This window comes from Pantoea sp. X-Soil-OKNW-556, assembly GCF_059730695.1.
Window position 1 is genome coordinate 517,308 of sequence record NZ_AP035990.1, and the last position, 57,671, is coordinate 574,978.

The 57,671-nt window shown below is 53.7% G+C and carries 53 protein-coding genes and 1 tRNA gene (2 of these 54 cut by a window edge); 29 read left to right on the top strand and 25 right to left on the bottom strand.

Going from position 1 to position 57,671, the window contains the following annotated elements; genetic code table 11:
• Both AC6I8T_RS02275 and AC6I8T_RS02280 read left to right on the top strand, forming a co-directional pair.
• Positions 1-860: the 3' portion of an FAD-binding oxidoreductase gene (locus AC6I8T_RS02275; RefSeq protein ID WP_497833471.1), read on the top strand. The gene continues 532 nt to the left of window position 1, outside the view; the window shows 860 of its 1,392 coding nt (coding positions 533-1,392); its start codon lies beyond the left edge, outside the window; it ends in the stop codon at positions 858-860.
• A gap of 101 nt (positions 861-961) precedes the next feature.
• Positions 962-2,239 (top strand): TonB-dependent receptor, encoded by a 1,278-nt coding sequence (locus AC6I8T_RS02280; protein WP_021184204.1) that lies wholly within the window; start codon positions 962-964, stop codon positions 2,237-2,239.
• 85 nt (positions 2,240-2,324) lie between these two features.
• Here the strand turns inward: AC6I8T_RS02280 and AC6I8T_RS02285 are convergent, their stop codons facing one another.
• Positions 2,325-3,752 (bottom strand): alpha,alpha-trehalose-phosphate synthase (UDP-forming), encoded by a 1,428-nt coding sequence (locus AC6I8T_RS02285; protein ID WP_208724678.1) that lies wholly within the window; start codon positions 3,750-3,752, stop codon positions 2,325-2,327.
• 212 nt (positions 3,753-3,964) lie between these two features.
• On the opposite strand from AC6I8T_RS02285, the gene kup reads away from it, so the two are divergent.
• The 6 genes from kup (at position 3,965) to cydC (ending at position 13,938) form a co-directional block, all read left to right on the top strand.
• Positions 3,965-5,830, top strand: a complete 1,866-nt coding sequence (gene kup / locus AC6I8T_RS02290) for a low affinity potassium transporter Kup (protein ID WP_497833472.1) — start codon at positions 3,965-3,967, stop codon at positions 5,828-5,830.
• 184 nt (positions 5,831-6,014) lie between these two features.
• Positions 6,015-6,626 carry a DUF2913 family protein gene (locus tag AC6I8T_RS02295; RefSeq protein ID WP_208724679.1) on the top strand — a complete coding sequence of 204 codons (612 nt, stop codon included), beginning with the start codon at positions 6,015-6,017 and terminating at the stop codon, positions 6,624-6,626.
• Positions 6,627-8,024: 1,398 nt separating this feature from the next.
• Positions 8,025-9,467, top strand: a complete 1,443-nt coding sequence (locus AC6I8T_RS02300) for a cytochrome ubiquinol oxidase subunit I (protein ID WP_021184208.1) — start codon at positions 8,025-8,027, stop codon at positions 9,465-9,467.
• A gap of 16 nt (positions 9,468-9,483) precedes the next feature.
• Complete coding sequence (locus tag AC6I8T_RS02305; RefSeq protein WP_021184209.1) at positions 9,484-10,530, top strand: cytochrome d ubiquinol oxidase subunit II; 1,047 nt, start codon at positions 9,484-9,486, stop codon at positions 10,528-10,530.
• A gap of 7 nt (positions 10,531-10,537) precedes the next feature.
• Positions 10,538-12,298, top strand: coding sequence for a thiol reductant ABC exporter subunit CydD (cydD, locus tag AC6I8T_RS02310; protein ID WP_497833473.1), 1,761 nt, complete (start codon positions 10,538-10,540; stop codon positions 12,296-12,298).
• Positions 12,295-13,938, top strand: coding sequence for a thiol reductant ABC exporter subunit CydC (cydC, locus tag AC6I8T_RS02315; protein ID WP_208724681.1), 1,644 nt, complete (start codon positions 12,295-12,297; stop codon positions 13,936-13,938). The genes cydD and cydC overlap by 4 nt, the downstream gene beginning before the upstream one ends.
• A 168-nt stretch (positions 13,939-14,106) precedes the next feature.
• On the opposite strand, the gene AC6I8T_RS02320 is transcribed toward cydC, so the two are convergent.
• From AC6I8T_RS02320 to aspA, 7 genes are all read right to left on the bottom strand, one after another.
• On the bottom strand, positions 14,107-14,280 hold the full coding sequence (locus AC6I8T_RS02320; protein WP_021184212.1) for a YlcI/YnfO family protein: 174 nt from the start codon (positions 14,278-14,280) through the stop codon (positions 14,107-14,109).
• 377 nt (positions 14,281-14,657) lie between these two features.
• Positions 14,658-14,733, bottom strand: a tRNA-Phe gene (locus AC6I8T_RS02325).
• A 108-nt stretch (positions 14,734-14,841) separates the two neighbouring features.
• The gene (dicD, locus tag AC6I8T_RS02330; RefSeq protein WP_021184213.1) at positions 14,842-15,420 is read right to left on the bottom strand and encodes a division control transcriptional repressor DicD; all 579 of its coding nucleotides are present in this window, start codon (positions 15,418-15,420) and stop codon (positions 14,842-14,844) included.
• A gap of 65 nt (positions 15,421-15,485) precedes the next feature.
• The gene (locus AC6I8T_RS02335; RefSeq protein ID WP_208724682.1) at positions 15,486-17,186 is read right to left on the bottom strand and encodes a protein-disulfide reductase DsbD; all 1,701 of its coding nucleotides are present in this window, start codon (positions 17,184-17,186) and stop codon (positions 15,486-15,488) included.
• Positions 17,162-17,485: a divalent cation tolerance protein CutA gene (gene cutA / locus AC6I8T_RS02340; RefSeq protein WP_021184215.1), complete on the bottom strand. Its 324-nt coding sequence runs from the start codon at positions 17,483-17,485 to the stop codon at positions 17,162-17,164. Before cutA ends, AC6I8T_RS02335 begins: the two co-directional genes overlap by 25 nt.
• Positions 17,486-17,559: 74 nt before the next feature.
• Positions 17,560-18,861, bottom strand: coding sequence for an anaerobic C4-dicarboxylate transporter (locus AC6I8T_RS02345; RefSeq protein WP_497833474.1), 1,302 nt, complete (start codon positions 18,859-18,861; stop codon positions 17,560-17,562).
• A 103-nt stretch (positions 18,862-18,964) separates the two neighbouring features.
• On the bottom strand, positions 18,965-20,401 hold the full coding sequence (gene aspA, locus AC6I8T_RS02350; protein ID WP_021184217.1) for an aspartate ammonia-lyase: 1,437 nt from the start codon (positions 20,399-20,401) through the stop codon (positions 18,965-18,967).
• 385 nt (positions 20,402-20,786) lie between these two features.
• Between aspA and AC6I8T_RS02355 the strand changes: the two genes are divergently transcribed.
• The 4 genes from AC6I8T_RS02355 to AC6I8T_RS02370 all read left to right on the top strand — a co-directional run bounded on the left by AC6I8T_RS02355 (position 20,787) and on the right by AC6I8T_RS02370 (position 23,969).
• Positions 20,787-21,239, top strand: coding sequence for an FxsA family protein (locus tag AC6I8T_RS02355; protein ID WP_021184219.1), 453 nt, complete (start codon positions 20,787-20,789; stop codon positions 21,237-21,239).
• Positions 21,240-21,435: 196 nt separating this feature from the next.
• A complete protein-coding gene (locus tag AC6I8T_RS02360) occupies positions 21,436-21,729 on the top strand; it encodes a co-chaperone GroES (protein ID WP_021184220.1) in 294 nt (97 codons plus the stop codon).
• A gap of 48 nt (positions 21,730-21,777) precedes the next feature.
• On the top strand, positions 21,778-23,427 hold the full coding sequence (gene groL / locus AC6I8T_RS02365; protein ID WP_021184221.1) for a chaperonin GroEL: 1,650 nt from the start codon (positions 21,778-21,780) through the stop codon (positions 23,425-23,427).
• A gap of 194 nt (positions 23,428-23,621) precedes the next feature.
• Positions 23,622-23,969, top strand: a complete 348-nt coding sequence (locus tag AC6I8T_RS02370) for a DUF4156 domain-containing protein (RefSeq protein ID WP_021184222.1) — start codon at positions 23,622-23,624, stop codon at positions 23,967-23,969.
• 100 nt (positions 23,970-24,069) lie between these two features.
• Here AC6I8T_RS02370 and epmB read toward each other — a convergent pair whose 3' ends face one another.
• Positions 24,070-25,098 carry an EF-P beta-lysylation protein EpmB gene (gene epmB, locus AC6I8T_RS02375; protein WP_021184223.1) on the bottom strand — a complete coding sequence of 343 codons (1,029 nt, stop codon included), beginning with the start codon at positions 25,096-25,098 and terminating at the stop codon, positions 24,070-24,072.
• A 41-nt stretch (positions 25,099-25,139) separates the two neighbouring features.
• Here epmB and efp point away from each other — a divergent pair, with 41 nt between their 5' ends.
• The 4 genes from efp (at position 25,140) to epmA (ending at position 27,307) form a co-directional block, all read left to right on the top strand.
• Entirely contained in the window at positions 25,140-25,706 is a 567-nt protein-coding gene (gene efp, locus AC6I8T_RS02380) for an elongation factor P (RefSeq protein ID WP_021184224.1), read from the top strand.
• A gap of 55 nt (positions 25,707-25,761) precedes the next feature.
• Complete coding sequence (locus AC6I8T_RS02385) at positions 25,762-25,893, top strand: entericidin A/B family lipoprotein (protein WP_013507637.1); 132 nt, start codon at positions 25,762-25,764, stop codon at positions 25,891-25,893.
• 102 nt (positions 25,894-25,995) lie between these two features.
• The gene (locus AC6I8T_RS02390) at positions 25,996-26,130 is read left to right on the top strand and encodes an entericidin A/B family lipoprotein (protein WP_208724684.1); all 135 of its coding nucleotides are present in this window, start codon (positions 25,996-25,998) and stop codon (positions 26,128-26,130) included.
• Between the two features lie 199 nt (positions 26,131-26,329).
• Positions 26,330-27,307 carry an elongation factor P--(R)-beta-lysine ligase gene (epmA, locus tag AC6I8T_RS02395; RefSeq protein ID WP_021184226.1) on the top strand — a complete coding sequence of 326 codons (978 nt, stop codon included), beginning with the start codon at positions 26,330-26,332 and terminating at the stop codon, positions 27,305-27,307.
• An 86-nt stretch (positions 27,308-27,393) separates the two neighbouring features.
• On the opposite strand, the gene degS is transcribed toward epmA, so the two are convergent.
• From degS to zapG, 3 genes are all read right to left on the bottom strand, one after another.
• Positions 27,394-28,455, bottom strand: coding sequence for an outer membrane-stress sensor serine endopeptidase DegS (gene degS / locus AC6I8T_RS02400; RefSeq protein ID WP_021184227.1), 1,062 nt, complete (start codon positions 28,453-28,455; stop codon positions 27,394-27,396).
• An 86-nt stretch (positions 28,456-28,541) separates the two neighbouring features.
• Positions 28,542-29,912 (bottom strand): serine endoprotease DegQ, encoded by a 1,371-nt coding sequence (gene degQ / locus AC6I8T_RS02405; RefSeq protein ID WP_036626367.1) that lies wholly within the window; start codon positions 29,910-29,912, stop codon positions 28,542-28,544.
• Between the two features lie 106 nt (positions 29,913-30,018).
• On the bottom strand, positions 30,019-30,423 hold the full coding sequence (gene zapG, locus AC6I8T_RS02410) for a Z-ring associated protein ZapG (protein ID WP_021184229.1): 405 nt from the start codon (positions 30,421-30,423) through the stop codon (positions 30,019-30,021).
• Between the two features lie 184 nt (positions 30,424-30,607).
• Here zapG and zapE point away from each other — a divergent pair, with 184 nt between their 5' ends.
• From zapE to sspB, 6 genes are all read left to right on the top strand, one after another.
• Positions 30,608-31,735: a cell division protein ZapE gene (gene zapE, locus AC6I8T_RS02415; protein ID WP_021184230.1), complete on the top strand. Its 1,128-nt coding sequence runs from the start codon at positions 30,608-30,610 to the stop codon at positions 31,733-31,735.
• A 235-nt stretch (positions 31,736-31,970) separates the two neighbouring features.
• A complete protein-coding gene (gene rplM, locus AC6I8T_RS02420; protein ID WP_013507644.1) occupies positions 31,971-32,399 on the top strand; it encodes a 50S ribosomal protein L13 in 429 nt (142 codons plus the stop codon).
• Positions 32,400-32,414: 15 nt separating this feature from the next.
• Positions 32,415-32,807, top strand: a complete 393-nt coding sequence (gene rpsI, locus AC6I8T_RS02425; protein WP_013507645.1) for a 30S ribosomal protein S9 — start codon at positions 32,415-32,417, stop codon at positions 32,805-32,807.
• 24 nt (positions 32,808-32,831) lie between these two features.
• Positions 32,832-32,966, top strand: coding sequence for a hypothetical protein (locus tag AC6I8T_RS02430; RefSeq protein WP_021184231.1), 135 nt, complete (start codon positions 32,832-32,834; stop codon positions 32,964-32,966).
• 168 nt (positions 32,967-33,134) lie between these two features.
• A complete protein-coding gene (gene sspA / locus AC6I8T_RS02435) occupies positions 33,135-33,776 on the top strand; it encodes a stringent starvation protein SspA (RefSeq protein ID WP_021184232.1) in 642 nt (213 codons plus the stop codon).
• A 3-nt stretch (positions 33,777-33,779) separates the two neighbouring features.
• On the top strand, positions 33,780-34,265 hold the full coding sequence (gene sspB, locus AC6I8T_RS02440; protein ID WP_013507647.1) for a ClpXP protease specificity-enhancing factor: 486 nt from the start codon (positions 33,780-33,782) through the stop codon (positions 34,263-34,265).
• Between the two features lie 38 nt (positions 34,266-34,303).
• Here sspB and AC6I8T_RS02445 read toward each other — a convergent pair whose 3' ends face one another.
• Entirely contained in the window at positions 34,304-36,061 is a 1,758-nt protein-coding gene (locus AC6I8T_RS02445; RefSeq protein ID WP_208724687.1) for a sulfite reductase subunit alpha, read from the bottom strand.
• A 63-nt stretch (positions 36,062-36,124) separates the two neighbouring features.
• On the bottom strand, positions 36,125-41,656 hold the full coding sequence (locus AC6I8T_RS02450; RefSeq protein WP_497833475.1) for a glutamate synthase-related protein: 5,532 nt from the start codon (positions 41,654-41,656) through the stop codon (positions 36,125-36,127).
• Positions 41,657-42,558: 902 nt separating this feature from the next.
• Here AC6I8T_RS02450 and arcB point away from each other — a divergent pair.
• Both arcB and mtgA read left to right on the top strand, forming a co-directional pair.
• Positions 42,559-44,892, top strand: a complete 2,334-nt coding sequence (gene arcB / locus AC6I8T_RS02455; protein ID WP_208724689.1) for an aerobic respiration two-component sensor histidine kinase ArcB — start codon at positions 42,559-42,561, stop codon at positions 44,890-44,892.
• Positions 44,893-45,788: 896 nt separating this feature from the next.
• The gene (gene mtgA / locus AC6I8T_RS02460; RefSeq protein ID WP_208724690.1) at positions 45,789-46,511 is read left to right on the top strand and encodes a monofunctional biosynthetic peptidoglycan transglycosylase; all 723 of its coding nucleotides are present in this window, start codon (positions 45,789-45,791) and stop codon (positions 46,509-46,511) included.
• A 5-nt stretch (positions 46,512-46,516) separates the two neighbouring features.
• On the opposite strand, the gene npr is transcribed toward mtgA, so the two are convergent.
• From npr to AC6I8T_RS02515, 11 genes are all read right to left on the bottom strand, one after another.
• Complete coding sequence (gene npr, locus AC6I8T_RS02465) at positions 46,517-46,789, bottom strand: PTS phosphocarrier protein NPr (protein ID WP_013507653.1); 273 nt, start codon at positions 46,787-46,789, stop codon at positions 46,517-46,519.
• Positions 46,786-47,640 carry an RNase adapter RapZ gene (rapZ, locus tag AC6I8T_RS02470; RefSeq protein ID WP_013507654.1) on the bottom strand — a complete coding sequence of 285 codons (855 nt, stop codon included), beginning with the start codon at positions 47,638-47,640 and terminating at the stop codon, positions 46,786-46,788. The genes npr and rapZ overlap by 4 nt, the downstream gene beginning before the upstream one ends.
• Before the next feature lie 52 nt (positions 47,641-47,692).
• Positions 47,693-48,175, bottom strand: a complete 483-nt coding sequence (gene ptsN, locus AC6I8T_RS02475) for a PTS IIA-like nitrogen regulatory protein PtsN (protein WP_200864665.1) — start codon at positions 48,173-48,175, stop codon at positions 47,693-47,695.
• Positions 48,176-48,349: 174 nt separating this feature from the next.
• Positions 48,350-48,637 (bottom strand): ribosome hibernation promoting factor, encoded by a 288-nt coding sequence (hpf, locus tag AC6I8T_RS02480; protein ID WP_013507656.1) that lies wholly within the window; start codon positions 48,635-48,637, stop codon positions 48,350-48,352.
• Positions 48,638-48,658: 21 nt separating this feature from the next.
• Positions 48,659-50,092: an RNA polymerase factor sigma-54 gene (gene rpoN, locus AC6I8T_RS02485; protein WP_021184239.1), complete on the bottom strand. Its 1,434-nt coding sequence runs from the start codon at positions 50,090-50,092 to the stop codon at positions 48,659-48,661.
• A 48-nt stretch (positions 50,093-50,140) separates the two neighbouring features.
• Positions 50,141-50,866, bottom strand: a complete 726-nt coding sequence (gene lptB / locus AC6I8T_RS02490; protein ID WP_021184240.1) for an LPS export ABC transporter ATP-binding protein — start codon at positions 50,864-50,866, stop codon at positions 50,141-50,143.
• 5 nt (positions 50,867-50,871) lie between these two features.
• Positions 50,872-51,426, bottom strand: coding sequence for a lipopolysaccharide ABC transporter substrate-binding protein LptA (gene lptA / locus AC6I8T_RS02495; RefSeq protein WP_036626375.1), 555 nt, complete (start codon positions 51,424-51,426; stop codon positions 50,872-50,874).
• The gene (lptC, locus tag AC6I8T_RS02500; RefSeq protein WP_021184242.1) at positions 51,395-51,973 is read right to left on the bottom strand and encodes an LPS export ABC transporter periplasmic protein LptC; all 579 of its coding nucleotides are present in this window, start codon (positions 51,971-51,973) and stop codon (positions 51,395-51,397) included. Before lptC ends, lptA begins: the two co-directional genes overlap by 32 nt.
• Positions 51,970-52,536 carry a 3-deoxy-manno-octulosonate-8-phosphatase KdsC gene (gene kdsC / locus AC6I8T_RS02505; RefSeq protein ID WP_021184243.1) on the bottom strand — a complete coding sequence of 189 codons (567 nt, stop codon included), beginning with the start codon at positions 52,534-52,536 and terminating at the stop codon, positions 51,970-51,972. The genes lptC and kdsC overlap by 4 nt, the downstream gene beginning before the upstream one ends.
• 13 nt (positions 52,537-52,549) lie before the next feature.
• Positions 52,550-53,530 carry an arabinose-5-phosphate isomerase KdsD gene (gene kdsD / locus AC6I8T_RS02510; protein ID WP_021184244.1) on the bottom strand — a complete coding sequence of 327 codons (981 nt, stop codon included), beginning with the start codon at positions 53,528-53,530 and terminating at the stop codon, positions 52,550-52,552.
• Between the two features lie 16 nt (positions 53,531-53,546).
• Positions 53,547-54,527: a calcium/sodium antiporter gene (locus AC6I8T_RS02515; protein WP_021184245.1), complete on the bottom strand. Its 981-nt coding sequence runs from the start codon at positions 54,525-54,527 to the stop codon at positions 53,547-53,549.
• A gap of 226 nt (positions 54,528-54,753) precedes the next feature.
• On the opposite strand from AC6I8T_RS02515, the gene mlaF reads away from it, so the two are divergent.
• The 5 genes in view from mlaF to mlaB are tightly spaced (at most 19 nt apart) and all read left to right on the top strand, a layout consistent with a single transcriptional unit that may run on beyond the window.
• Complete coding sequence (gene mlaF / locus AC6I8T_RS02520) at positions 54,754-55,569, top strand: phospholipid ABC transporter ATP-binding protein MlaF (protein ID WP_021184246.1); 816 nt, start codon at positions 54,754-54,756, stop codon at positions 55,567-55,569.
• Positions 55,570-55,573: 4 nt separating this feature from the next.
• Positions 55,574-56,356 carry a lipid asymmetry maintenance ABC transporter permease subunit MlaE gene (gene mlaE / locus AC6I8T_RS02525; protein ID WP_021184247.1) on the top strand — a complete coding sequence of 261 codons (783 nt, stop codon included), beginning with the start codon at positions 55,574-55,576 and terminating at the stop codon, positions 56,354-56,356.
• 4 nt (positions 56,357-56,360) lie between these two features.
• Positions 56,361-56,888, top strand: coding sequence for an outer membrane lipid asymmetry maintenance protein MlaD (gene mlaD / locus AC6I8T_RS02530; RefSeq protein ID WP_208724691.1), 528 nt, complete (start codon positions 56,361-56,363; stop codon positions 56,886-56,888).
• A gap of 19 nt (positions 56,889-56,907) precedes the next feature.
• The gene (gene mlaC, locus AC6I8T_RS02535) at positions 56,908-57,540 is read left to right on the top strand and encodes a phospholipid-binding protein MlaC (RefSeq protein ID WP_208724692.1); all 633 of its coding nucleotides are present in this window, start codon (positions 56,908-56,910) and stop codon (positions 57,538-57,540) included.
• Positions 57,540-57,671: the 5' portion of a lipid asymmetry maintenance protein MlaB gene (gene mlaB, locus AC6I8T_RS02540; RefSeq protein WP_021184250.1), read on the top strand. It continues 174 nt past the right edge of the window; 132 of the gene's 306 nt are visible here — the first part of the coding sequence; it begins with the start codon at positions 57,540-57,542; its stop codon lies off the right edge, out of view. The genes mlaC and mlaB overlap by 1 nt, the downstream gene beginning before the upstream one ends.

Sequence of the window (57,671 nt, forward strand, 5' to 3'; positions counted from 1 at the left end):
TGAAGCTGATGACCATGGAAGAGACGCCGCGCATCCTGACGCTTCAGGCACCGGACGCCTTGCTGCTGCACCACGCTTACGGCAGTAACGGCATCGTGCTGGAAATCGAGCTGGCGCTGGCTCCGCGTCATGACTGGATCGAACGTCTCGACACCTTTACCAGTTTTCCGGCGGCGATGGCCTTTGCTGATGCCCTGGCAAAATCGCCGGGGCTGGTGAAGCGTCAGGTGGCGGTGATGGCTGCGCCGGTACTGGATTACTTCACCGATCTCGCTGACGCGGAGGTGGCGGGACAACACGGCGTGATTTCGGTGGTCGGTGTGGAGAGCGACCGTCTGCTGCCATCATTGCTGACGCAGCATGGTGGCCGCAGCGCGTTGCATTTTGCCGAGGGTGAGAACCACGGCCATTCGCTGATTGAATATTGCTGGAACCACACCACGCTTCAGGCGCTGAAAGTGGATAAAACCCTGACCTATCTGCAAACCGCCTATGCAGCGGAAAATTACCATCAGCAGGCGTTGGCGATGGAAGCGCAATTATCAGATGAAGTGATGTCGCATATTGAATTTCTGCGCGATATGAACGGCACCTTAACCTGTAGCGGCTTGCCGCTGGTGCGTTTTAGCGATGAAGATCGCCTGAATGATATTATGCAAATTTACCGTGATAACGGTGTGAAAATAAATAACCCGCACGTTATTCATATTGAAGATGGTAAACAGGGCATGGTGCGGGCGGATGTTGTTGCTATGAAACGCGCCTGCGATCCGTATAATTTACTTAATCCCGGCAAATTACGTGGCTGGGAAGTGCGCGATACATTGCCGGATGTGAAAATAACCGGTGTAAATAATTAATCAATAATAAAACTTTTTTACAGCAAAGCGAGCCACCACCGCACATTTATTGTGCGGGTGGCCATGCTTTGCTCTTTTAAAAAGTGACGAGGCTTGGGACTATGCAATTAAAAACACTGAGTGGTGCGTGTCTTGCTGCGCTGTTTTTCCCGCTTGCTCCGGCTGCACTGGCGGCAACACAGAGCAATATCAGCGATTGTCAGTACGGTGCGAGTGGCGTAAATAGTTTTACCGATATCTTCACCTGCGGCACCGTGAGCGGTAGTTTGCGTACGCTGTATTATTCGACGCATAACGCCTATTTCTCCAAAGGGTTTAATCAGGATACCGTGAGCTACGGTGGCAGCATCAAGTATGAAACCGCGCCGTTTTATGGTTTTCGTGCTGGCGTCAGCGGTATTTTCCTGCGTGGTATCGATCATCCGGATGAAGCAAATACCATCAGCGATATTGGCGATAATCAAACCAACGTCGGTGAAGCTTATTTAAGCTGGCAGCAGGATGATTTTAAAATAACGGCCGGTGATCAACGAATCAATATTCCTTTTGTCGGTGATTACGACTGGCGTATTACGCCAATTCTGTTCCGTGGCGTTGATGCGAATTACGGCGACAGCACCAATTATCTGCATGCCACTAAAGTCTGGCGTTATAAACCGTGGGGTGACGATCAGTTCCTTAATACCACGGCGTATACCGATGTTGATGAACGCACCAACGGCATGTGGGCGTTGGGCGGTGGTCGCGGCACGCAGTGGGACGGTAAAAAACTCACCGGCCAGTTGTGGTATCAGGAGTACGCCGATTACACCCGTCTGGTGTATGGCGAGAGTCATTTGCAATGGCAGGATACGCTGTTCCAGCCGGACCTGGGCGTGCAGTTTATTCGTGGCACCAGCCTTGGCAAAGCGCTCGCCGGTGAAGTCAACAGTACCTCTTACGGTGCTCAACTGGCGCTGACCTTTACCCCAGCCCTGAGCTGGAAACTGGGTTATGACCACATTGCCGCCAGCGGCAATAGCTGGAACAACGGCTCGCTGGTTACCCCATACGCGCACAACACCTCGTCCGGTCCTTACTTTGCGCAGCCGTTCTTTACCAGTACCCAGGATCTCGGCAGCGGCAACGCCTATATGACCAACCTGAACTATGTAATGAATGAAAACTTGTCGCTCGGGACGCAGTATTCATTTATGGATCTGAAACCGTCACCGGCGTCGGCCAGCATCAACCAGTCAGAATATCTGGTGTATTTCACCTGGAGCTTCAGTGGCGTGTTGAAGGGCCTGAGTCTGACCGATTTCGCCGGGGTGCAGACATCCCCGCTGTATGATTCTCACTTCTGGCAGAACCGTTTGAGCCTGCAATACGATTTTTAAATCCTCGGGGGGCTTTGCGGCCTCCCGTTTTATCTTCGTAGCGGCGCGATAAATCGCGCCGCTACGTCAGGGTTGTTACCTGAAACTAATATCTCAACCTCCCCACCATTTTGGCTGTCACCACCAAACTGCCCGCCATTACAGCTGCTTCATCACTTTCTGACTCATGTAGATCAGCCAAAAAACCGGCTGCCCACCCGTGGCAATCCTGACGGTGGATGCCTTTCATCAACCGTGCATGGCGATTCTGACGTTCACTGAGCGGAATTCGCAACGCGGTATGGATGGCGTCGGCGATGGCATCCGGGTCATAAGGATTGACGATCAACGCGCCATCCATATGTTCCGACGCCCCGGCAAACTGCGACAGGATCAGCACGCCAGGGTTGGCCGGATCCTGCACCGCAACATACATCTTTGCCATCAGGCTCATACCTGCCATCAGTGGCGTCACCAGCGCGACGCGGGATGCGCGATAAATCCCTGCCTGCTCCTCACGGCTGTAAGATTTGGTCAGATAACTGACGGGGCACCACTCCAGCGTGCCATGTACGCCGTTCATCTCGCCACAGATGCTCTCGAGGTCATGACTTAACCCGGCGGTGCGTGGCGCATAACCGGCCAATGGCGAGGCCAGTTGTAACAACATCATGTTGCCGACGTAATCCGGATGGCTGCGTAGCAGGACCTCAACGGCGCTGATGCGGTAAGGCAGACCGGCGCTATCGTCGAGGTGCCCTCCGCTGAGGATCGTGTTTTGCGGCAGCGTGGCGCGACACTGTTCTTCCATATAACTGCAACTGTTGCTGGCTAACAGGCAGTGCGCATCTTCCAGATCGATCCCGACCGGATAGACACCGGTTCTGAGCAGGTGACCGTGAATGCGAAACAGCGTGCCACCGAGACGTTCGCAACGAAATGCGCTCTCCACCCACAGCAGAAAGTTGTTCATGTCCTGGCTGGTCTGAAAACCAATCAGATCGCAACACAGCAACGACTCAGCCAGCCATTGCCAGTCCGGGATGGCGGTAAATCCCTGACCGGCGGGAAACGGTTGATGGAAGAACAGGCCGATACGGTTGGTCAAACCGGCGTCACGCATCAGCCTGACGCTGGGTATCAGGTGATAGTCCTGGATCCAGATGACATCGTCGGGCATCGCGTATTCGGCAATCGCTCGGGCGTACGCCTCATTGAATTTCCGATATTGACTCAGGTCATCCTGACTGAAGCGCGCCAGATCCGGGCGTTGATGGAACATCGGCCACAGACCCTGGTGAACATAGTTTTGGTAACCCTGTTCCCGTTCACCTCGGGTGAGCGGAAAGGTGAGGGTGTCAAATTTATGCCCCTGGCGGAAGGTCAGGGGACGTGGCATATCTGCTGCGAGGGCCTGAGTTTTGCCATCCCAGCTTACCCAAAGCCCACCGTTGCGCGACAGAATGCTTTCATACAGGGCGGATAACGTCGAAGCCCGGGACAGATTGTGCGAAACCAGAATTAAGCCTGACATAGCATTTTCCCTTTGATCACGATGAAAATCGTTCCATTTGATTTAAGCCATCGGCATATAAAAAAGGCGTAAAAAGATGGCGGGCGGATATAAAAATCAGGCAAAAACGGGAGGTTGTGCGCGTTACTCTCCGCATCAGCGGCAGGGGCAGCAGCTATAATATGCTCATTCGCTTTGCTGTCCGTAACCCCCTGTGAAAGGATGCCTCTCTTATGGCTTCAACTAAGCAGTCTCTCCCGGCAGGTATGCTGGCAGCGGCCGGTATCGTGTTTGGTGATATCGGCACCAGCCCGTTGTATACGCTGCGCGAATGCCTTTCGATATTACCCAACGGCGGCATGACCTCTACTGCCGTGATGGGGTTTCTCTCGCTGATTTTTTGGGCGCTGACGCTGATCGTCACCGTGAAATACGTCTGCTTTGTGATGCGTGCCGATCACGACGGAGAGGGTGGGATTCTGACGTTGATGTCTCTGGCTCGTCAGCATGTTACCGGTCGTGCCGGGCATTTTATCGTGTTGGCCGGGTTGATTGGTGGCGCATTCTTTTATGGTGATGGCGTGATCACACCGGCCATTTCGGTGTTGTCGGCGATTGAAGGGATCGAAGTGGTGGCACCCGCACTGGACCATGTGATTGTGCCGCTGTCGGTGGTCATCCTGACCTTACTGTTTATTATTCAAAAACATGGCACCGAGCGGGTCAGTCTGGTCTTTGGCCCGGTGATGCTGGTGTGGTTTCTCACCCTCGCTGCGCTGGGTATCCGTGGGATTGTGATGCATCCGGGTGTGCTGCAAGCGCTGAACCCCTGGTACGCGCTGGAGTTTCTTAACAGCCACAAAGCGCTGTCGTTCGCGGCGTTAGGTATGGTGGTGTTGGCCGTGACCGGGGCCGAAGCGTTGTATGCGGATATGGGACATCTGGGGAAAGCGCCGATTCGGCTGGCATGGCTGATTATTGCGATGCCAGCGTTGGTGCTGAACTACTTTGGTCAGGGAGCGCTGGTGCTGACGGATGCGGATGCTGTGCGCAATCCTTTTTACCTGCTGGCACCAGGCTGGGCGCAGATTCCGCTGATTGTCCTTGCCACGCTATCGACCGTGATTGCGGCGCAGTCGGTGATCTCTGGCGTCTATACGCTGACGCATCAGGCGATTCGCCAGGGATTTCTGCCGCCGGTACGTATTGTCTACACCTCATCGACCGAGTCCGGACAAATCTATATTCCGGTGGTTAACTGGCTGCTGTTTGCCGCCGTGACCGTCATTATTATCTCTTTCCGCCAATCTTCTGCGCTGTCGTCGGCGTATGGCATCGTGGTGACCGGCACTATGGTGCTGACAGCCTGTCTGGCAAGCGTGGTGGCGTTCAAAAATTGGCGCTGGCCGTTGCCCCTGGCGGTGGTGTTCCTTGTGTGTATGTTGGCCATTGATGTCCCGCTGTTTAGCGCCAATTTGATGAAACTGCTCTCCGGCGGTTGGGTGCCGGTTCTGCTGGCGATGACGATGCTGGTGTTGATGCTGATCTGGAGTAGTGAGCGCTCACTGCTAATCCGCCGACTGGCGGATGACCCGGTGGGGCTGAAGGCGATGATCAGTTCGCTGGAAGCCGCACCGCCGATGAGAGTTGGCGGCACCGCGATCTTTCTCGCGCGTAAGGAGTATGAAATCCCGCAGGCGCTGCTGCATAACCTCAAACATAACCGCGTGTTGCATCAACGCACCGTACTTTTACATATCCGCACCATCGACACGCCCAGGGTGCATAACCAGAAGCGCATCAGCATGCAGCAACTTTCCCCCTCATTTTGGCAGGTGACGGCTTCCTATGGCTGGCATGAGGTGCCCTCAATGCAGGAGATTTTGCATTTGTGCGGCCTGGAAGGTTTTGGTTGCTCGCTACAGGAAGCCTCGTTCTTTACTTCCCACGACACGCTGGTGATGAAAAAGCGTCGCGGGTTGGCACGGGCGAAAGGGGCGATTTTCCATTTCTTCCAGCGCAATGCGTTGCGTGCTCATGAACAATTTATGATCCCTGCCAACAGGGTGATTGAGTTAGGCGGGCAGAGGGAGTTTTGATATGAAGAGACGAAGCCGTTCTGGCAGAAAGGCTTTTTAAATGAAATCTCAGATTATTCTTTAATAATGCCTTTAATAAAGGCAGGACACATCAGAAAGGTGAATGTGTGAGGTTTACATTCTGCCAAAATTGTATTTCACTTGAATCCGCTGGAGTGGCAGTTAATGACATGGAGATGTTGCTGTGAGAACTGAACCGTTGACAGAGAAAACCGGACATTTAGCATGGTGTGCATTGGTGGCTCTGCATGTTGCCAGACTGGATGGATTAGTAGGTTCGGTATCGCAGGAAAATATTTTTCTGATTCGCTGGCTCTCCACGGCACTGAAACAACATCGTTTCCCCCGTGAGGTCGCGCCGGATATTCACTGGTTACTGAAACAGGGGCGAACTCTTGGCGCAAGGTCTGAATTGCGCGATAAGCTTGAATATCTCTGGCGTACCTGCAATGGCGTATTACTGGAGCAAAATGATCTGTTCAGACTGACCTATGCCATTGAAACGGCGAAGCAGATGGATTTTACCTTTCATCATCTCAATGATCGGGAATGGTCCGGGCGTAATAGGGTCAGTGCTAATCCGGTGATGGATGCGATTTATTTGTCACGTAGCTCGCTGGATGTCTCATTTAATGAAGACGGCAAGCAAATTGCGCCTTTAATGGTGCGGCTGACAGGAAACACGGCACGACTGGAAAATATCCTTAATCGTTACGGATGGTGCACAGAAAACTGTGCTGATCACCAGATACCTTCTCTTTATCGGTTAGTGGTGCATAGGCCATTGAATCAATAATTCGCTAATTATATTTTCATATGATTGATACCGCATTAGCGCGATAAATCGCGCCGCTGCGAATGGGTGTAAATACGATTGCTTTCCGTAACCCTCTAAAAGACTAACCTAGACAGTTCATCAATCCTGGCCGGATATTCATTTCACGCAAACTAAACCAAGGTATAGTCATAACTGCTTTGGTCATTCGTGGAAATGTTATGGCAATCTTTCACCTGTTACATCTGCGCGAAATGCTACGAATGCTGTTCGTTATTTTATGCGTGATTTTGAAGCATTTTACCCATCGCAGTTTATGTTCGAAAATCGTGCTGACTTGTCTCATCTATGTGGCCCAGGCGCTGCTATGGTGGCCTTAGTTCACCAGGTTGACTGTCACCAACCTCAACCGTAATGGATGAGCTAATCGTGCGCTGGGGTAAAAAAAGGGTTCATGTGAAGCATGAACCCTTTTTCATGACAACTCACCCACGACAGGCCGGATATTTTATCGTCAGAAAATAAAGGATCTGTTGGTAAATTATAAATGTTACTCATTGGTTATTTTTGTTGTTAATTATCGACTGAAAGGTTATTGATATGACCATTATGATAATGCGGATATCGTTTTTTTTGTGAATTTTATGTACCTTTATATTGATTAAACGTTATCGTACACATTGGAAATTATTATTATCCCGAAGCGGTTTGAATTTTTATAAACATCCTTATTAGTCATTTTTTGGTAAACACTGAAAAATCACAATTTCGTTAACTTGTTGATTTAGATTATTATTTTGTGAGTGCTTGCGTATTTTTTATTGCCGAATCAGCCGCAATTTGACTTAGAATAGTCAACTGTTTCAATGTTTGATTTTCTTTTGGTTACAGTTGGTTGGTTGATTGATTCATTTTTTGTTTCTTGTGAATGAATATAAGATCTCTTGCAACAGAAAAACGATTTACCCACATTTTTCTTGACAATATGCGGGTGGGGGGGAATATACTGACCCTCATTCGGACTACACAGCTCCTATATTGTGCTTTATTGACAATATAAGCGTCTCGAAACCTGGATCATCTCAAATAAGCAAATTTCAGGTCTTAACGGTAATTTTCTTACCGTCGAGTATTGTTGCGCTTATTTTTAAGCTTCGTCGGCAATTGCCTGGTTGTAAGCATGGCCAACTGGCCAGGCTCGACATGCCATGTACATGTTGTCGGATATTATCCTGTTTCTAATGTGTTTAGCAGGGACATGTGCTAACCAGGATGTTTTGGCGTGTAGACTAATCCGATGGTGCGACACCTTTTTCTACACTCCCCGTTCTGACTCTTACCACTTCACCTGCCATGTAAGGGGAAGAGCGTTCGGTTGTCGCTGGCTAATCTGGTCACTTAATAGAAAAGAAGATAGTCATGTTAAGTAACGATCTCACATCGCTGATTACGCGAATCGACTTCGCGTTAATCTCATCAGTACATATCATTTACCCACCACTGACCATTGGTCTGGCCGCGCTGCTGTTCATTTCTGAACTGATGTGGGTCAGAAAAAATGATGAAAAGTGGTACCGCTTGTGTCGCTTTTTCGAAAAGCTGTTCATCGTCAACTTCGGAGCCGGTGTGGCAACGGGTGTTACGATGGAAATGGCTTTTGGTATCCTGTATGGCCGCTTTTCTCAAGCTGCCGGGCCATTCTTTGGCCAGGTGTTGGGATATGAGACCATCACCGCCTTTATGTATGAAGCCGGTTTTATCGGACTGATGATTTTTGGCTGGGGCAAGATCAGCCGTGGGATGCATCTTTTCGCGACTTTCAACGTCGCCCTCTCCTCAACGCTTTCAGCGATGTGGATTCTGGTCGCTAACTCCTGGATGCAGACGCCAACCGGTGTCGAATACAAGAATGGCATCTTTCATGTGACCGATTGGGTAGCCGCGCTCCTCAATCCGAATGTCAAAAGCGCGTTTCCTCACATGTTGCTGGCCAGCTTCGAGCTGTCGCTCTGCTTCGTGGTCGCGACCTGTGCCTGGTTCGTACTGAAACGCCGCAATGTGGAGCTTTTCCTGCGACCGCTGAAATATGCGCTGGTGTTGCTGGCCGTGGTTTCTGCTGCACAAATCTATATGGGTGATGTGCTGGGCGAGAATACTCTCGAAAACAAACCTGCGGCACTGGCAGCGATGGAAGGGCACTACGACACCTATGATGCAGCAGGTAACGTCAACAGCGCCTGGCATATCATCGGTTGGCCGAATGCCGAAGGAAATGGGCTGGCCTGGTCGATTTCTATCCCGCATGCACTCAGCCTGATTGAAACCAAAACCTGGAATGGCCCGGTGAAAGGCCTGAACAGCTTCCCGAAAGACGAACAGCCGCCTGTGGTGCTGCCTTTCTATGCGTTCCGCGCGATGGCCGGAGCGGGTGGTGCAATCCTGCTGGTCAGCCTGTGGGGTATCTGGCTGATGGCGCGCCGTCGTATGACGGTGGAACTGGCCCCACGTAATACGTTGTTCCTGTTTATCGCGGTTGTGATGGTGGTGCTGCCTTATATCGCGGTAATCGCAGGTTGGTGGACGCGTGAAATTGGTCGTCAGCCGTGGATTGTTAACGGACTGATGCGTACTGAGGACGGTATGAGCGCGATGACGCTTGGCCTGGCAATCTTCTGGCTGGTTGGCTTTGCCATCTTCGAGTCAGCGGTGGTTGCCGGTACGATCTGGTTCCTGGCAAAAGTTGTTCGTCAGGGTCCTGATTTGACCAGCAAGCTGCCGGGTGAAGGCCATGAGCATATCGGCCAGCTCGACCTGCCGCCAGGCGGTCATGCTGACCATCCTGAATACGTAAGACCGGTCTGACGCGGAGAAGAAACCCATGGATATGCTTACTCATACCCAGCAATTTCTGACGATTGCCTGGTGGCTGGCTTTTGGCGTCAGCGTGTTGTTATACATTGCGCTGGATGGCGCAGACCTTGGGGCGGGGATTTTCTCGCTCTTCGTAAGAGATCATGACGAACGCGGCGCAATTATGGCGGCGATGGCCGGCACCTGGGATGCCAACGAAACCTGGCTGATTGTGGCCGGGGGGATCATGTTTGGTACTTTCCCGTTCGTTTACGGTTCGGCTTTTAGTTACCTGATGGTGCCGATGGCGCTGGTGTTATGGGGCATTATGTCTCGTGCTGTGGCGCTGGAGTTCCGTCACCTGGCGTCGCCGTTCTGGCAGCGCTTCTCAGACGGGGTGTTTGGTGTTGCCAGTCTGACCGTGACCTTCTTTGGCGGCATGTGTGTCGGTGCCGTATTGCAGGGATTTGCGCTGGATACCCCGGCGCAGGGCGTGCCGCATTATGCGGGCGGGGCGTTTAACTTTATTTCGCCTTTCTCCATCTGGACCGGCATTTCCTCCTGCGTTGCCATGACCTTCTCCGGTGTGCTGTTTGTGCGTGCACGTTTTGAAAAGTCAGAGCCTATCCGTCAGGATGCTGCCCGCTGGACTGCGACCATTTTCTGGTTAGCGATTGCTGCGGTAGTGATCACCTGGGTGTGGAGCGCGGCGATTTTTGACTGGGCGCGTGCGAAGTGGTTTGGCCCGCACTTCTGGATTTGGGGCCTGTTTGGTCTTATCGCGCTGTTCTGCATTGAGCAGGTGCGTCGTGACACCCTGAAAGACAAAGATTTTGCGGCGATTATGTGGTTCAACGGTGCGGCGCTGATTCTGGGCTTTGGTATGTTGATTACCATGTTCCCGTGGATCGTACCGAATACCTGGACCATCTGGGCCGGTGCCAGCCCGCAGGTTTCCCTGATCACCTTCACCCTGACAATGGGTGGGTTTGTACCAGTCATGATTATGTATAACTGGTACCAGATTTGGGTCTTCCGGGGGCGCATCTCCAAACTGGTTGGTTACGGACACTAAACGCATCATGTCGGCTCGTCCTCCCCTTAGTGGCGCAGCCGCTCGCCTGGCGGAACGTTGGCTCTCCAGCCAGCGTCGCCAGGCAGGCGCGCTTTTCTCCCTGTCCGTCACCATGGCAACGCTGAATGCCATCATGATGATTGTCCAGTGCTGGCTGCTGGCATGGTTGATCGACCGGGTTATCATCGGCGGCAAAGGATTGACCGAACTGTTCCCCGAACTTTGGCTATTGCCTGTCGTGATGATCCTGCGTGCAGGTCTGGACATGCTGCGCCAGGGCTTCGCTTTCGAGAGCGCCGCGCGCATTCGACAGACGTTGCGGGGAACGTTACTGGAACGTATCGCGGCACTGGGTCCAACATGGAGCCAGCAACAGCGCACCGGCAGCATCGCCAGTTCGCTGGGTGAAGGTGTCGAAGCGATCGAAACCTATTTCTCCGCCTTTCTTCCGCAAAAAATCATCATCGGTATCGTGCCTCTGGCGATCCTGGTGGCGCTGTTCCCCGCCGATTGGGTTTCCGGGCTGATTATGTTGATAACGGCCCCCCTGGTTCCGTTATTTATGATCCTGGTCGGCAAGGGTGCCGAAAAAATGAACCTCCGGCAGTGGCATAAGCTCAGCCTGATGAGTGCGCATTTCTTCGATGTGATTTCTGGCCTGACAACCCTGCGCCAATCCAATGCGGCCCGCAGACAGGCGCAGATCATTGCGGTGATTTCCGAAAACTACCGTCAGACGACGATGAAGGTGCTGCGCGTGGCGTTTCTGTCCTCGCTGGTGCTGGAATTTTTCGCCACCATTAGTACCGCGATGGTGGCGGTCTATGTCGGCTTCCGTCTGTATTACGGTGAACTGGCCTTCCTGCCAGGTTTGTTCGCGCTGCTGCTTGCCCCTGAGTTCTTTCGTCCTCTGCGCGATCTGGGGGCACATTATCACGCCCGTATGGATGCCCTGGGCGCGACCGAAGGGCTGTTAGCTATCCTGAATACCGAGCCGCCTGCAACGGCACCCAACACGGTGACACCGGTTGGTGCGCCGCAGGAGATTCGTGTTGAAGGGGTGAGTTATCAGCATCAGGAAGGCGGCGGCATTGAGGACATCTCCTTTACGCTGCGCCGGGGTGAAACGCTGGCTATTGTTGGCTCGAGTGGTGCAGGCAAAACTACCCTTGCCAGGCTGCTGTTGCGCTTTATTACCCCGGCAAACGGGCGGATTCTGATTGATGGACAGGATCTCTCCGGATTGGATTTACCCGCGTGGCAAAAGCAAATCGGCTGGCTGCCACAGCGGCCCACGCTGTTTGCCGGTTCGATAGCCGATAACATTTGCCTCGCACATCCCGAAGCCGGGAACCACGAACTGTATGCCGCTGCGCGACTGGCTCAGGCTGCGCCCTTTATCGACGCATTACCCACCAGCTACGCCACCCAGGTTGGCGATGGCGGCCAGGGCCTTTCTGGTGGTCAAATCCAGCGCGTGGCGATGGCGCGAGCTGTGCTGACCGCACCACCGGTGCTCATCCTTGATGAGCCGACGGCGGCGCTGGACAGCCACACAGCGCGGCAGATGATGGGCGCGTTGGCCGAGGCGTTGCCCGATTCAGCTCGGTTAGTGATTACTCACGATACCGACGTGGCGGCGATGGCCGACAAGGTTTTGGTGCTGGCGCAGGGCAGGGTGATCGAGTCAGGCAAGCCCCAGGATCTGCTGCAAAGTGGCGGTGTGTTTGCCGAGCTTGAACGGCTTCAGAAAGGAGCAAGCGCATGAACGACTTACGTCATCTCTTAAGTCTGGCGCGCCCCTGGCGGTGGCGGATGGCGCTCGGTATCGGTCTGTCTGTCGTCGTCATCCTGTCTAACGTCACGCTGCTGGCGCTGTCGGGTTGGTTTATCGCGTCGATGGCGCTGGCCGGTGTCGGGGCACTGACGCTGGAGTTCTTCACACCGGCTGCCGCTATTCGTGGCCTGGCGGTGTTGCGTACCTTCGCTCGCTACCTTGAGCGCCTGGTGACGCACGATGCAACGTTACGGCTGCTGTCAGTGCTGCGTGTCTGGTTTTATCAACGTCTTGAGCCGTTGGCTCCCGCCCGTTTACAGGGTTTCCGCGACGGTGATGTGCTGGCGCGTCTGAGAGCCGATATTGATAGCCTCGACAATTTTTACCTGAGAATTCTGGCTCCGGCGATTGCCGGGCTGATCTCATCGGTCGCCATCCTGGGCGTGCTTTTCTGGTTCTCTCCGGGTGTCGCCGTTATTGATGGCGTGATGTTGTTGCTCGCGGGGGTGATTGTGCCGCTGGCGGTAGCGTCCCGCACTCGGGCAAGTGGTCATGCGGTCGCGGGATTACGTGCGGCGATTCAGGCTGCGTCGACCGATCTGATTCGCGGCCTTGGCGAGTTACAAGTGGCGGGGGCTGTTGCCCGACAGGCCGGACATTTGTCCCTGCTTTCACAAAAGTTGATTGCCGCGCAGCGTCAGCAGGCGTGGACCGGGGCGTCAGGTAGCGCATTGTCGGCCCTGGCAGGCCAGTTGGGTATGTTTTGTGCCTTTATCCTGCTGGTCGGTGCGGGACATGCCGGCGGTATCGCCGGCAATGACATCGTCATGTTGTTATTTGCGGTACTTGCCAGCACGGAAGCGGTGGCGGCATTGCCCACGGCATTTGCCGCGCTGGGCGTCACTCGCGAAGCGGCGCGGCGGATTTTTTCCATGGCGGAACTTACCCCGGCCGTGGTTTTGCCCACGCGCAGTGAAATGCCTGCAACCTTCGATCTGACCTTTTCCGCGGTCACCATGCGTTATGCACCAGAACAACCCGTTGTGCTGGACTCACTCAGCTTTCGGGTTGCGCAAGGTCAGTGCCTGGCGTTGCTGGGGCCCAGTGGGGCAGGTAAAACCACGATTCTTAACCTGATACAGGGTTTTTGGGATTGTGAAAAAGGCGAGGTGTTGATTGGTGGTCATGCAGTAAAAAGCTTATCGGATGAGGTACTGCGACAGATTATCTCGGTGGTTGGACAAAAAACGTATCTGTTTAATGCCTCCATCCGGGACAACCTGCGGCTGGTATCCCCTGATGCGGATGATGCAGCCTTATGGCAGGCTCTCACTCAGGCGTCACTGGCAGAGGAAGTCCGTGCTTTTCCTGCGGGGTTGGATACGTTGGTCGGGGAACTCGGTACCCGGCTTTCCGGTGGTCAGGCACGCAGGATCGCCATCGCCAGAGCTTTTCTGTCGCATGCTCCCGTCATCTTATTAGATGAACCGACAGAAGGATTAGATGCCACCAATACCGACATGGTGCTGAATGCGCTAAAAGAATTGGTGAAAGGAAAAACGACGTTATTGGTGACACACCAAATTCAGCCATTAATTCTGGCAGACAGTCGGCTGGTGCTGGAAAGTTAATAAAATAGAAGGTCTGTTATGAGAAAGTTATTTTCCATAACAGACCTTTTTTTATCCATGCGAATATCGCAGAAAAGTTCTTTTATCTCTCGCCAATACGTTATGTCTTATTGTTTCTTTGGTCAGTTGCATGGTGGGTGAAATACCCGAGATATTTAAATAATAATTTTATCTTTTAAAATTCTTTTGAATCTCCCGCACCTTAAGACGACAGGCATCCACGACCCAGGCCGAGAAGTTCTGGCTGTTTTCACTGTTCATGCTTTCTTCAATCTGGTCGAGCAGCGTATGAGAGAAACGGATGTGTTTGCGACGGGTTTTGGAATTTGTCATTTTGTCCATATTTGTCCCCTGTAAAATTATCAAAATCTATAAAGGTGGCTGAAAGGTAGAATAATATTTCTCTCAGGCGGTTTCTGTAGAAAAGCGATCAGCAGGTGAACTTTGATACTTTTCCGAACCGTATAATTTTCCTGATGTGAAATACCAGATTACCAGAAAATGGGTGACTCCGTAGTTATTTCAATGCGCGGATATTGGGATTATTCCCAGCGAGATGTTGAGTCATGAATATTACGGAAGCGATAATAATGCTATAAAAATTTTCAGAATATGGGTACTGAAAGGAAGGGCATTTCATTTACAAAGCGTTAGTTAATGTAAAAACGACCGGAAGCCAAAAAGCAAAAACCCAGCCATTGGCTGGGTTCTCTGAATTTTGGTGCCCGAACCCGGAATCGAACCAGGGACACGGGGATTTTCAATCCCCTGCTCTACCGACTGAGCTATTCGGGCAACGGGGCGCATTAAACCCTAATGGCTCACGGTCGTCAACGGCTTTCGCGAAAAAACCGCAGGAAACGTGATTGATTGCCTGCTTTTCATGCAGAACCGCCAAAATGGCTACGCGAGCGCTCCATTTTTACGGCACAGCGCGATGCTAAGCACATCTTCGGCCAGACGGCGCGCCATCGCAACATCCTGCACGTTGCGCTTCACCAGCAGCTTGCTCAGGCAACCCTCCAGAATCAATTCCATCTGATCTGCCACCATTGTCGGGTTATCCAGCTCAAGATTAACCAGAATATCGTGGGTAAATTGCCAGGAGGCGCGTTTTTGCTGTTCTGCCAGTTGATGGACGGGTTGATCCGGCTGCGGATAGAAGCTACAGGCGGCGATAAACAGACAACCGGGGAAGCGACCTTTGCTGACATGTTCCGCCAGTACCTCATAGCGCGCCAGCAGCTTCTCTGCGCCGCTCAGACGTTCGTTGAGTTGAATCTGGCGCCGCCAGCTATCAATCTGCTGACCGTGATAGCGCAGGGCGTCATACAGCAGGGCATCGCGGTCCGGCCAGAAGCGTTCCAGCTGTTGGGGTGCCAGTTCGCTGTCTCCGGCCAGTTGTTGCAGGGACGTGGTGGCGGCGAGGCCGCGTTGTTCAAGCACATTCAACGCATGCTCGAGTATCTGTTCACGTTGCAAGTGACTCTCCTCTGGTATGCGGCCCGTCCGGCAATCGGACGGGGTGTGTCTTGCTCCAGTGTCGTTTAACGCGGCAGATTGTGCAAATGCGCGCGGAATTCGTCGGCGTTAAGGAAACCGGTCACGCGCGAGTCAGGAATCTCTTTACCTTGCGCGTCGAAGAACAGAATGGTCGGCAGGCCCAGTACCTGTAAATGCTGCAACAGGGCGTTATCCTGAGCGTTGTTGGCGGTGACGTTCGCCTGCAACAGCTGCACCTGGCTCAGGGCGCTGCGCACCTGTGCGTCGCTGAAGGTGTACTTCTCAAACTCTTTGCAGGCGACGCACCAGTCGGCATACAGGTCGACCATAGTCATGCGCCCCTGTGCCTGTTGCAGCGCCGTATCGAGCTGCTGGCTGCTGGCAATCGGCTGGAAGGGCAGATGGGCGACGGTTTGCACCGGGTTATCGACACCAAACGCCCAGTCCTGCAATGGACGCGCCGCCACCACCGCAGCCACCAACATCACCACCTGTACCACACGTCCTTTGCCCTGTAGCCCCAGGCTAAGGCGAAACGCCCAGGCAAAGAACGCCACGCCGAGCAGGCTCCACAGGCGCATGCCCCAAAGATCGCCTATTACGCGTTCCAACAGGAAAACCGGCAGTGCGAGGATCACAAAACCAAAACCTTCTTTGACGCTATGCATCCACGGGCCGCTTTTCGGCAGCAGTTTGTTGCCGAACAGCGTCACGGCAATCAGTGGCAAACCCATACCAAAAGCGTACAGCCACAGGGTACCCGCACCGGCCAGCAGATTGCCGCTCTGGGCGATATACAACAGGATCGCGCTGAGCGGCGCGGTGGTGCAGGGGGAGCAGATCAAACCCGCCAGCGCACCCATCGCAAATACGCCTGGCAACGATCCTCCCTGATGGCGGTTACTCCACAGCGTCAGACGTGTTTGCAGACTGGCGGGCAGTTGCAGGGTGAACAGGCCAAACATCGACAGCGCCAGTGCGATGAACAGCACCGAGAGGCCAATCAATACATAGGGATGCTGCAACGCCGCCTGAAAGCGTAACCCCGCAGCCGCAACCACCACGCCAAGCAAGGTGTAGGTCAGCGCCATACCCTGTACGTAGACCATCGCCAGCGCGAACAGACGACCGAGGGAAAAGCGTCGCGGGCCGCCAAGGATAATGCTGGAGATCAGCGGATACATCGGCAGTACACAGGGGGTAAAGGCAACACCAATGCCAATCAGCAACGCCCACAACGGCGAGAACGGCAGCGGGGTGCTGCGGTTGTCCGGTTGAGCGCTTACCGCGGGCGCGGCGTTATTAGCGGCGACGGCGTTAAGTGGGACGGAGCGGGTTTCGGGTGGATAACAAAAGCCCGCAGCGGCACAGCCCTGATAGGTTACCGTCAGAGTGGCCCCTTGATCGGCCTGATGGATGATGACCGGCAGTTGTAAATCCTGCGGATAGATTTCACTTTTCCCGTAGAACTCATCCTCGTGCGCTTGTCCTGGCGGCAATGCCAGCGGCGCTATTTGCGCTTTTTGCGGCATAACCTGGATTTTCTGGCGATAAAGGTAATAGCCGGATTTCACTTTCCAGCTCAACGTTAATTGATTGCCTTGCTGGCTAAAATCGAAGCCGAAAGCCTGGTCAACCGGCACGAAGCGGCTGTTGTTATTGGGCGAAAAGATTGATGCCTGAGCCGACAGGCTGATAAACAGCGCCAGGCAGAGGCCGATCAGGCGAGAGATGCGTGCAGCCATGACAAGTATTCACTGTCTCCATGTTGTACCGGCAACGCCAGTAGTTCCGGCACATCATAAGGATGCGCCGCTTTAAGCAGATCCATTAGCGCCTGCTGATGTTGTGTATCGCTTTTCAGTAACATCTGGACTTCACTGGACTGCTCCAGTTTTCCTTCCCAGACATAAAACGATGTGGCACCGGGCAGTAGCGTAACGCAGGCGGCCAGTTTCGCGGCCAGCGCACTGGCGGCCAGTTGCTCGGCACAAGTCTGGTCCGGGGCAGTGCACAACACAATAACTGCTGAATGGGTGTGCATCAGAAGGCTCCACTGACGAAAGGGGTGATGATAACACGACCAGATAAACGCAGGGTTTACAGGTTGTAACCAGGCTACAGGATCAGGCCACCCAGCAGGAAACCAAACAGCACCGACAGCACAATCGCCAGCACGCCGGGTACAATAAACGAATGATTAAACACATACTTACCGATGCGTGTTGAGCCAGTGTCGTCCATCTCTACCGCCGCCAACAACGTCGGGTAGGTAGGCAGTACAAACAGGGCGGAAACCGCAGCGAATGAGGCAATTGCCGCATGGGGTGATACGCCCAGCAACAGCGCCGCGGGCATTAACGCTTTGGTGGTCGCGGCTTGTGAATAGAGCAGGGTGGCAGCAAAGAACAGCACCAGCGCCAGCAACCACGGGTAGCTTTGCAGCATATCCCCGGCCAGCGTCTGAATCGTGTCAAGGTGCGCTTTAACAAAGGTATCTCCCAGCCAGGCCACACCCATGACGCAGATACAGGCGCTCATGCCGGACTTGAAGGTACTGGCGCTGAGAATTTCACCGGTATCGATTTTGCAGGTCAGGCAGATAAGCGTCGCGATGGTGAGCATAAACACCACGATGGCCTCGTTGCGCGGCAGTACCGGGTTGGCTATCAAACCCACGCTATCGCTGATCGCGGTGGCATACAGCACCACCGCCGCAATACCCACCAGGAACAGCGCCACCGAGCGTTTGGCTCCCGGCTTGAGATTAAACACCTGGGCGCCACGTAACGTCACTTCACCCTTTGCCAACCGGGCCTGATAAACGTCGTCGTCTTTCAATTCCTTACCGAGGAAATTGGTGACGATGGCGGCACAGAAGATCGCCAGCATGGTTGAGGGCAGCGCTACGCCGAGCAGGGCCAGATAACTGACTCCGCGTGGTTCCAGCAGCGAGGCGAAAAACACCACCGCAGCGGAGATCGGTGAGGCGGTGATGGAAATTTGTGACGCCACCACGGCGATGGAGAGCGGGCGTGAAGGCCGCACACCTTGTTCTTTGGCGACCTCGGCGATCACCGGCAGAGTGGAAAAAGCGGTATGGCCAGTACCGGCCAGCAATGTCATCACATAAGTGACCAGGGGGGCGAGGAAGGTGACGTAACGTGGATGGCGGCGCAGCAGGCGTTCAGCGAGACTGACGAGATAATCCATACCGCCCGCCACTTGCATGGCCGCAATGGCGGCGATCACCGCCATGATGATTTCAATCACATCAAAAGGAATCGCGCCGGGTTTCATGCCGCAAAATAGCGTCAGGACCAGCACACCCAGCCCACCGGCAAAACCAATGCCGATGCCGCCCAGACGGGCACCCAACCAGATCGCCAGCAACACGATCATTAATTCAACCACGACCATCTTTTCACTCCCTGAAACGCGACATTCCTTAGTTGTAGTCGCCAAAAAAAAACACGCCCGCATTCTCTACGGGCGTGCTTGCGACAACGTGATCCAGAACGGATTATTGTTCGTTTTCGTCGGTGTAGCGTTTGGCTTTGTAGGCCGGGAACATCAGGTTCTGAATGGAGAAGATGTCGTCCAGCTCGGCTTCGGTCAGCAGGCCACGTTCCAACACCACTTCACGTACGCTCTTGCCGGTTTCGGCACAAATCTTACCGACGATGTCACCGTTGTGGTGACCAATGTACGGGTTGAGATAGGTGACGATACCGATCGAGTTGAACACGTAGGCTTCACACACCGCTTTGTTGGCGGTGATGCCGTTGACGCATTTCTCCAGCAGGTTGTAGCAGGCGTTAGTCAGGATGCTGATGGATTCAAACAGCGCCTGGCCGATTACCGGCTCCATGACGTTGAGCTGCAACTGCCCGGCTTCGGCGGCCATCGTCACCGTAGTGTCGTTGCCGATGACCTTGAAGCACACCTGGTTCACCACTTCCGGCACCACCGGGTTAACTTTGGCGGGCATGATGGAAGAACCTGCCTGCAATTCCGGCAGGTTGATCTCGTTCAGACCTGCGCGTGGACCTGAGGAGAGCAGGCGCAGGTCGTTACAGATTTTCGACAGTTTCACCGCCAGGCGTTTCAGCGATGAATGCACCATCACGTAGGCACCGCAGTCGGAAGTGGCTTCAATCAGGTCTTCCGCCGGGACCACCGGCAGGTTGCTGACTTCAGCCAGACGTTGTACCGCCAGATGTTGGTAGCCGTCCGGCGTGTTGAGACGCGTACCAATCGCGGTCGCACCGAGGTTCACTTCCAGCAGCAGTTCTGCGGTGCGCAGAATGCTACGCGTCTCCTCGTTCAACAACACGTTGAAGGCGTGGAATTCCTGACCAAGTGTCATTGGTACCGCATCCTGCAACTGGGTGCGGCCCATCTTCAGGATGTTCTCGAATTCCACCGCTTTGCGCTGGAAGCCTTCACCCAGTTGGTTGATGGCGTCGATCAGTTTGAGAATCGAGGTATAAACGGCGATACGGAAGCCGGTGGGATACGCGTCATTGGTGGACTGACACTTGTTCACATGGTCGTTCGGGTTGAGGTATTGATATTCACCTTTGTGGTGACCCATCAGCTCCAGACCGATGTTAGCCAGCACTTCGTTGGTGTTCATGTTGACCGAGGTACCCGCGCCGCCCTGATAGACGTCAACCGGGAATTGATCCATGCACTTACCGTTGTTCAGTACCTCATCACAGGCCTGAATAATGGTGTTAGCAATATTGCGGGGAATTGTTTGCAGCTCTTTGTTTGCCAGGGCGGCTGCTTTCTTCACCATCACCATACCGCGAACGAATTCAGGTATGTCGCTGATTTTGCTATTGCTAATATAGAAGTTCTCAATCGCACGCAGAGTGTGAACACCATAGTAGGCGTCGGCCGGAACTTCACGCATGCCTAACAGGTCTTCTTCGATACGAATGTTGTTCGCCATGATTACCTTCTTATTATGGCTGCTGAGTGGCTGCCGGACGCACTCTGAGGCGATCAGAGGAGGACGGCGAGTCACATGCAGGTGATGCAATTATATTGTCGTGGAATACCAGCGCCGACATTTTATCCATCTTCGGTCTGGCGAGCACGATCATATTCTGTCATTACAGAAAAGCCTGTGCACAGATCACTTTACGGGCTTTTGCTGGCGCTACGCTAATAACGATATGTGATGTTTCTCACAATTTTAAGTCAGCCGGAAAAATTTGGCAGGATCGGTTGAAATCACTCCCCGGAATGACCATCTCTTTCATTACGGTCCCTTTGACCATCCCATTCTGCTGTCTGGCCTGAAGCGAGGCAGCCACAACTCACAGGAGATATCGGTGCGCTGGTTACCGTTTGTGATTTTTTTTGTTCTGGCCTGGATTGAAATCACGCTTTTCATCAAGGTCGCGCATGTGCTGGGCGTTCTGCTCACCATGCTGCTGGTGATTTTCACCTCATGTATTGGTGTCTCGCTGGTGAAAAATCAGGGCGTAAGAAACTTCATGCTGATGCAGGAGAAAATGGCGCGTAATGAAAGCCCGGCGGCAGAGATGATCAAAAGCGTTTCGCTGATCATCTCCGGTTTTTTGCTGCTGCTTCCCGGCTTTTTTACCGATTTTCTCGGACTGTTGTTGCTGCTGCCACCGGTGCAAAAGCACCTGACGCTGAAGCTGATGCCGCATCTGCGCGTCTGGCGTGGGCCGGGAGCAGGACCAGACAGTGGCTTTACCGTTGATGGCGAATACGAGCGCAAAAATAACGATCGTATCGGTCACGACAAAGACCAGTGATTTTCTCAAGGCGGCGTGAGCCGCCTTTTTGCTGGGTTTTTCGTCGTCTGTTACAAAAACGAAAATTTTTTCTGTTTTCCCCCTTGAAAGCCTTCTTATTAGCCCTAATCTCTTCCTCCACGAGGCCGGAAGCCATGAAGCCCGGCGTTCAACCCCTAAAACTGAATGATTGGACTTTCTAAAGGAGAGCTATCACATGTCAATTCGTCCGTTACATGATCGCGTGATCGTCAAGCGTAAAGAAGTTGAAGCAAAATCAGCTGGCGGCATCGTTCTGACCGGTTCTGCGGCAGGCAAATCTACTCGCGGCGAAGTGGTTGCAGTAGGTAAAGGCCGTATCCTGGAAAACGGCAACATCCTGCCACTGGACGTTAAAGTGGGCGACGTGGTGATTTTCAACGAAGGTTACGGCGCAAAAACTGAGAAGATCGACAACGAAGAAGTTCTGATCATCTCTGAAAACGACATTCTGGCGATTGTCGAAGCGTAATTTTTACGCGTAATTCACTGAACGAAACGAATTTAAGGGATATTTGAAATGGCAGCTAAAGACGTAAAATTCGGTAATGACGCACGCGTAAAAATGTTGCGTGGCGTGAACGTACTGGCAGATGCAGTAAAAGTTACCCTGGGCCCGAAAGGCCGTAACGTGGTTCTGGATAAATCTTTTGGTGCACCGACCATCACTAAAGATGGTGTTTCTGTAGCGCGTGAAATCGAGCTGGAAGACAAGTTCGAAAACATGGGTGCGCAGATGGTGAAAGAAGTGGCCTCTAAAGCGAACGACGCAGCAGGCGACGGCACCACCACCGCAACCGTACTGGCACAGGCTATCGTTAACGAAGGTCTGAAAGCTGTTGCGGCTGGCATGAACCCGATGGACCTGAAGCGCGGTATCGACAAAGCCGTTGTCGCCGCTGTTGAACAGCTGAAAGCGCTGTCAGTTCCGTGCTCTGACTCTAAAGCTATTGCTCAGGTTGGTACCATTTCTGCCAACTCCGATGAAAGCGTCGGTACCCTGATCGCTCAGGCGATGGAAAAAGTGGGTAAAGAAGGCGTTATCACCGTTGAAGAAGGTACCGGTCTGCAAGACGAGCTGGACGTAGTTGAAGGTATGCAGTTTGACCGCGGTTACCTCTCTCCGTACTTCATCAACAAGCCGGAAACCGGTGCTGTTGAGCTGGAAAGCCCGTTCATCCTGCTGGCTGACAAGAAAATCTCTAACATCCGCGAAATGCTGCCGGTGCTGGAAGCCGTTGCTAAAGCTGGCAAACCGCTGCTGATCATCGCAGAAGACGTGGAAGGCGAAGCGCTGGCGACGCTGGTGGTTAACACCATGCGCGGTATCGTGAAAGTGGCTGCGGTTAAAGCACCGGGCTTCGGCGACCGTCGTAAAGCGATGCTTCAGGATATCGCTATCCTGACTGGCGGTACCGTTATCTCTGAAGAGATCGGTATGGAGCTGGAAAAAGCAGCCCTGGAAGACCTGGGCCAGGCAAAACGCGTCGTAATCAACAAAGACACCACCACCATCATCGACGGTGTGGGCGACGAAGGTGCTATTTCTGGTCGCGTGACCCAGATTCGTCAGCAGATCGAAGAAGCGACCTCTGACTACGACAAAGAAAAACTGCAGGAGCGCGTAGCGAAACTGGCAGGCGGCGTGGCCGTACTGAAAGTTGGCGCAGCAACTGAAGTTGAAATGAAAGAGAAGAAAGCCCGCGTTGAAGATGCCCTGCACGCAACCCGTGCTGCGGTAGAAGAAGGCGTGGTTGCTGGTGGTGGCGTGGCGCTGGTGCGCGTTGCTGCGAAACTGACTGAGCTGAAAGGCCAGAACGAAGATCAGAACGTCGGTATCAAAGTTGCGCTGCGCGCAATGGAAGCACCGCTGCGTCAGATCGTATCTAACGCCGGTGAAGAACCGTCTGTGGTTGCCAACAACGTGAAAGCGGGCGACGGTAACTACGGTTACAACGCGCAGACTGAAGAATACGGCAACATGATCGACTTCGGTATCCTGGATCCGACCAAAGTAACCCGTTCTGCTCTGCAGTACGCGGCTTCTGTGGCTGGCCTGATGATCACCACCGAATGTATGGTCACTGACCTGCCGAAAGGCGATGCACCTGACTTAGGTGCTGGCGCTGGCGGCATGGGTGGCATGGGCGGTATGGGCGGCATGATGTAATCGCCGTTGACTGCTTAAGTCATCTGAGAACCCCTGATCGGCAACGGTCAGGGGTTTTTCTTTTGCTGGCGAAAGGGTATAAGTAAGGGCGCAATACTTCGGCTTCGCGGGTTAGGGCAATGAATGTTCAGAAAAAATATGCGCTTTTCTGCTACGCTGCCGCCCGACACTGATGATAATAAATGGGGAATACAATGCGGATTAACCTCTTGCTCGGACTGGCAGTCGGTAGCTTGCTGCTGGCGGGTTGCAGCAGCTCAAATCAACTGAGTGCTGGCGGCGAGCGCGTAACTTTCGTCGATCAGCAACCGGGCAGCGAATGTCAGCTTCTGGGAAATGTCACCGGTTCACAGAGTAACTGGTTGAGTGGTTCCGGTGGTGAAGGCAGTTCACTGCGCGGCGCGGCCAACGATCTGCGCAACCGTGCGGCAGAAATGGGCGGCAACACCATTTATGGCGCGACCAGCCCGACGCAGAACCTGCTGTCTGCGTTTGCCCCGCTCGACAGCAAAATGACCGGCCAGGTTTACAAGTGCCCGTAATGGCATAGTATCCCGTAGCGGCGCGATTTATCGCGCAGGTTTTTTCCGGCAAAGCGCACGAGATTGTGCGATAAATCGCGCCGCTACGGTTGGTTATTTGCTATTCCTGTCGTAACTGCAAATCGAGTGGTGTTTTACTCGGTTCTCCGCCGATTTCTCGTGCCAGCTTCGGCACCATATATCCCGACACCATCGTCAGCAATTCGCGCACCAGCGCACGCGCTTCATCGTCCGGGACAAAGAAGTGCGCTGCGCCTTGCACCTTATCCAGTACGTGCAGGTAATAAGGCAGAATGCCAGCATCAAAGAGCGCGTTGCTGAGATCGGCCAACTGTTCCGCATTATCGTTAACGCCGCGCAGCAGAACGCTCTGGTTCAGCAGCGTGACACCCGCTCGCTTCAGCATTTGCATACCGTAGCGCAATTCCTCATCGATCTCCTGCGCATGGTTAATATGGCTCACCAGCAGCACCTGCAAACGGGTATTCGCCAGTAGCTGGCACAATCCCTCGGTGATGCGGGCCGGAATCACGACTGGCAGACGACTGTGAATGCGTAGACGTTTCAGATGCGGGATTCTCTCCAGCGCTGCAATCAACCATGCCAGCTCATGATCTTTCGCCATCAGCGGATCACCACCGGAGAAAATGATCTCGTCCAGTTCGGGGTGATCGGCAATGTAGTCAATGGCGGCCTGCCAGTTACGCTTATTGCCCTGATTGTCCTGATAAGGGAAGTGACGACGGAAGCAGTAGCGGCAATTGACGGCACAGCCGCCTTTTACCAACAACAGCGCGCGGTTTCTATACTTATGCAGTAAACCCGGCACCACGCTGCTTTGTTCATCCAGCGGGTCGGTGCTGTAACCGGGCGCATCATTGAATTCCTGACGGCTGGTTAACACTTGCAACAGTAGCGGGTCCTGCGCATCGCCGATTTTCATGCGCTGAATGAACGCTCGCGGCACGCGCAGGGCAAAAAGTCGCCTTGCTTCAGTGCCTTCAGCCAATTCGGCATGGTGCTCGAGAGCTAAAAGTTGCAGTAATTCAGCGGGATCGGTGACAACATCAGCAAGTTGCTGCAACCAATCTTCTCTGGAAGGGGGATTTAGGGTTACAATGTGTGCCATTTTTTTGGCTATTACCAGTTCAATATTTACAGAGGGCCTTTATGGCGACTTATCTTAGCAACGATTTTCGTTCCGGTCTTAAAATCATGTTCGAAGGCGAACCGTATGCCATCGAATCAAGTGAATTCGTTAAGCCGGGTAAAGGCCAGGCGTTTGCACGCGTAAAAATGCGTCGTCTGCTGACCGGTTCTCGCGTTGAGAAAACCTTCAAATCAACTGACTCTGCCGAAGGCGCAGACGTGGTTGATATGACCCTGCAATACTCATACAACGACGGTGACTTCTTCTACTTCATGCACCCGGAAAGCTTCGAGCAGTATCAGGTTGAAGCTAAGGTGCTGGACGACGTACAGAAGTGGTTGCAGGATAACGCCGATTGTATCGTTACCCTGTGGAACAACAAAGCCATTGCTGTTCAGCCGCCGAACTTCATCGAAGCTGAAGTTATCGAAACCGATCCAGGCCTGAAGGGTGATACCGCAGGTACGGGTGGTAAGCCGGCTACGCTGGCAACTGGCGCCGTAGTTAAAGTGCCGTTGTTCGTGCAGATTGGCGAAGTGGTAAAAGTGGATACCCGCTCTGGCGAATACGTTTCTCGCGTAAAATAATCGTCAAATCAGGCGCATCCTTCGATGCGCCTTTTTTCTAAGTGAGTTCAGAATAATGAAAAAGCTGGCAAAATTCGTCGCCTTTGCGTTGCTGGTCTCCTCGGCATTGAGTGCCTGCAACACCTTCCACGGCTTCGGCGAAGATGTCTCCCATTTGGGTGGCGCAATTTCACGAGCGGCCAAGTAAGCGCCTACACATCTCCTTTTTCTGTGCCTGACACCGCAGCGTTGCGTTTAGGGACTATGCTTTAAAAGCTGTACTTTTACTGCAACCAAAAAGGATATTGTTATGTTAAAGAAAAGTATTGTCGCGATTTTCTCCGTACTGGTGCTTTCCTCTCTGCTTTCTGCCTGCAACACCACCCGTGGTGTAGGGGAAGATGTAGAAGCAGGTGGCAAGGCGATTCAACGCAGCGCGCAGTAATGTGTGACCGGTGCGGAACGTGTTTCGTACCGGCTTTTCTTATATCCCGACTTTATCCCAAACATTCCCTCCTCCTGTCGTTGCTGCTGTTAAACCGCCTGACCCTATGGTGATATTGAGGGTGTAAGCGTGGCGGCGTTGTCTGTCATCGCCAATACGGGTAGACTTCCACCCCTTATCTGTATAAGGAGTCATCAACATGAGCGAAACGGCAAGCTGGCAGCCGAGCGCACCCATTGCCAATTTGTTGAAACGTGCCGCTATCATGGCGGAAATCAGACGTTTCTTTGCCGATCGCGGCGTGCTGGAGGTCGATACCCCGGCGATGAGCCAGGCGACCATCACTGACATCCATCTGGTACCTTTCCAGACGCGTTTTGTTGGCCCAGGTGCCAGCGAAGGTCGCGATCTCTGGCTGATGACCAGCCCGGAATACCATATGAAACGCCTGCTGGCTGCGGGCAGTGGTCCGATTTATCAGCTGGGCCGGAGCTTCCGCAATGAGGAAGCCGGACGCCATCACAACCCTGAATTCACCATGCTGGAGTGGTATCGTCCCCATTATGATATGTACCGGCTGATGAATGAGGTTGATGATCTGCTGCAACAAGTGCTGGAGTGCGATAGCGCGGAGTCCCTCTCGTACCAGCAGGCATTTATTCGTCATCTGGAGCTGGACCCGTTATCTGCTGATAAAGCGCAACTGCGCGAAGCGGCGGAGAAGCTGGGCGATGGCGAGCTGGCGCGTGATGAAGACGATCGTGACACCTTATTGCAACTGCTGTTTATGCTGGGTGTTGAACCTAAGATTGGCATCGATAAGCCAACCTTCGTTTATCACTTCCCGGCCAGCCAGGCGGCACTGGCAGAGATCAGTACCGAAGATCACCGCGTCGCGGAGCGTTTTGAGGTGTATTACAAAGGGGTCGAGTTGGCGAACGGTTTCCGTGAGTTAACCGACAGCCGTGAACAACGTCAGCGTTTTGAGCAGGATAACCGCCGTCGCGCGGCGCGTGGACTGCCACAGCATCCGATCGATACCAACCTGCTGGATGCGTTGAAGCACGGGATGCCGGCCTGTTCAGGCGTGGCGTTGGGCGTGGACCGTTTGATTATGCTGGCGCTGAAAGCCAACTCGTTGAGCGAAGTGATCGCTTTCCCGGTCGACCGCTGCTAGTAGACGATCCGTAGCGGCGGGATTTATCGCGCAATGTCGTGCGCAACGCCGAAATAAGCGCGCGATAAATCGCACCGCTACAACCATCAATTACCGCTTTGCGGGAATTCCTCGATAGTCACCGGCAGACTCATCTTCTGCTCGTTGCGCAGCACCTGCACATCAATCACGGATCCGGGGCGAATCTCCGCTACCTGGTCCATGGTTTCCTGCGCGGAAACCGCCGGTTTACCATTGACGCTAAGCAGGACATCGTTAGCCTGAATCCCGGCCCGATCAGCAGGACCACCCGGCGTCACTTCGCTGACAATAATGCCCTGCACGCGATCCAGGCTGCTGCCCTGACCATGTAACGGCGGCAGTTCACGTCCGGTAATGCCGATATATCCACGGATCACCCGGCCATCACGAATCAGTTTATCCATGATTTTAGTCGCCAGTGCCGTCGGAATGGCAAAACCAATCCCTTCCGGCGTCTCGCCATCGTTGCTTTTATCAAACGTCAGGGTGTTGATCCCCATCAGTTCGCCCAGCGAGTTGATCAGTGCGCCACCTGAGTTGCCCTGGTTGATCGAGGCATCGGTTTGCAGGAAGTTCTGACGGCCGGAAGAACTGAGGCCGACGCGACCGGTGGCGCTAATGATACCCTGCGTCACGGTCTGTCCGAGGTTGTAAGGGTTGCCGATAGCCATCACCACGTCGCCAATGTGGGGCACGCGTTTAGCGTTAATCGGGATCACCGGCAGATTGGTGGCACTGATTTTCAGCACTGCCAGGTCGGTCATGGCATCGGAACCGACCAGCGTCGCTTCAAAGAAACGGCCATCCTGTAACGCGACGATAATCTGGTCAGCGTTATTGATGACGTGTTTGTTGGTAAGAATGTAGCCTTTTCCGTTCATGATCACGCCGGAACCCAGCGTGGTGATACCGCGATTGTTGTTGCCATGCGCGCTACGGTTATAGACGTTGACCACCGCAGGCACAGCACGACGCACACCCTGGTTAAAGCTGAAGGGTGCTTCATCATTGCTGCTGTCATGTTCAATCAGGGCACTGGTGCCCATGCGGAGTGTAGGGATCGCTGCCAGTAAAATGCCCGCAACGATCAGGCCCATCACCACAGAACGCAAAAGTTTAAGAAACATGGTGTTAGTTTAAGCCAGATAAGATCGCAGGGCAGAATAACATGAGAAAGACGGACAAACACCTGCTTGTCCGTCTGTTGAGATGATTATCGCAATAGCAGGTAGATACTTTCGTCGCCGCGCACTACATTCAACGCCAGCACAGGTGGTTTTGTCTCCAGCACTTTGCGCATTTCCGCCAGGCTCTCCACCCGGTTACGGTTCACGCCAACGATCACATCATCTTTTTGCAGACCAACCTGTTCCGCTGGTGTGCCTTTTTCGATGGTGTCGACTTTCACGCCTTTATCACCGGTCTTGGTGGTGCCATCACTGAGGGTGGCGCCCTGGAGGGCCGGGGAGAGTAGCTGAGCGCTGGCGGTGGTTTGCGCGCTCTGATCCAGCGTGACGTTGACACTGATTGGCTTACCGTCACGCAGCAGCCCCAGTTTGACTTGCTGACCCGGTGGTGTGGTGCCGATTTTTACCCGCAATTCGGCAAAGCTGGTAATCGGTTTGTCGTTCACGGAGGTGATAATATCGCCCGCCTTGATCCCGGCTTTCTCCGCCGCTGACTTTGGCAGCACTTCGGAAACGAATGCGCCGCGTTGTGCATCGACATTGAAGGCTTTCGCCATATCGGCGGTCATTTCCGTACCTTTAATGCCCAACTGTCCACGTTTGACTTCGCCAAACTGAATCAGCTGCTGAGCCAGGTTCATCGCCATATTGCTGGGAATGGCAAAGCCGATACCGATATTGCCGCCGCTGGAGGCCAGAATCGCGGTGTTGATACCGATCAGCTCGCCATTCAGGTTAACCAACGCACCACCGGAGTTGCCCCGGTTAATCGCGGCATCGGTCTGAATAAAGTTTTCCAACCCTTCCAGATTCAGGCCGCTACGGCCCAACGCTGAGATAATGCCCGAGGTGGCGGTTTGACCAAGGCCAAACGGGTTACCAATGGCGACCGCGAAATCACCGACTTTCAGGGTGTCGGAATCGGCGATTTTTACCTGCGTCAGGTTTTTCGCGCCCTGTACCTGAATCAACGCAATATCCGTCTGCTCGTCATGGCCGATCAGTTTGGCGTCATATTCGCTGCCGTCGCTGAGTTGAACGCTGATTTTGTCTGCGCCGTTGACGACATGGTTATTGGTCAGGATATAGCCTTTCGCGGCGTCGATAATGACACCCGAACCCAGGCCTTCAAAAGGCTGTGGTTGATTTTGTCCCGGCATCTGGCCAAAGAAGCGTTTCAGCGGTTCAGGTAAATCCTGACCCTGAGCCGCGGTTTCGGTGCCCTCTACGTGGACGCTGACCACGGCAGGCAACACTTTTTCCAGCATCGGTGCCAGGCTCGGCAGTGGCTGTCCCTGGATTTGCGCCGGGAGAGTCGCCAGTGCAGCCGGGGTGGCGGCCAGACTCATCCCAATGCTCAAGGCTAATGCGCTTAACAGTCGTGCTTGTTTTTTCATTGCTACAACGCTCTCGCTGCGAAAAGGGGATTAAAAAAGTGTGACAGTTGTTTGGGGTAAGGGTTCGACAAACAAAAAGGGCACAGCGTTGCTGTGCCCCAAAAGATTAATTACGCGGTGCGCGATCGCCGCCACGTAACAGGCCGGATGCGCCTTCGGAGTAATCACGCGGGATCTGCACCGGTGCCTGATCGTTATCCGCTTCGGCTTCCGTTAGCTGGTAAGCAAACGGGTTTTTCTCGCCCGGCAGATTTGGCAACAGGTCGTTAGAACCTTTCGCCATATGCTGATACAGCTGGCGGTAATCACGCGCCATGTTATCCAGCAATTCTGCACTGCGTGCAAAATGGTTGGTCAGCTCTTCACGATAATCCGCCAGCTCTGCTTTGGATTTTTCCAGTTCGTACTGCATGGTGCGCTGTTCGCGCAGTTTCTTGTTGCCAAAACGCATTGCGACTGCGCCGACAATAATGCCAATCACTAAACCAATCAGCCCGTATTCCCAGGTCATAATGACTCCCGTGTAATTTCCGTTGCTTCGTAGGGCATTGCTTCTGCTTCAACTTCAATAACAGCCACTATACCCGTTAATCGATTGGAAGTGGAACTCTGGAGCGGCATCGCTTAGTGTAGAGCGGCCTAATTTTCGACAACCGACTTGTGAATCGGACTTTTTCAGGGACTCTGAGAGAACCATGCAAACCTCATCTCCGCTTGCACGCTATGAGCAAGCGCTGTCACAGGGTGAATTTCGCCCGGATGACGTACAACGGGAAGCTATTACCCGCTTAGATGCCATTCAGCAAGGATTGGTCGCGCGCCAGCAAACCACGCCACCAGCCAGTAAAGGCTTGTTTGGTCGTCTTTCTAAGCTGATGAATAAAGAAAAAAGCAGTAAAGAAGCGCCGGTGCGCGGCCTGTATATGTGGGGCGGGGTAGGACGCGGCAAAACCTGGGTCATGGACCTGTTTTTTCAGTCTATTCCTGGCGATCGCAAATTACGCCTGCACTTTCACCGTTTCATGCTGCGTGTCCATGAAGAATTGACGCAATTGCAGGGGCACAGTGACCCGCTGTTGATTGTTGCCGATCGCTTCAAGGCTGAAACCGACATTCTGTGCTTTGACGAATTTTTTGTTTCCGATATCACCGACGCCATGCTGCTCGGCACCTTGATGGAAGCGCTGTTTGAACGGGGTATTGCGCTGGTCGCTACCTCGAACATCCCACCCGATGATCTCTACCGCAACGGTTTGCAACGTGCGCGCTTTCTGCCGGCGATTGAGCAAATTAAGCGTCATTGTGACGTGATGAACGTTGATGCGGGAATCGATTATCGTCTGCGTACCCTGACGTCGGCGCATTTGTGGAGCTTCCCGCTCAACGACGAGACTCATGCGGAAATGGAGCGCATGTTCCGTGCCCTGTCGGGTAAACCGCGCAGTGACGCGCCAGTGCTGGAGATTAACCATCGTCAGATGCCGACGCTGGGGGTACAGGATGGCGTGCTGGCGATTGATTTCCTGACGCTCTGTGGCGAAGGACGCAGCCAGCATGACTATATTGAGTTGTCGCGCCGCTTCCACAGCGTTTTGCTGTATGATGTGCCGGTGATGATTTACAAGACGGAAGACCAGGCACGCCGCTTCCTCGCGCTGGTGGATGAGTTCTACGAACGTCATGTGAAACTGGTAGTGGCGGCTGAAACCTCGTTGTTTGAGATTTATCAGGGCACGCGTTTGAAGTTTGAATATCAACGCTGCCTGTCGCGTTTGCAGGAGATGCAGAGCGAAGAATACCTGCGCCTGCCGCATTTACCCTGATGCAACGCAAAAAACCTGACGTGGGGCGTAAAAAGGTTCGATCTTTGTGGTCGACTTCTCTATAATCTTGCGACCCCACGTTACGGCAAAGGTTTTTCTTCCCAGGAACCTTTGTGATCCGGTAACTCTACCTGAGGGGGTGGGCTTGCTGGGCGAAATGGTCGTGTGAGCCTCAATCGTTAACTTGGCGTTTGGGATTTCACCAACGTGTAACTTTATTTGGGTAAGCTTTTCAATGAAAACTTTTACAGCTAAACCAGAAACCGTCCAACGTGACTGGTATGTTGTTGACGCAACTGGCAAAACCTTGGGTCGCCTGGCGACTGAACTGGCGCGCCGTCTGCGTGGTAAGCACAAAGCGGAATACACTCCGCACGTTGATACCGGTGATTACATCATCGTTCTGAACGCAGAAAAAGTTGCTGTAACTGGCAACAAGCGTAACGACAAGATTTACTATCACCACACTGGTCACATCGGTGGTATCAAGCAGGCGACCTTCGAAGAGATGATTGCCCGCCGTCCTGAGCGTGTGATTGAAATCGCGGTTAAAGGCATGCTGCCGAAAGGCCCGCTGGGTCGTGCTATGTACCGTAAACTGAAAGTTTACGCAGGCAACGAGCACAACCATGCGGCGCAGCAACCGCAAGTTCTTGACATTTAATCGGGATTACAGGCAATGGCTGAAACTCAAAACTACGGCACTGGTCGCCGCAAAAGCTCATCCGCTCGCGTCTTTATCAAGCCGGGTAGCGGTAACATCGTAATTAACCAGCGCTCTCTGGAGCAGTACTTCGGTCGCGAGACTGCACGCATGGTCGTGCGTCAGCCGCTGGAGCTGGTTGATCTGGTTGGTAAACTGGACCTGTACATCACCGTTAAAGGTGGTGGTATCTCTGGTCAGGCAGGTGCGATCCGTCACGGTATCACCCGCGCTCTGATGGAGTACGACGAGTCTCTGCGTTCTGAACTGCGTAAAGCGGGCTTCGTTACCCGTGATGCGCGTCAGGTTGAACGTAAGAAAGTCGGTCTGCGTAAAGCACGCCGTCGTCCGCAGTTCTCCAAACGTTAATTGTTGCTGCTTCGGCAGTGTCAGTTGGCACAAAAAACCCGCTTCGGCGGGTTTTTTGCTTTTTCCGGACAGGAATTGCCGCCACAAAAACGCGAGCTTTGCCCGCATTTTGCCTGCAAATCACTTTCCACGCCCCACAAGCTGCTTAAAATCTGGTAAACTGACTGTCACTTTGCGCCCGCGAGCCGGAGCGTTGTGGATGTTTTTTCCGCCAGGATGGGCGAAAAATGCCGCAAACGCTGGCTGTGTGCGAATCTGATAAGCAGGTGAGTCGCCGTGTGGTTGGCTATTCGCAGTATTTTTTTGTGAACAAACTTGGAGGTTTTCATGGCTGTCGCTGCCAACAAACGTTCGGTAATGACGCTGTTTTCTGGTCCGACTGACATTTTCAGCCATCAGGTACGCATTGTACTGGCTGAGAAGGGCGTCAGCGTGGAGATCGAGCAGGTTGAAACGGATAACCTGCCGCAGGATCTGATTGACCTCAACCCGTACCGCACAGTACCAACGCTGGTAGATCGTGAACTGACGCTGTATGAATCTCGCATCATCATGGAATACCTTGATGAGCGTTTCCCGCATCCGCCGCTGATGCCTGTCTATCCGGTTGCCCGTGGTGAAAGCCGCCTGATGATGCACCGCATTGAGCAGGATTGGTACAGCCTGATGCGCATCATTGAAACCCGCACCGGTGCAGAAGCCGATGCCGCGCGTAAACAACTGCGTGAAGAGCTGCTGGCGATTGCACCGCTGTTCTCACGTACGCCGTTCTTTATGAGCGAAGAGTTCAGCCTGGTTGATTGCTATCTGGCGCCGCTGCTGTGGCGTTTGCCGTCTATGGGTGTTGAGCTGGCTGGCGCAGGTTCTAAAGAGCTGAAAGGCTACATGACCCGCGTATTTGAACGTGACTCTTTCCTCGCTTCACTGACCGAAGCAGAACGTGAAATGCGCCTTCAAGCCCGGGGCTAATCTATGGAAATGTCGCAACTAACGGCCCGTCGTCCCTACCTGCTGCGTGCGTTCTATGACTGGTTGCTTGATAACCAGTTAACGCCGCATTTGGTGGTCGATATTAATTTGCCTGGCGTGCAGGTGCCGCTGGAGTACGCGCGTGATGGTCAGATTGTGCTGAACATCGCTCCGCGTGCGGTAGGTAACCTGGAGCTGGGCAACGATCATGTCCAGTTCAACGCCCGCTTCGGTGGCGTGCCGCGTCAGGTCTCAGTACCGATGGCGGCGATTCTGGCTATCTACGCCCGTGAAAACGGCGCTGGCACCATGTTCGAACCGGAACCGGCCTATGAACTGGCTGCGCAGGATGAACTGGAAGGTCAGGAAGAAACCATGATGTCGGTGATTGATGGCGATCGTCCTGATGATTCGACTGACGATGAAACTCCGCCAGATGATGAGCCGCCGCCGCGTGGTGGTCGACCTTCACTGCGCGTGGTGAAATAAAAAACGGGCCAGATGGCCCGTTTTTTTATGCCTGCGTCTTAGTAGACGTCACGCAGATAGCGTTTATCTTTCTTCAACTGATCGACATAAGCTGCCGCACGTTCGCTGGACAGGCCGCCAAACTGGCGTACCACTTCATACAGCGCCGCATCGACATCTTTCGCCATGCGTGATGCATCACCACACACGTAGAAGTAAGCACCGTCCTGCAACCAGGCATAAAGCTCAGCACCTTTCTCCAGCATACGGTTCTGCACGTAAATCTTCTCTTCCTGATCGCGTGAGAACGCCAGATCAAGGTGAGTCAGCAGACCGCTTTGTTGCCACTCGTTCAGCTCATCCTGGTAGATGTAATCGTGTTCCTGATGCTGGTCACCAAAGAACAACCAGTTTTTGCCTTCGGCACCGGTGGCCTGGCGCTCCTGCAAGAAGGCACGGAACGGTGCAATACCGGTACCCGGACCCACCATGATCAGCGGTGCCTTATTGTTGGCAGGGACGCGGAACGCTTTGTTGGGCGAAATAAAGATTGCCGGTTTTTCGCCGCGACGTACACGCTCAGCCAGATAGGTAGAGCAGACACCGTTACGAGCGCGGCCATCACTGTGGTAACGCACTGAAGCGATGGTCAGATGCACCTGATTCGGATGGGCTTTCGAGCTGGAGGAGATGGAGTAAGCACGGTGTTGCAGCGGGCGCAGCATCGCGACAAATTCCGGCACCGACAGGCTGCGCGTCAACTCCAGTTGCAGCAGGTCCAGCGTATCTTTGCCCCACAGCCACACGCCGAGGGTATCTTTGTCGTCGTGTTGCAGGACGTGGCGCAATTCCTGGTTAGTGGTGTTCTGGCCGACCCACTCAATCAGTTTGCGCGACGGCTCAGAGATTTCAAACTGGTAAGTCAGCAAATCGCCAAGGTTACGCTCGAAGCCCGGCACTGGGGTTTCATAGTCTGCATTCAACTGGGTCAGCAGCAGCGTCACCAGCGCAGGGTCATTCACTGGGATTACGCCCAGTGCGTCGCCTGCTTCGTACTTTAGCCCGCTGTCCGTCAGGTCAAACTCGAAGTGACGGATATCTTTGCCGGACTGCTCGCCAGAAAGACGTTTGTTGGTCACCAATGCCGCAGCATAAGGATTCTGTTTGTTGCTGCCCGGAATGACCGGTGCTTCCGGTGCGCTTTCCAGCACCGTACCGCTGCTGCCCGCGCTGGCGGCAAACTGCGGCATGGCTCCACCGATCCATGTACTGGATGGCTCTTCGTAATCGATATCGCAGTCAATACGATCAACCACACGCTTCGCACCCAACTGTTCGAGGCGCATATCGATGAATTTACCGGCCTGGCAGAAACCGTCATAGCCGGTGTCACCGATCGCCAGTACGGCGAAGTGCATCTGCTCCAGACGTGGCGCGGTGCTGGCAGAAATGGCCTGCCAGAACAGCTGAGCGTTGTCCGGCATTTCACCTTCACCGTAGGTAGAGGTGACGATCAGCACATGACGCATGGTGGCGAAGAGATCGATATCCACCTCACCCAACGCCTGCACCACAGGCACCAGGCCTTTGGCTCGCGCGGCTTTCGCTGCGGTCTGGGCCAATGCTTCCGCGTTGCCCGTCTGTGAACCGAACAGGATATGCAGTTGGGTTGTCGTTGCAGCACCGGCCGCAGGGGCGGCCTGCTGCTTATCTTCTAACACCAACAGGCGTGAGTGGAGACCAGCGAGAAAACCCGCCAGCCAGTATTTCTGATCACCGTTAAACGGTGCATCTTCAGGAATGTAAGGAATCTTCATGGGTACTTTTACTCAATCCCGTTCATATTCAGTCAGTAATACACAAATCTGTTGATTCAGCTATCAGGATAATTTTCCGACAGCCGCCGCGATTTCTGGCAATGCCGCACGGGCAAACAACTCTTCAAAATCAGGCAGATGACCCAGCACCTCACGGTTACAGGCATCCTGATAGATGATCCAGCCATAGGTAGCCAGGCTGTCCATCGAACGGATGTTGCGTTGCGTCAGCGCGGCTTTGTAATCCGACATACGTTTGGACGCGATCAGGCTCGCCAGTTCATCATCGTTGTAGTTCTCGATAGCAGAGCGTGCATGACGTTGCAGCTTGCTTACCAGCGAGAAATCTTCTGTCATCAGCAGGTTACGTACCGCTTTCTCAACCGCCGGGTCTTCCACTGAAGTGCCTTTCGGCAGCTTGCTCAGTGCCAACTGCTGCGCGAAGCTCAGCACGGTATAGTTGTTGAGCAGCACGAACATTTCAAGCGTATCGGTAGCACCGTAAGCCGGTACTGCGCCATCAGCGATGGTTTTGCCCGCACGCCAGGCTGATTTGAACTTCGCGACCTGATGCGCAGCCAGCGAGGTTGACAGTTCTTCCAGCAGATCCTTACGCGATTTCGCCTTCAGAATCTCACCACCGTCCTGATAGAGCAACAGCGAACGTGGCATGACATACACAAAGTGGTGGCACTCGGTTTCCCAGTTTGCCAGCAACCATGCGGCACGCGGTGAGTTAGTGGCTTCCAGATGCCAGTTCAGCATGGTCAGCACCGCTTGTTTGTGCACTTTCGCCATTTCGTCTTCATCAGCGATGGAGCCAAACAGCACCGAGTCTCCGGCGGCGTGTGCCGCCAGTGAGCCGTACGGGTCGTACTGGTAGGCGAAGCCGCCGCTCATGCCATTACCAAAGCCTTTACCGAAAGTACCGAGGTTGAGAATGGCACCGTTGGTCATGTATTCACAGCAGAAGTCACCCACGCCTTCAACCACGGCGGTTGCGCCAGAGTTACGTACGGCGAAACGGTCACCCGCCTGGCCTTGTACGAACAGACGTCCACCGGTGGCACCAAACAGGGCAAAGTTACCGATCAGTACGTTGCCATCGCTATCCTGTGCGCCGCCGCCCGGTGACATCACCACCAACTCGCCGCCACACTGACCTTTACCGACGCCATCGTTACAGGTGCCGTAGTGCTTCATTTGCATACCGTCGTTGCAGAATGCACCGAACGACTGACCGGCAGAGCCGGAGGTTTGGATCTGCACGGTGGCCGGTGCCAGGTAGTGACGGCCACGGTCATCTTTCAGCACCGCCGGGATAGCGGCTTTTTGTTCGGCTGACAGTTCATGGTTCAGCATACGTTCGATATCAATGGCCAACTGACCACCGATGCTCTTGTTACGGTTGTTCAGCGTGATGCCTGCGCCAAGCGCGATCTCACGACTGCCTTTCGCGACCAGCTGATCTTTCAGCTCTTCAACCCAGCCGTTGTCCAGTTCGAAATCTTTTTCCAGATAGACGGGTTTAGCGATTTTCTGCTCTGGTACGACGGTCAGCATGGCACGCAGGTCCAGTTTGCCGACTTCCAGCGGGTGATCCATCAGGTGCAGCAGATCTGAACGGCCGCGTGCTTCACGCAGTGAACGCAGGCCGAGGCGAGCGAGGAACTCACGTACTTCCTGTGCCACGTTGATGAAGTACTGGGCCAACTGACGCGGATCGCCATCAAAGGCTTCGGCGTTGGTCGTCAGACCGGCCGGGCATTTGACGTTACAGTTTTTCGCCATTACGCATTTCAGCATCATCAGCGCGGTCGTACCGAACTCGAAGCTGTCGCCACCGAGCAGGGCGGATTTGATCACGTCGCTGCCGGTTTGCTGCGCGCCAGAGCAACGCAGTTGTACTTTGTCACGCAGGCCGTTGGCACACAGCGCCTGATGCACCTCGGCGATGCCGATTTCCGCCACGCGGCCGGTGTATTTCAGGCTGGTAACCGATGCCGCACCAGTACCACCGGTATTACCGGCGACGTTAATGACGTCAGCACCGGCTTTCGCTACGCCAACCGCGATGGTGCCGATACCTTCGGAAGACACCAGTTTAACGATGACGCGCACGCGTGCGGCTTTACAGTCGTGAATCAGCTGTGCCAAATCTTCGATAGAATAAGTGTCGTGATGCGGCGGTGGAGAAACCAGCTCCACACCCGGTGTACCGCCGCGTGCTGCGGCAATTTCTACCGTAACTTTCGGTGCCGGTAACTGACCGCCTTCGCCTGGTTTTGCCCCCTGGCCAATTTTGATCTCCAGCTCTTCCAGCATCGGATCGGCGAGGTAAGCCGCCCAGACGCCGAAGCGACCAGATGCCAACTGCTTGATGCGTGAGGCGCGGATGGTGCCGTGACGTGAATAGTGTTCACCACCTTCACCGCAGTTACTCATCCCGCCCACCATGTTGGTGCCGTGTGCGACGGCTTCATGCGCCGGGGCGACCAGTGCGCCGTGGCTCATCGCGCCAGAGGCAAAGGTACGGGTGATTTCGTGTGCAGGCTGAATCTCTTCCAGCGGCAGCGAAGGCAGCGCGGTGAAGATGCGTGACAGGTAGTCAGCCGCTTTACCGTAAGCGGTGACACTCAGCGCGCCATTCACGACTTCGCTTTTTTCGATTTCATCGGCAAAACGGGTTTTCAGCGCACGCGCCAGCGCAGCCAGACGCTCGCTTTCTGGTTTCAGACCGGCAATGGCATCAACCAGACGCAGCGTAAACTGGTTCAGGCTGCCATTAACCGCTTCGCATTGCAGACCACGGGTGGCGAAGCCATTGTTCACCAGCGAGTAGCGGCCCAGTTTGCGACCAAACTCTGCTTCGCTGTCGACGTGGGTCAAATCACATGGCAGCGCGAGGATATCACGCAGCGCCGCCGGACGACGTTTACGCTCGGCATACATCAGGCTGGAGAACTGGCGGTAATCCGGCGTGATGGTAAAGCTGTCGATGACATCATTCGGGATACGTTCGAAGCTGCTGTCTTTGAACGCTTCTGCTTTGATGTTGAATGCGTTGTCCAGTTTCGCCAGCGTCATCAGACGGATAAAGTTGTCCTCTTCGCGGGCTTTGTCCGCAAAGCGAATCGGCTGTTCCGTCATATCAATAAAGGTACGGACAGCGATGGTGCCATAGGAGTGACCGGCACCCTCGGCGCGCTCTTTAAACAGGCCGAGTAACGGGACTTCCGCTTCACCCTGGATTTTCAGCGCGCTTTGATGCCAGTCCACCGCCATTTGGGCGATAGCCGGGAAGCCTGCACCGCCAACCGGGGTTTTGATATTCGGGAAATATTTCTTCAGCACCGGATCTTCGGTATCGAGGAAGTTCGGTTCGAAGAATTCACCACAGCTGTAGCTTTCCACGGTACACAGGCCCACTTTGCCCATGGTTTTCATCAGCGCTTTTTCTGCGGCTTTGGCATAGCGTTTAAAGGCTTTGTTGCCTTCTTCACCTTCGCCGAATTTCTCTTCAGCACGCATTTGCACGCCGAGCGGATAAATAGCGGAGGCACCGAAGCCGAGTGCTGCGGCAATGTGGTGAGAGGAGATGCTCTGACCACTTTCGACCACCAGCGAGACATCCAGACGCAGGCCTTCCTGCACCAGACGCTGGTTGATGGCGGATACCATCAACAACATCGGGATCGCCGCATGGGTAGAGGAGATATGGCGGTCAGTCAGCACCGCGATTCCGCCCTGCTGACGAGCAAAGTCCACGACCTTCTGAGCCAGATCGTCGATGGCTTTTTCCAGTGCGGCAGCGTTGGCTGCACGGCTGACGATATCTTTACCGATTACCGGCTCGTACAGCATCTCAAAACGCTGATAAGGCGCAACTTTCTGCTCACGCAGACGCAGCATGTCGAGGTGCGTCAGGATAGGCGTCGGAACGATGATCTGTTGGCCTTTGCTGCGACCCAGATGCGGTTTGGCACCCAGAGCCACGCGCAGCGTCATGCCATCCGCTTCACGGATAGAATCGAGCGGTGGGTTCGTCACCTGCGCAAAGCGCTGCGAGAAGTAGTGCGCCATGCCGCCTTCATGATCGGACAAGCCGTTGATGGCATTGCCGTAACCCATCGCAGAGATTTTCTCAGCGCCGGTTTGCAGCATCGGGTCCATCATGAATTTGAAGCTTTCCTGGTTGTAGTAGTAGGCCACAAAACGCTGATAGGTTTTGAGGTCGCCACCATAACGCAGCGGTGAACCCAGTTTTTCTGCCGGGATCTCGGGCAGTTCTTTCAGGTCGACACGCGCCGCGCTCAGCAGGGCAGGGTAATCTTTCTCAGTCGCCAGTTTTTCCAGTGCTTCTACGGTGGTGTAAGAGCGTTTTTCACGGTGATCGTAATACAGCATGCCGCCCGCTTCGATACGGCCACGACGCAGTACGCTTTCTGGCGGGAAGGCAATCTGGCCCGCTTCGGACATAGCACCGATATATTCAGCCGTTTCCACAGAACGCAGAGGACGCAGGCCGAGGCGGTCCAGACGTGCGCCGATCACTTCGCCGTTACCGAAGATCAGTGCTGCCGGGCCATCGTTCTTCTCTTCATACAATGAGAAGTATTCCAGCATGGCGCGCACTTCAGTGGAGAGCGATGTATCGTTCTCCCATGCTGGCGGCATCATGGAGACGACGGCATTGATCAGGTCGAGATTATCTTCCATCAGGCGGCTGTGGATGCTCTGGTCGAGACGTGAGCTGTCTGACTGGCCTTTCGGACGCACAATTTTTTTGCCGCGTGCCAGCGCCAGCGCTGATTCGGCAATGCGGTTTTTACGGTCTGTGTTCAATTCACCGTTATGCGCCATCAGACGGAACGGTTGCGCCATCGTGGTGTGCGGGTCGGTGTTGGTGGAGAAACGGGTATGGAAGAACAACCCACGCACCTGATGGTCCGGGTCGGTCAAATCTTTGAAGTATGGGATCACTTCGTTGGAGTTCAGGCGTGCTTTAAATACCTGAGTGCGCGAGGAGAGCGACAGCGGATACAGACCGCCAAATTCGCTTTCAGTAAAGGCCTGCGCTTCAATGTCCAGCAGCGCACGATAGATGCGTTGCTCAAATTCGTTCTGGCTGGTGATGTCCTGTGGCGCAGCAAACACCCACTGCACAATCGGCAGCTGGAATTGCAGGGCGGCAGGGCGCGTTACGCTACCGTCCAGAGGCATGTCGCGTTTTACCAGCACCGGGAAGTTATAGGCGGCCAGCGTTTCTTCCACCAGACGCTCGGCGTTGGCACGCAGTTCGGCATCTTTCGGAACGAAGAAGTTACCCACGCCAAAACGGCCCGCTTCCAGCGGCTGACCGGTGATTTTCCGGAAGAAGTGCAGAGAAAGGTCGACGTTGACGCCTGCGCCATCGCCCACGCCTTCAGCTGACATCCCGCCACGGTGCGGCACGGTGCACAGGGCACTGTGTGCCATTTGCAGGATCTCATGAGTCTGCTCGCCGTCCTTACGGGTAATGAAACCTACACCACAGCTATCACTGCCCGCTGTTGGATCATACAAGCCATAGGGATTAGGTTTTTGAGTGGACATTGAGGTCTCCTTAAACTGCTTTTGACATTACCTGCATTATTTCAAGTACAGAGCACTGCTGAGTCAGCTCACAGGCGCTGTATCAATTTCTGCTCCGCTCGGCAATGAGCGGGCGTCGCAACACCGAGCAATTCCTCTCAAGACATAGTATGGACGTCCTTGATGAGCTGCTCTTTAATCCGGGTCTCTTAACTGGAGATAACTTGCATCTAGAGGGAGTCTTCTTGCTGCATAGATATGCCGAGACACTGGCCCGACAGGAAAGCATCCAGCGGAATTCCAACTTATCGGGAAAGCGTACTCAGGTCAAATAGCCAGCTTTATTGAGGGTAATATGCTTTTTTGTCGCTTAACTTGATGATTTTTATTATTAATTTGGTGAAAAAGTTGACGATGTACCCCCGCGTAATCCCGCAGGAAGTGTGAGCCGTCTCACTGTGGTGCAGCCATCAAATCTCTGCACCATGCTGGGGAAGGAAATGTTTTCAGCATAAAATGCTGTTTGGACCACTTCGTGCACAGGATGTATCTGTTTTTCTTATGGCGTCATATTTGAATCAGACCAGGGGTCGTCATTAGTAAAATTAATCATCAGAGGCGTGCTTAAAACAGCGCTTAAGTTGAATGGATATGCAAAAAGTAACAGCAACCATCGGACGATATGGCTGCCAGGGTATTGATTCGCACGAGGTGCTGAGAAATGGGCCGCAAAAGCGCGGCCCTCCAGATTATTCAGTTGGCGGAATTAGTCAAGCGCTTTCAGCATAATGGCGGGAACGTCGGCGAAATAGTCCGGCAATGCACCATAACGGGGCATAACCTCAGCGATTGGGTAAGGGCAACCAGCGCGGAGCGCGGATAATTGCGCTATCATGAGCCAGATTTCGTTCAGGGAGCGGGTAATGAAACAGATTCGTCTTTTAGCGCAGTACTACGTTGATTTAATGGTCAAACTGGGACTGGTACGCTTTTCGCTACTGTTGGCTTCGGCACTGGTGGTGCTGGCGATGGTGGTCCAGATGGCCGTCACTATGGTCCTGCGCGGTCATGTTGAGAGCATTGATGTGGTGCGTTCGGTGTTCTTTGGTCTGCTGATTACCCCCTGGGCGGTCTATTTCCTCTCGGTAGTGGTTGATCAACTGGAAGAGTCGCGTCAGCGTCTCTCCCGCCTGGTGGATAAGCTGGAAGAGATGCGCACGCGCGATCTTGAGCTGAATCAGCAGATGAAAGAAACCATTACCCAGCTCAATCAGGAGATTGCCGACCGTATTAAAGCCGAACAGGCGCGTGAGCAGGTGATGGATAAGCTGCGCGAAGAGATGGCTCGGCGTGAGCAGGCGCAGATTGAGCTGGAGCAGCAATCCTCCTTTCTGCGATCATTCCTTGATGCGTCACCGGACCTGGTGTTCTACCGCAATATCGACAAGCAATTCTCCGGGTGTAACCGGGCGATGGAACTGCTGACCGGATTGAGTGAGAAACAGCTCATTGGCCTGACGCCGCGCGATATTTACGACGAAGATGCCGCAACCAAGGTGCTGGAAACGGATGAAAAAGTATTCCGGCACAATGTCTCCCTGACTTACGAACAGTGGCTGCAATATCCCGATGGGCGTAAAGCCTGTTTCGAAATCCGTAAAGTGCCTTATTACGACCGCGTTGGGAAACGCAGTGGTCTGATGGGCTTTGGACGTGATATTACCGAGCGTAAGCGCTATCAGGACGCGCTGGAGAACGCCAGCCGTGAGAAAACCACCTTTATCTCAACTATCAGCCACGAGCTGCGTACGCCGCTTAACGGCATTGTTGGCCTGAGCCGCATTCTGTTGGATACCGACCTCAATCAGGAGCAGTTGAAGTACCTGAAAACCATTCACGTCTCCGCCATCACCCTGGGCAACATCTTTAATGATGTGATTGAGGTGGACAAAATCGAGCGACGTAAAGTGCAACTCGATAACCAACCGCTCGACTTTACCGGCTTCCTGGCGGACCTGGAAAACCTCTCTGGTCTGCTGGCACAGCCGAAAGGGCTAAAGTTTGTCATGTCGCCTGAACTGCCGCTGCCCCATAAAATTTCGGCGGATGGCACCCGACTGCGGCAGATCCTGTGGAATTTGATTGGTAACGCGGTGAAATTTACCCAGCAGGGCGAGATCGTGGTGCGCGTTGCCTATCACCAGGATGAGACGCTGCATTTTGAGGTGGAAGACTCCGGCATGGGGATCCCACAAGAGGAACAGGACAAAATCTTCGCCATGTATTATCAGGTGAAAGATCAGCATGGTGGTAAACCCGCCACGGGCACGGGGATTGGACTGGCAGTATCACGTCGTCTGGCACAGGCGATGGGCGGCGATATCACGGTACGTAGCGTTCAGGGGCAGGGTTCCTGCTTCACCGTCGAGATCAAGGCACCACGGGTCGCGGAAGAGGTTGAGGACGACAATCTGGACGATGCGATGCCACTGCCGGCGTTGCATGTCCTGTTGGTTGAGGATATTGAACTGAACGTGATTGTGGCGCGTTCGGTGCTGGAGAAGCTCGGTTGTAGCGTGGAGGTGGCGATGACCGGCACCGCCGCGCTGGAGATGTTCGACCCGCAGGAGTTTGATTTGGTGCTGCTGGATATCCAGTTACCGGATATGACCGGCCTTGATGTGTCGCGTGCCATTCATCAGCGACACGCCGGAGAGATGCTGCCACCGTTAGTGGCTCTGACCGCCAACGTGCTGAAAGATAAAAAAGAGTATCTGGATGCCGGTATGGATGATGTGCTGAGCAAACCACTGGCCGTCCCTGCACTGACCGCGATGATTAAAAAGTTCTGGGATTATCAGACGGAAACCGACACCCCGATGGCTGAACCGTCAGAAGAGAAAAACCGGACGCTGCTGGATGTGCCCATGCTGGAACAGTATATCGAGCTGGTGGGGCCTGGGTTGATTACGCAAAGCCTGACGATGTTTGAAAAGATGATGCCAGGCTATCTCGACGTGCTTGATTCGAACATGATGGCGCGCGACCAGAAAGGCATTGCCGAAGAGGGTCACAAAATCAAAGGTGCAGCGGGTTCGGTCGGTTTGCTGCATCTGCAAAAGCTGGCCAAACAGATCCAGTCACCCGAATTGCCTGCGTGGTGGGACAACGTTCAGGAGTGGATCGACGAATTAAAACAAGAATGGCAGCATGACGTGAATGTCTTACGTGAATGGGTTGCAGCGCGGGAAAAGTAACAAGGACCAGAAAAAAATGACCCCAGTCGAAACCGGGGTGCGCGAATACTGCGCCAACACCAGGGAAAATGGCGCTGCTGCTATTATTTGAGGTCTATCCTGAGCAACAGCGTGGTATTGGTTAACGCTTCAAAACCACCTTAGCAAATTCGTCACCACTTGTGACAAGATTCATTAAATTGTGTGATGTTGAGCAGCGTTTAAATACAGAAAACATTAATTTGCTGACACAGTCAAGCAAGGAATCAATTTCTTTGACTCATTGCATTAATTTTGACCAGTCGTTCTGTTTTTGGTCGGGTTTTAACTCGCTGAAGTGACGTAAAAACCCGGCAAGTGCGACGAAAGTCGCCTGGTCAGGAAAAATTCGCTTTTTTTCGTAGTAAATGCATGAAATATGGCATGAAACACGGTTGGTGGCGCGGGTTATCCAAAACGTTTTGGAAACCATCGATAGAAAGTTCCAGATTCAGGTTTTAACGATGGATGTAAACCAAAAAGTAGGCAAATTGCTTAACCATAATTCGAAGATAGCGCAAAGCCCTTGCGGATAATTTACACATTTTTTTCGGAATGCTCTCAATAATCAATGAGAGGGATCAACCACTGTGAAATTTCAATGTTAAGTATCGTGAACCAATTTGCGTGATCTTGATCACATTTAATGAAGTGTCTGTCAGCAACTTTTCCGATGAGTATTTAAGCATGGAACCGATTCCTTCATAGCGGAAGTGCTTGATGTATTTGGCTCTATTAAAGGAACGATGGTTGCGCAGGCAATGAATTTGTTCGATAAATCAACTGGTCAGGCAGCGATTCTTCGTATTCGACTATCATCGAATGCTATGGTGACCTTGGTGATTGATTAATACAGGGAACAGGTAAGAGATAATTTGATGGCTAAGAATAAAGGGAAACTTTGGCAACGTGTAAAAGTGTGGATCGCAAAATTTCTTCTCGCCTGGCTGGGTATTTGGCTGGCAGGGATTTTGCTATTTTCCTTCTTGCCGGTGCCTTTTTCCGCAGTGATGGTTGAACGACAGCTGGGTGCCTGGCTGCACGGCAATTTTGGCTATGTGGCGCATTCGGATTGGGTCAGCATGGATGAGATCTCACCGTGGATGGCGCTGGCGGTCATTGCCTCAGAAGATCAAAAATTTCCAGAACACTGGGGATTTGACGTTGCCGCGATTCAGTCGGTGCTGGATAACGAGGGTGATGAACGGATGCGTGGTGCTTCGACGCTATCGCAACAAACCGCGAAAAACCTGTTTTTGTGGGATGGACGCAGTTGGGTTCGTAAAGGGCTGGAAGCGGGATTGACGGTAGGAATCGAAACGGTCTGGACCAAGCGACGCATTCTTACGGTCTATCTGAATATCGCCGAATTTGGCAACGGTGTGTTTGGGGTAGAAGAGGCATCCCAGCGCTATTTTCATAAACCCGCCAGTCGCCTGACTATGGCAGAAGCGGCGCTGCTGGCGGCGGTATTGCCTAATCCGATCCGTTTTCGCGCCGACGCCCCTTCAGGTTACATCCGTCAGAGACAGCAATGGATTATGCGCCAGATGCGGCAACTGGGTGGGGAAGGTTTCCTTAACCGCTACAAATTGCACTGAAGCGGTTAATCCTCATCAAAACCGGCTTCAAACAATTCAATTACCGCTGCCAGCGCCTGGGTTTCTTCCGGGCCGCTGGCTTCAATCTCAATATGGCCGCCTTTGGCGGAATCCAGCATCAGCAGCGCAATTACGCTGCTGGCTTCCGCTTCCGTTCCTGCTTCATTACGCAGCAGCACTTCTGCGTCGAAACTTTGCACCAGTTCAAACAACTTCATCGCCGGGCGCGCATGCATGCCCAATTTATTACGAATCTCAACGGTTTGCTTCACGGTCATGATTTGCGTTTTTCCAGGGTGCGATGACGGGATTGCACATTTTTACCGCGCGAACGGAAATAGTCGGCCAGTTGTTCGGCGATATAGACCGAACGATGCTTACCACCGGTACAACCGATTGCGACAGTGAGATAGCTACGATTATTGGTTTCCAGCATGGGGAGCCACAATTCAAGGTAGCTGCGTGTCTGATAGATAAAGTTGTGCACTTCAGTATGCCGGTCGAGGAACGCGGCCACCGGGCGATCAAGGCCGGTCATCGGACGCAGTTTTGGGTCCCAGTGTGGGTTAGGCAGAAAACGCACATCAAACACATAATCGGCATCAATCGGAATGCCATGCTTGAAGCCAAAGGATTCAAACACCATCGTTAGCTCGCGTTCGCGTTTACCCAGCAGACGGGTGCGAAGCATTTCAGCCAACTCATGCACCGACATCTCGGAGGTATCAATGATCAGGTCAGCCCGTGAACGCAGTGGTTCAAGCAGGTCGCTCTCCTCATCAATCGCGCTTTCCAGTGACAAATTCTTACTGGAGAGTGGATGCAGGCGGCGTGTGTCGCTGTAGCGACGGATCAGCGTGTTGCGATCGGCGTCGAGGAACAGCAACTGTGGCGAAAACGAGTCCGGCAGGTTGTTAAGCGCGGTTTCGAAAATCTCCGGTGATTCCGGCATATTGCGCACGTCGATACTGACGGCAGCAGAGATGTTGCGTTCGCTTAAGGTATTGGCCAGTTCTGGCAGCAATACCACTGGCAGGTTATCGACACAGTAAAACCCCATGTCCTCAAGCGCACGCAACGCGACTGATTTTCCTGAGCCTGACCGACCGCTAACGATCATCAGCACCATCACATTTCTCCCGTTTTAAACCGGCGCATTGGCCGGTAAAAGTATCTGTCGCTTAAGGGTGGTCTTCCTGCGCTTCTGTGATAATGGCATAGAGTTCTTCATCGCTCTGCGCAGCGCGCAGACGGCGACAGACGGTTTTATCTGCCAGACGTTTTGCCACCAGCGATAATGTATGCAGATGGGTTTTACACTGGTCTGCGGGCACCAGTAGCGCAAACAGCAGGTCCACAGGCTGGTTATCCACCGCATCAAAAGCGATAGGTTGATCGAGGCTAATGAACACGCCTACGGCGCGCAGCGTGTCCTCCTCCAGTTTGCCATGTGGAATGGCAATACCATTGCCAATACCGGTACTGCCCATGCGTTCACGGGTGAGGATCGCTTCGAAAAGCGTCTGGTGAGGCAGATTGAGCTGTTTGGCTGCCAGTTCGCTGATTATTTCCAGCGCACGTTTTTTACTCTGGCAGTGTACGCCGCTGCGGGTGCAGTCCAGCGTAAGGACCGAGCTCAATTCCAGTGTCAGATCGTTGTTCATCATCGTTTCACTTGCGAGTTCACATAGCCGCGAGGATCACCCACTTTACCCCTTATCACGGGAAAAATGCAGTGTCTCCTGTTGGCGCTTGCGCAGATGACAAAACGGGGCGGTCAGCCCGCCCCATTCTGTGCTCTGAGTACCGAACCTATCAGTACTCTGCAAGCGTGAAGGTTAGTGTTTTTTCAGTTTATCTTTATGTTTGGTCAACTGACGGGAAAGCTTGTCGATCAATCCGTCAATCGCCGCGTACATGTCTTCCGCTTCCGATGTCGCGTGCAATTCACCGCCGTTCACATGCAGTGTTGCATCAGCAATCTGCGTTACCTTTTCCACTTTCAGAACAATATAGACCTGATTAATCCGATCAAAATAGTGTTCCAGTTTGGCAAATTTGCTATTTACAAATTCGCGCAGCGGCTCGGTAATCTCTACATTCAGTCCGGTAAGGTTTATTTGCATAGGTCTTCCTTCTCAATACATTCAAACCAGCTGCTTGCGCTGATTCGAGGGCGGGATGGACAAAGACTCGCGATACTTAGCAACCGTACGGCGGGCCACCATGATGCCCTGTTCAGATAACATGGAGGTCAGTTTGCTGTCGCTCAAGGGTTTTGCGGGATTTTCCGCAGAGATCAATTTTTTCACCAACGCACGTATTGCCGTCGAGGAGGCTTCGCCGCCACCTTCGGTATTCACATGACTGGAGAAAAAATATTTCAGTTCAAAGATGCCACGCGGGCTATGCAAGTACTTCTGCGTGGTAACACGGGAAATGGTGGATTCATGCATATCCACGGCCTGGGCGATATCCGCCAGCACCATCGGACGCATGTACTCCTCGCCCTGTTCAAAAAACGCCTGCTGCTGCTCGACAATACAGCGAGTCACTTTCAGCAGCGTGTCGTTACGGCTCTCCAGGCTCTTAATCAGCCATTTGGCTTCCTGTAAATTGCTGCGGATAAACTGGCTGTCGCTGTCATTACGCGCCGCACCGCCCATCGCAGCGTAGTGCTGATTAATTTTGAGACGCGGTACGCTGTCGGCATTTAGCTCAACTGTCCAGCGGGTGCCGACCTTGCGTACCAGTACATCCGGGATGACATACTCAGGCTCGCTGGTGTTGACCGACTGACCTGGGCGCGGATCAAGCGACTGAATCAGCAACATTGCCTCTTTCAGCACATCTTCTTTCAGACGCGTCATGCGCATCAGGCTACGGAAATCGTGATTGGCCAGCAGATCGAGATGATCGCTCACAATCAACCGTGCTTCCGCCAGCATCGGCGTATCGGCGGCATATTGGGACAGCTGCACCAGCAGGCAATCACGCAAATCGCGTGCGCCAACGCCGACCGGATCAAAACGCTGTACGCGTTTCAATACCGCTTCCACTTCTTCCAGCGTCAGTTCTTCATCACCGATGCTGTCGCAAATATCCTGGAGCGTCACGGTGAGATAACCGGTGTCGTCAATGGCATCGACAATCGAAGTCGCAATGGCGCGGTCGGTATCGGTGAACGGTGTCAGCTCAACCTGCCACATCAGATAATCCTGCAACGACTGCGTGGTTTCGCCCTGATAGACCGGCAGCTCATCATCCTGGTAATCGGTACCCGTACCGGAAGGCGTTCCGGCGGTGTAGATTTCATCCCAGGTTGCATCGAGCGGCAGCTCTTCCGGCATGTCCTTCTGTTCCAGCGCCTCGCGGGTGTCGAGGGCTTCGCTTTCCTGATATTCGCGTGCGTCTACTTCTTCATGGAGTTCTGATTGTTCGAGCAATGGGTTGCTTTCCAGCGCCAGTTGTAATTCCTGCTGGAGTTCAAGCGTAGAGAGTTGCAGCAAGCGAATTGCCTGCTGCAACTGGGGTGTCATCGCCAGCTGTTGGCTGAGCCTGAGTTGCAAACCTTGCTTCATAATCCGGATTGAATTTCCTAAGCAAACGTCGGAGGTTCCGACACCTTATCAGAGTCTGAACTCTTCGCCCAAATAAACACGCTTAACCTGCTCATCTGCAAGTATTTCATCGGGTGTGCCGTGAGCAATCAGATGCCCCTGGCTGACGATGTAAGCGCGTTCACAAACGGCAAGGGTTTCGCGTACGTTGTGGTCGGTAATCAGCACACCCAACCCACTGTCGCGCAGATGTTCAATGATCTTCTTGATATCAATGACGGAAATCGGGTCAACACCGGCAAATGGTTCATCCAGCAGGATAAACTTAGGATTGGCAGCCAGCGCGCGGGCAATCTCGACACGACGGCGTTCACCGCCGGAGAGTGCCTGGCCCATGCTGTCACGCAGGTGTTCGATGTGGAACTCTTCCATCAGTTCGTTGGCTCGATCCTGACGCTGCTCTTCGCTGAGATCGTCACGGATCTGCAATACGGCCATCAGGTTGTCGTAAACGCTGAGGCGACGGAAAATCGAGGCTTCCTGCGGCAGATAACCAATGCCGCGACGGGCACGCGCATGCAGCGGCAGAATGCTGATGTCTTCATCATCAATCACAATACGACCGGCATCGCGCGGCACAATTCCGACCACCATGTAGAAGGTGGTGGTTTTACCGGCCCCGTTGGGGCCAAGCAATCCGACAATTTCGCCGGATTTAACTTGCAGGCTAACGTCTTCTACCACGCGGCGGCCTTTGTAGGCTTTCGCCAGGTTTTCAGCGATCAGTGTGGCCATAGAAATTAGTTACTCTTCTTTTGGCTCTGGGATGAACCGTTTTTGTCCTGCAACTGCGACGGCACCAGCACGGTGGTCACGCGTTTGCTCTGGCCCTGACTGTAGGCCTGCATTTTCTGTTCTTTCACCAGATAGGTGATGCGATCGCCTTTGATATTGCTATCCAACTGTTCAATGTAGGCGTTACCCGTCAGCTCAACAAAGTCATTCGCCAGTTCATAGTGCAATTTGGCCGCATGACCCTGTACCGGCTTACCGTTGTCCTGCATCTGATAAAAGGTTGCCGGGTTGCCCCAGGCATCAACGATGGTTTTTTTGCTGTCACCACCCGGGCGAGTGACGACGACTTTGTCGGCGGTGATCTTGATCGATCCCTGAGTCACGATGACGTTGCCGGTAAAGGTAGCGACATTGCCTTGCAGATCCAGCGACTGATTCTCTGAATCGATATTCACGGGTTTGTCAGAATCCCCGGTTAATGCCAGAGCGGGCAAGCTGGTGGCTAACAGGGCGCTGACCAGCAGTAATTTAAGGCTGTTGTTTTTCATTTTGGATTTCATAGGAGGATTTGACCTTTTCAATCAACTGGGCATTTTTCGTCCGTAAGTTGCCGCGCATCTTCATGCCAGTAGAGTTAAAACTGCGGCCATAAAGGGTGACCTGATCGTCTGAGGTAACATCCTGGGTGACGAGATTGACCACCGCATTATCGGTTTTAATGCGTTCCAGCTCCGAATCCTGCGTCAGGGTGTTCACTTCAACGTGGCCGTAAAGATAAAGCATACGATCTTTGGTGAGCTTTGCCTTATCGGCGCGCACAGACCAGGTCGGAATTTTATTCACGTCGTAAGTGGTCATCACCGGATTATCGAACCAGCTCAGTTCATCGGCAGCAAAGTAGGTCACTTTATCCGAAATCAGTTTGTAGGCCAGCGCACCGTCTGGATTGTACACCACGGTGTGAGAAGTCGAACTGGTGTAAGTCGGCTCCTGGTCGTTGGTGGTAACCGGCGCTTTGCTCTCATCCTGGTTGGTAAGATTCCAGCCAATCAGCACCAGAGCGATTAGGGCCAGAATCAGCGTTATCCAACGCCTGCTTTTACTCATACTGATTGCCCTTTGGCATCCTCAAATTTGTTCTGCGCCATTAAGATCAGATCGCAAAGTTCTCGTACCGCACCGCGGCCACCGGCAATGCGGGTGACGTAATGCGCGCGCGGCAACAGAATCGGGTGCGCATCGGCGACCGCTACGCTCAGACCCACGCGGGCCATTACCGGCCAGTCGATCAGGTCATCACCGATATACGCCACCTGTTCCGCAGATAATGACAGTTTATCCAGGAGTTCGCGCCAGGCCAAAAGCTTATCCGATTGTCCCTGGTAAAGATGCGTAATGCCGAGGGTTTTGCAGCGATCTTCCATCAGTTTGGCATTGCGGCCGGTAATAATAGCCACTTCAATGCCGGAGGTCAGCAGGCAACGAATGCCATAGCCATCGCGCACGTTGAAAGCTTTCAGTTCTTCGCCGCTGTTGCCCATATAAATCAGGCCGTCTGACATTACGCCGTCCACATCACAAATCAGCAGGCGGATCTGCGCTGCGCGCGCCATCACTTCTGCGCTTACCGGACCATAGCAGGTCTCGATTGCAGCTGTTTCAACACTCATGTTCTTTTCCTGTTCAGACAACGCCAGCGCGCAGCATGTCATGCATATGTACCACACCGAGCAGGCGATCGTCATCGGCCACCAGCAGCGCAGTGATGTTTTTGTTTTGCATCAGATTAAGGGCGTCAACGGCCAGCAGGTTGGGACGTACGCGAATACCGCCGCGTGTCATCACATCTTTGATGCTGGCTGACTGGAAATCGATACCCATATCAAACACCCGACGCAAGTCACCATCGGTAAAGATGCCTTCGATTTTCATCAGGTCATCAACGATCACCGTCAGGCCGAGATTTTTACGCGTGATCTCCAGCAACGCATCACGCAGTGAGGCATCCCGAGAGACATGCGGGATCTCGTCACCGCTGTGCATGATGTCGCTGACATGCAGCAGCAGTTTACGTCCGAGAGCTCCACCGGGATGGGACAGTGCAAAATCTTCCTGGGTAAAGCCACGCGCTTCCAGCAGCGCGACGGCCAGCGCATCGCCCATCACCAGCGTTGCGGTGGTGCTGGTGGTTGGGGCCAGCCCAAGAGGACAGGCTTCCTGTGGCACTTTGACGCACAGATGCACATCGGCGGCACGTCCCATCGCGCTGTCGGCACGGCTGGTGATACAAATCAGCTGGACTTTCTGTCGCTTAAGAACCGGGATTAGCGCGAGGATTTCGTTGGATTCGCCGCTATTAGAAATGGCCACCACCACATCATCGGTGCTGACCATGCCAAGGTCACCGTGGCTGGCTTCCGCCGGATGAACAAAGAACGCTGGCGTTCCGGTGCTGGCGAACGTGGCGGCGATTTTTTTGCCGATATGTCCGGACTTGCCCATACCCATCACCACCACTTTGCCCCGACAGGCAAAGATCATTTCGCAGGCGCGGGAGAAATCGTCATTGATATATTGATCGAGTTGCTCAAGTCCTTCGCGCTCAATGCGCAGCACCGCTTTGCCCGCCTGTTGAAAGTCAAAATCCAGTCGCTGATGTGACATGCTCAGTCTGTCCTTATTAACTTGGGGTAAACATGGGGCTAAGCCACAGCCAGCACACCCACACGATAAATCCAGCTAACAACAAGGTGCCTGCTGCCCGGCCAATTCGGCGTCGCGGTTGCAGGCACAGCAGGGCGAACAACACGCTAACCCCCAACATGACCCAGTAATCCCGGGCAAACGCGTGGGGATCAATACTGCCCGGATGAATCAGCGCAGGCAGGCCCAGTACGATAGCCAGATTATAAATGTTGGCACCGATCAGGTTGCCGATGGCGATATCGTCCTCGCCTTTCATGGCCCCGGCAATCACAGTCGCCAGCTCTGGCAGGCTGGTACCTACCGAGATCAGCGTCAGGCCCATCACCAGTTCACTCACCCCGAAATAGTCGGCAAAGACCGTCGCGTTATCGATCACCATCCGGGTCGACATAGGCAGGATTAGCAACGCCACAGCAAGCCACAGGAAGGCCACGGTATTACCGGTTTCATCGCGTGGTAGCTCGGCTAATTGTTCGCGCGTCAGGGTGTCATTGTTCTCGCGTTCGGCACGGCGCGCGATGCGGATCACCACCAACAGATAAACCAGCGCAATCAGCAACAAAGCCACACCATCGAGGCGGCTAAGATGATTATCAAACAACATGATGCCGCTCAGCAGTGAGACCAGCAGCATTAACGGGAGTTCGCGACGAATCAGATTGGAGTGGACGGTTAAGGGGTGCAGCAGCGCCGCGCCGCCCAGGATTAGCAAAATATTGGTGATGTTCGAACCCAGAGCTGTGCCTACTGCTAAATCCATCTGCCCATGTTGCGCGGCGGAGAAAGAGACGATCAATTCTGGAAGCGAAGTGCCGATGCTGACCACCGTCATACCGATGATTAATGGCGGGATGCCAAAGGATCGACTGAGGATCGCGGCACTGAAAACTAATCGGTCAGCACCGTAAGCCAGTAAAATCAATCCAATGAACAGCAGGGCAGTGGCTACGAACATGAAAAATCCTTGATGGCCGGGGGTGTCGGCACACCTTGACCGACGGGTAAAAACATTAGCGCATTGAAACAGGCGCTGATTTTGACTGTCTGAGAGGCAAAAGTAAATTTTAAGGCGGTTTTCGCCACACCGGGTGGGTAAGTTTCTGTAAAACTCTCGTGCATTGCGGCCTTACAGGCTACCATCCCCGGACACGATAACGCCCGATCCCCATTAAGAGGTAAAGATGATCCAGCAACAAGCGAATCTGGTTGAGGTTCGTGGCGTGAGCTTTTCGCGCGGAGATCGCACCATCTTCGACGACATATCCTTAACGGTACCGGCGGGCAAAGTTACCGCCATCATGGGGCCGTCAGGTATTGGTAAAACCACATTACTTCGTCTGATTGGTGGCCAGCTGCAACCGGATAAAGGTGAAATCTGGTTTCACGATGAGAACATTCCCTCATTGTCGCGCAGCAGATTGTATGAAGTGCGTAAAAAAATGAGCATGTTGTTCCAGTCGGGGGCACTTTTTACCGATCTTAGCGTCTTTGACAATGTCGCCTGGCCGTTGCGTGAGCATACGCAATTACCGCCGGAGCTGCTGCACAGCACGGTGATGATGAAGCTGGAGGCGGTGGGGCTGCGCGGCGCGGCACAACTCAAACCGGCGGAACTGTCGGGCGGTATGGCACGGCGTGCTGCCCTGGCGCGCGCGATTGCGCTGGAGCCGGATCTGATCATGTTTGATGAACCCTTTGTCGGTCAGGATCCGATCACTATGGGTGTGCTGGTGAAATTGATTGATGAGTTGAACCATTCGCTGGGCGTAACCTGCATTGTGGTTTCGCACGATGTGCCAGAGGTCTTGAGCATTGCGGATCATGCCTATATTGTTGCCGGGCAAAAAGTTATTGCTCAGGGAAGTGCGCCTGAATTGCGACAAAACGCAGATCCACGCGTGCGCCAGTTTATTGAGGGGCATGCGGATGGCCCGGTGCCATTCCGCTTTCCGGCCGGGGATTATCTGGCTGATTTGACCCAAGCAGGGAGAACCTAAACTGATGTTGTTACAGGCGCTGGCGTCACTTGGACGTCAGGGGATAAACACCTGTGCGGCGTTTGGTCGCGCAGGAATGATGTTGTTTCATGCGCTGGTGGGTAAACCGGCGTTTCGCAAACACGCGCCATTGCTGATTAAGCAACTCTACAGCGTGGGCGTCATGTCACTGCTGATCATCATGGTTTCCGGGTTGTTTATCGGTATGGTGCTGGGATTGCAGGGCTATCTGGTTCTCACCACCTACAGCGCGGAAACCAGCCTTGGCATGTTGGTGGCGCTGTCGCTGCTGCGTGAACTTGGCCCGGTGGTCACCGCCTTGCTGTTTGCCGGGCGCGCAGGATCGGCGTTGACGGCGGAAATTGGCCTGATGAAGGCGACTGAGCAGCTCTCCAGCATGGAGATGATGGCAGTCGACCCGCTGCGCCGCGTGGTGTCACCGCGTTTCTGGGCTGGTTTTATCAGCATGCCGCTGCTGGCGTTGATTTTTACGGCTGTGGGGATTGCGGGCGGCGCGTTGGTGGGTGTCAGCTGGAAGGGGATCGATCCAGGGTTCTTCTGGTCCGCGATGCAAAATGCCGTGGATTTCCGTACTGATGTCATCAACTGCATTATCAAAAGCGCAGTCTTCGCCATTACGGTAACCTGGATTGCGCTGTTCAATGGCTATGATGCCATCCCGACCTCGGAAGGGATCAGTCGGGCGACGACGCGTACCGTGGTGCACGCTTCACTGGCGGTACTCGGATTGGATTTTGTGCTGACAGCACTGATGTTTGGGAAATGATGCAATGCAAAGCAAGAAAAACGAAATTTGGGTAGGCGTCTTCATGCTGCTGGCTCTGCTGGCAATGCTGTTTCTCAGCCTGCGTGTTGCTGACCTGAAGTCGCTGGGGACTGAACCTACATGGAAGCTGTATGCCACGTTCGATAATATCGGCGGCCTGAAAGTCAGCTCGCCGGTCAAGATTGGCGGCGTGGTGATTGGTCGAGTGACCGATATCTCTCTGGATGATAAAACCCTGTCGCCGCGCGTGACGATGGCGATCAGCGATCAATACGCTGACAAAATACCGGACACCAGTTCACTGGCGATCCGCACCCAGGGATTACTGGGTGAACAGTTTCTGGCGTTGAATCTGGGCTTTGATGACCCGGATCTCGGATCAGCGATGCTGAAAGATGGCGGTACGCTGCGCGATACCAAATCGGCGCTGGTGCTGGAAGATTTAATTGGCCAGTTCTTGTATAAGAGCGGCGACAATAAAAACGATAATAAACAACAGGGTGCGGAGAGCGCACCCGCAGTAACGGAATAATCCCAAGAGGTACAACACGATGTTAAAACGTTTACTGATGATTGCCATGCTGGCCATCGTTCCCCTGGCCGCTACGGCCGCGGACCAGAGCAATCCCTATAAACTGATGGATGAAGCGGCGGCGAAAACCTTTACTCGCCTGAAAAACGAACAGCCGAAGATCAAGCAGGACCCGAACTACCTGCGCGATATCGTGCGCCAGGAATTGCTGCCGTATGTCCAGATCAAATACGCCGGTGCATTGGTGCTGGGCCGTTACTATCGTGATGCGACTCCTGCGCAGCGTGATGCTTACTTTGCCGCTTTTGGTGATTATCTGGCGCAGGCTTACGGTCAGGCTCTGGCCCTGTATCACGGTCAGACCTACCAAATCCAACCGGAACAGCCGATTGGCGATGCCAATATCCTGGCAATTCGTGTCACGATTATTGATCCTAATGGTCGCCCGCCGGTTCGCCTTGATTTCCAGTGGCGTAAGAACACCCGCACCGGTGACTGGCAAGCCTATGACATGGTGGCTGAAGGCATCAGTATGATCACCACCAAACAGAATGAGTGGGGCGATCTGCTGCGCACCAAAGGTATTGATGGTCTGACCGCGCAGTTGAAAGCCTCAGCAGCGCAGCCTATCTCTCTGGATAAGCAGCAATAATGAGCGAACCATTACGCTGGCAGCGCACTGGCAGCACACTGGCCCTGAGCGGCAAACTGGACCGTGATACGCTTCTTGCCTTGTGGCATCAGCGTGAAACGGCTATGGCAGGCATCGATACCATTGATGTG

Excerpts from the sequence above, each read along its gene's own strand:
- rplM (WP_013507644.1), top strand. The coding sequence starts at position 31,971 with ATGAAAACTTTTACAGCTAAACCAGAAACCGTCCAACGTGACTGGTAT.
- AC6I8T_RS02390 (WP_208724684.1), top strand. The coding sequence starts at position 25,996 with ATGTTAAAGAAAAGTATTGTCGCGATTTTCTCCGTACTGGTGCTTTCC.
- mlaF (WP_021184246.1), top strand. The coding sequence starts at position 54,754 with ATGATCCAGCAACAAGCGAATCTGGTTGAGGTTCGTGGCGTGAGCTTT.
- rpoN (WP_021184239.1), bottom strand. The coding sequence starts at position 50,092 with ATGAAGCAAGGTTTGCAACTCAGGCTCAGCCAACAGCTGGCGATGACA.
- efp (WP_021184224.1), top strand. The coding sequence starts at position 25,140 with ATGGCGACTTATCTTAGCAACGATTTTCGTTCCGGTCTTAAAATCATG.
- cutA (WP_021184215.1), bottom strand. The coding sequence starts at position 17,485 with ATGCACACCCATTCAGCAGTTATTGTGTTGTGCACTGCCCCGGACCAG.
- lptB (WP_021184240.1), bottom strand. The coding sequence starts at position 50,866 with ATGGCCACACTGATCGCTGAAAACCTGGCGAAAGCCTACAAAGGCCGC.
- kup (WP_497833472.1), top strand. The coding sequence starts at position 3,965 with ATGGCTTCAACTAAGCAGTCTCTCCCGGCAGGTATGCTGGCAGCGGCC.
- cydD (WP_497833473.1), top strand. The coding sequence starts at position 10,538 with ATGTCGGCTCGTCCTCCCCTTAGTGGCGCAGCCGCTCGCCTGGCGGAA.
- AC6I8T_RS02280 (WP_021184204.1), top strand. The coding sequence starts at position 962 with ATGCAATTAAAAACACTGAGTGGTGCGTGTCTTGCTGCGCTGTTTTTC.
- rpsI (WP_013507645.1), top strand. The coding sequence starts at position 32,415 with ATGGCTGAAACTCAAAACTACGGCACTGGTCGCCGCAAAAGCTCATCC.
- AC6I8T_RS02370 (WP_021184222.1), top strand. The coding sequence starts at position 23,622 with ATGCGGATTAACCTCTTGCTCGGACTGGCAGTCGGTAGCTTGCTGCTG.
- hpf (WP_013507656.1), bottom strand. The coding sequence starts at position 48,637 with ATGCAAATAAACCTTACCGGACTGAATGTAGAGATTACCGAGCCGCTG.
- epmA (WP_021184226.1), top strand. The coding sequence starts at position 26,330 with ATGAGCGAAACGGCAAGCTGGCAGCCGAGCGCACCCATTGCCAATTTG.
- AC6I8T_RS02285 (WP_208724678.1), bottom strand. The coding sequence starts at position 3,752 with ATGTCAGGCTTAATTCTGGTTTCGCACAATCTGTCCCGGGCTTCGACG.
- kdsD (WP_021184244.1), bottom strand. The coding sequence starts at position 53,530 with ATGTCACATCAGCGACTGGATTTTGACTTTCAACAGGCGGGCAAAGCG.
- zapE (WP_021184230.1), top strand. The coding sequence starts at position 30,608 with ATGCAAACCTCATCTCCGCTTGCACGCTATGAGCAAGCGCTGTCACAG.
- AC6I8T_RS02320 (WP_021184212.1), bottom strand. The coding sequence starts at position 14,280 with ATGGACAAAATGACAAATTCCAAAACCCGTCGCAAACACATCCGTTTC.
- AC6I8T_RS02345 (WP_497833474.1), bottom strand. The coding sequence starts at position 18,861 with ATGGTCGTGGTTGAATTAATGATCGTGTTGCTGGCGATCTGGTTGGGT.
- AC6I8T_RS02360 (WP_021184220.1), top strand. The coding sequence starts at position 21,436 with ATGTCAATTCGTCCGTTACATGATCGCGTGATCGTCAAGCGTAAAGAA.
- mlaD (WP_208724691.1), top strand. The coding sequence starts at position 56,361 with ATGCAAAGCAAGAAAAACGAAATTTGGGTAGGCGTCTTCATGCTGCTG.
- aspA (WP_021184217.1), bottom strand. The coding sequence starts at position 20,401 with ATGGCGAACAACATTCGTATCGAAGAAGACCTGTTAGGCATGCGTGAA.
- groL (WP_021184221.1), top strand. The coding sequence starts at position 21,778 with ATGGCAGCTAAAGACGTAAAATTCGGTAATGACGCACGCGTAAAAATG.
- mlaE (WP_021184247.1), top strand. The coding sequence starts at position 55,574 with ATGTTGTTACAGGCGCTGGCGTCACTTGGACGTCAGGGGATAAACACC.
- degQ (WP_036626367.1), bottom strand. The coding sequence starts at position 29,912 with ATGAAAAAACAAGCACGACTGTTAAGCGCATTAGCCTTGAGCATTGGG.
- lptA (WP_036626375.1), bottom strand. The coding sequence starts at position 51,426 with ATGAAATCCAAAATGAAAAACAACAGCCTTAAATTACTGCTGGTCAGC.
- AC6I8T_RS02450 (WP_497833475.1), bottom strand. The coding sequence starts at position 41,656 with ATGTCCACTCAAAAACCTAATCCCTATGGCTTGTATGATCCAACAGCG.
- rapZ (WP_013507654.1), bottom strand. The coding sequence starts at position 47,640 with ATGGTGCTGATGATCGTTAGCGGTCGGTCAGGCTCAGGAAAATCAGTC.
- kdsC (WP_021184243.1), bottom strand. The coding sequence starts at position 52,536 with ATGAGTGTTGAAACAGCTGCAATCGAGACCTGCTATGGTCCGGTAAGC.
- AC6I8T_RS02305 (WP_021184209.1), top strand. The coding sequence starts at position 9,484 with ATGGATATGCTTACTCATACCCAGCAATTTCTGACGATTGCCTGGTGG.
- zapG (WP_021184229.1), bottom strand. The coding sequence starts at position 30,423 with ATGACCTGGGAATACGGGCTGATTGGTTTAGTGATTGGCATTATTGTC.
- mtgA (WP_208724690.1), top strand. The coding sequence starts at position 45,789 with ATGGCTAAGAATAAAGGGAAACTTTGGCAACGTGTAAAAGTGTGGATC.
- cydC (WP_208724681.1), top strand. The coding sequence starts at position 12,295 with ATGAACGACTTACGTCATCTCTTAAGTCTGGCGCGCCCCTGGCGGTGG.
- npr (WP_013507653.1), bottom strand. The coding sequence starts at position 46,789 with ATGACCGTGAAGCAAACCGTTGAGATTCGTAATAAATTGGGCATGCAT.
- AC6I8T_RS02445 (WP_208724687.1), bottom strand. The coding sequence starts at position 36,061 with ATGAAGATTCCTTACATTCCTGAAGATGCACCGTTTAACGGTGATCAG.
- ptsN (WP_200864665.1), bottom strand. The coding sequence starts at position 48,175 with ATGAACAACGATCTGACACTGGAATTGAGCTCGGTCCTTACGCTGGAC.
- arcB (WP_208724689.1), top strand. The coding sequence starts at position 42,559 with ATGAAACAGATTCGTCTTTTAGCGCAGTACTACGTTGATTTAATGGTC.
- AC6I8T_RS02300 (WP_021184208.1), top strand. The coding sequence starts at position 8,025 with ATGTTAAGTAACGATCTCACATCGCTGATTACGCGAATCGACTTCGCG.
- AC6I8T_RS02335 (WP_208724682.1), bottom strand. The coding sequence starts at position 17,186 with ATGGCTGCACGCATCTCTCGCCTGATCGGCCTCTGCCTGGCGCTGTTT.
- sspA (WP_021184232.1), top strand. The coding sequence starts at position 33,135 with ATGGCTGTCGCTGCCAACAAACGTTCGGTAATGACGCTGTTTTCTGGT.
- epmB (WP_021184223.1), bottom strand. The coding sequence starts at position 25,098 with ATGGCACACATTGTAACCCTAAATCCCCCTTCCAGAGAAGATTGGTTG.
- mlaC (WP_208724692.1), top strand. The coding sequence starts at position 56,908 with ATGTTAAAACGTTTACTGATGATTGCCATGCTGGCCATCGTTCCCCTG.
- AC6I8T_RS02385 (WP_013507637.1), top strand. The coding sequence starts at position 25,762 with ATGAAAAAGCTGGCAAAATTCGTCGCCTTTGCGTTGCTGGTCTCCTCG.
- degS (WP_021184227.1), bottom strand. The coding sequence starts at position 28,455 with ATGTTTCTTAAACTTTTGCGTTCTGTGGTGATGGGCCTGATCGTTGCG.
- sspB (WP_013507647.1), top strand. The coding sequence starts at position 33,780 with ATGGAAATGTCGCAACTAACGGCCCGTCGTCCCTACCTGCTGCGTGCG.
- lptC (WP_021184242.1), bottom strand. The coding sequence starts at position 51,973 with ATGAGTAAAAGCAGGCGTTGGATAACGCTGATTCTGGCCCTAATCGCT.
- AC6I8T_RS02515 (WP_021184245.1), bottom strand. The coding sequence starts at position 54,527 with ATGTTCGTAGCCACTGCCCTGCTGTTCATTGGATTGATTTTACTGGCT.